Source organism: Bacillus sp. RO1, from assembly GCF_012524115.1.
Classification (GTDB): domain Bacteria; phylum Bacillota; class Bacilli; order Bacillales; family Bacillaceae_I; genus Sutcliffiella_A.
On sequence record NZ_JAAZWB010000061.1, the window covers coordinates 1 to 57671 of the forward strand.

Below are 57671 nucleotides of genomic sequence, written 5' to 3' on the forward strand. Positions count from 1 at the left end.
AGGGGCGGTGCTTGAGCCTCCTCGCTCCGCTGCGGGGTCTCAAGCTACCGCTATCTCCCTCAGGAGTCTTCGCCTTTTGCTCCAATCAACAGCTGGTGCAACCCAAAAAATAAATGTATCTTTTAAATGAAAAAAGACCCGAACTAATATAAGATTTTAAATTAGTTCGGGTTTTATTTAGACTAAAACACTTTTGTCCCAGCCTCTTTTATACCTATTAGTGTGCCGGAAAAAAGATCATTTGGATTAAGAAGATAACTGCAAATACGTAAATGAGTGGATGAACATCCTTCCATTTTCCATTGACAGCTTTCATGATCGGATACGTAATAAAACCTACAGCAATTCCTGTAGCGATGCTTGAAGTCAATGGCATCGTCAATATGATGGCGAAAGCAGGGAACGCTTCATCAAAATTTCTCCATTGTATTTTTGCCAGCCCTTCCATCATGAAGCATCCGACAATAATTAATATCGGTGCAGTGATTGCCGGTAAACTTGAAATAGCTGAAATTGCCGGGGAAAAGAACATGGATAATAGAAACAATCCAGCTACCACAACAGAAGTCAAACCTGTTCTACCGCCTGCAGCAACACCTGCAGAAGATTCGATATAAGCGCATGACGGACTAGTTCCAAGAGCCGCACCAGCTGTGGTTGCTATAGCATCAGAAAGTGTTGCAGGCTTCGTTCTTGCCAATTTGCCATCCTTCATAAAGCCAGCCTGTTCTGAAACACCCACAAGCGTACCGGTAGAATCAAAAATTGTAACCAGAATGAATGCAAATACAACCGTATATAAACCATTTGTAATCACACCACTGAGTGCATCTCCAATATGGATGAATTGAGGTGCAGGAGGCATATCCACAATGCCAGTAAAGGAAAGCATATTAAAGAAATAGCCTGCAATTGCCGTCAAAACCATTCCATAAAATAGGGCTCCAGATACCCTCTTAGCCATAAGGATGAGAGTGATGAACAGCCCACCGATAGACAGCGCCGTAACGGGACTTGTGAGATCTCCAAGTGTAATCATCGTTGCTTCACTCGGTACGACAATACCTGCCATTTTCAAACCAAGAAACGCAATGAATAAGCCTATTCCCGCTGTAATTCCATATTTCAAAGGAGCCGGAATTGCTTCAATGAGCGCCTTTCTTAAATTAGTTAAACTCAAAACAATGATAACAAGCCCTGCTAAAAACACAGTTCCCAACACTGCTTGATAAGTAAGCCCCTGCGTAGCTACAACACTTGTGAAATATGCATTAAGGCCCATCCCTGGAGCAACCGCAATTGGATATTTTGCAAACAATCCCATTGTTAATGTCCCGATCACAGCAGCGATAATCGTTGCCATAAACACCTGATCAAACGGAATTCCTGCGGCTGAAAGAATAGCAGGGTTGACAAAAATTATATAAACCATAGTAAGGAAGGTTGTAATTCCCGCTAAAACCTCTTGTTTAATTGATGTATTAAACTTTTTTAAACTAAAATAGTTTTCCAACTTAAAAATCCCCCAAAAACGAATATATTATTGAAACCTTACTAATAATATTCGTTTTCTATTGATAATTCAAGAGAAAATCAAAAATTTTTGTCCAACAAATAATTATTTTACCGAATCATAAATAACTTTACAAATTCACTTCTTATTATTCTACTTTTCTAAGCAAATACTCTCCAATTGTTTTCACCATTAAAAATTTGGGTATATTCAGAAATAAGTAACCATACTAAACTAACTCATTTGTCACTCATTTACAAAGTTTCCACTATTTTTTCTGATATATCTAAATTTTCTAAAAATTACACTTCACAAACGAGACAAAATATCAGATAATAGGAAAAAGGATGAAGCATCTTACAATCACATCCTTTTCATGATTCACCCGTAACTACGCATTCCAAAATTCCGCACAGGGGGTAGAAATTATGAATAAGCATTTTTCTTTTCAACCAGAACAATCTGTTTCCAATTTCAAAAGCTTTGATATGACCAGAGAGGAGAAAGTCGCTCAAATCATTGTCGACTCTTCTGTCTTTCAATTTCATAAAAATAGGCTGATGAACGAAATAGATCGAGCACTAGGTGCAGGTAACCGTCAAAAATTCAAAACCTTATCCAACGAATATAATGCCTTATTAAATCAATTCTCACATTTACAGTAAAAGCTCGCAAAAAAAGAAGCGGAAAGTCATTCCGCTTCTTCTTGCTTTTCGGGGAGCTTTTTCTCTTCTGTTTTCGCTTCTGTATGACAGCATGAACACTTTTTCTTTGTCTCCTTTTCCTGCTTGTACAAGTAAGCGAGCACCCCAATAATCATAAACGAAAAGACCCCTGATGTTGAATCCTGAAAAAACAACTCCTCTGCATACTTTTCCAACAACGTTAACCAAATCTGTAGCACAATATCCATTACACGATCCCCTTTCAGACGGAATCTAACAGACACCAAATCCCAGTAGCTCAAAGGTGAAAGGAGTGCAACCGGAGGCAATGGAGACGGCAATTAAAATTATGTGAATATTCTGTGTTTATAATTATTATAAACCTTATGTAAGTTTTTTCCTATCCTACTAGCTTCTTATTTTTATAGGACTTCCCTCGTACGCCAATGACCAAACAAACGTTTCCCTTCTCTCTCTAGGTATCAAGGAATCCCTCTTCATACCTATAGTTTCACCCCACAAGAATCTCTTGGACAAGGGGAAAAAAGTCGGTTACACTAACTTAAAAAGCTTGAATATATAAAGGGGCTATATAAATGGAACATCTAATTAATTCACATGTCCGAAATATTGAGATTTCGGGCATCCGGAAGTTTTTCAACCTTGTAGCAAAATATGATGATGTACTCTCTCTTACTATCGGGCAACCCGACTTTCCTACTCCCACACATGTAAAAGGAGCTGGGAAAGCTGCCATCGAACTAAATAAAACCGTCTACACACCGAACGCTGGCCTTCCTGAACTCAGGAAGGCTGCAGCTGACTTTATTAACAAGAAATATAACATGGAGTATGACCCTGACACTGAGGTGATTGTTTCCATCGGTGCAAGCCAAGGAATAGATATTGCTTTTCGTACGATATTAGAACCCGGTACAGAGGTTATCCTTCCTGGACCAGTTTATCCGGGCTACGAGCCACTTATCAAATTATGCGGTGCAACCCCTGTACATATCGACACCAGAGAAACGGATTTTCAATTAACAGCAGAGCTAATAGAAAAGAATTTAACAAAAAAAACACGTTGTATTATTCTCCCTTATCCATCAAACCCGACAGGAGCAACCATATCCCAAGCGGAATTGCAGAAAATTGCAGCTCTATTGCAAGAAAAGGATATCTTTATTTTGTCCGATGAAATATATAGTGAACTTGTTTTTGAAGGCAACCATCACTCCATTGCCACTATACCCGGCATGAGAGAAAAAACCATCGTCATTAATGGAGTATCGAAATCCCACTCCATGACAGGTTGGAGAATTGGGCTCGTTTTTGGTCCTGAATATGTAATGAAACAGATGTTAAAAGTACATCAATACAATGTTTCATGCGCAAGCTCCATTTCACAATACGCTGCACTGGAAGCATTGACAGCAGGGATTAATGATGCAGAGGATATGAAAGTACAGTATCAAGAAAGAATGAACTATGTTTATAATCGCCTATTGAATATGGGGCTTGAAGTTGTGAAGCCTGCTGGCGCGTTTTACCTTTTCCCCTCTATTCAAAAATATAATATGAAGTCATTTGACTTTGCGTTGAAACTTGTAGAAGAAGCTGGAGTTGCTCTTGTACCAGGCAGTGCATTTTCCGAACTAGGAGAAGGATATGTAAGACTTTCTTATGCGTATGACATGCCAACGCTTGAAAAAGCCATGGACCGTATAGAACGTTTTTTGAATGACTTATAAGAAACAAATGGAAAAGGAACGACTCTCCTCACCAAAGTCGTTCCTTTTTTCTTTCTATTTCCTCAACTCTTTCACAAATCTTTTCAATTCATCCTTACTTGTGTTAGTCAACCACTCTTCCAATCTTTTATTTTCTTCTTGTATAACCCACCCCATCACTTCTTGGACCTCTTTTATATATCCGTCAAACTGTTCCTCTTCGATCTGGAGATTTTTTATCAGAATTCCCCAATCAACCCTCACATCATAGATGCCCTGCTCTGGATGTTCTCGCGCCAATTCTGAAACTTTTTCTAAAGAACCACCTAAAAACAGTTCTAATGCAATCCATTCACTGATGTATTCATGGCGATAGCCTTGCTTCATCACCGATTGAAACTGTAATCTTGCCTCTTCATACTTTCCCTGTTTTAATAGGGCCACGGCGCGATTTCCCTCTATATACTCGTTTAGAATATCTCCCTTAATATTCCCAAACCTCTTATACCACTCCTCATAGGATGGCCAATCCTCTTTTTCGAAGTAGTATTGGAGAATATCAAGGAATAAAGTTTCATTAGGTGATCTTCGTGCTAATTCCTCTAGGTAAGGCATTGCAAGCTCCTTTGAAGATTCGTTTATCACTACCGCCTCAACCCCGATGATCTTGCTAATCATCAGCAAACTATGCAAATCATCTGGATTATTCTCATAATTTTGCTTATACATTCCCAATGCTTCTTCCGGCTTATTTTTCAACAACACTTTATCAGCTTTGGTCAATTCTCTATTCTTCAAATAAAATGTCGGTAGGTTTCCAAATGTGTCTTGTCCTAACCGATAACCTTGGCTTTGGGTAATCAAATCTCCTTTTTCATTATGCGCCTGAACATTCCAAAAGAAACGTCCCCTAGGATCGGCAAAACCAAGCACAGATGAGTAATCAATCTCTTTCCAATCACTTTCTTCCATAAACTGAATGCCACCTTGCGAGAAATAAAGGTCTTCTACTGGCACAGTTAGCTGTGTCGTTTTAATTCCGCTCTTTAAATCATGTGAAACGGAACCACCTTCCACCTCCCTGCCGACACTGATGCTGTAGTATGCGGCTCCATCGACTGGTTCCCATGAAAACTCGATCCTATCTTCTTTCATTTCTTTAGAATTTACAGGATTATATATTTCTATTAATGGATGAATCATGGAGTCATGTGCCACAACATTCTCATTCTCCACTTCAATCCAAGGATTTGCTGGCATGGAAACAGAATATCCATCTATTTGATCAAAGGTAAACCCAAAATGCAGCTGATAACTACCTGGTGGGACCTTTTGAAAAATGTATTCTCCGTTTTTATTTGTAACTGCATGGTATTGTTCTTCTGAACCAATGCTATAATTCAAATTGTTTTTATCACGAAGGAATACCCCCACACCTTGAATTGGTGTTTCTCCATTAGATTTGTATATTTTTCCCCGTACAGAATGGAAAGAATGTTGACCGTTTTGTATCCTGTCCATTATCTCTAATAGTTGCTTCTCTTCTGAATAAACTTCTTCATCCCGATTATCCCTTTCCTTTTTCACCCGCCTGATATCTTTCAAAGTCTTTTCCACAAGCGCAATTACTTTCTCATGCTCACCTTGACTCATGAGAATATCTGCATGGGACTTAACTGCCATTGTTTTTGAGTAGGTGTCGTCTTCAGAAACAATTGCGTTGAATTCTTTTATATACGTTAAGGCCACCTCATATTGCTCGTTCTGAACTGCCAAGTCGATTTGTTTTGTTGCTAAATCCGACCTGAAATACGTTTTTATTCCCCTGTCTATGGCAGTTTGAAGAACTTCATTGCCTTTTTGCCATTCTCCTAGCTGATTGTAATATTCTGCCAGTTCCTTCGCCGCTGACTCCATGTATCCGTCAGTAGGTCCTTTTTCAACGTATTCTATTAAATAAGGTAGACGTTCTTCCAATGAAAATTTCACTTTTGCTTGATTTTGGCCTGACCAATATGTCGAGGTAGACCCAACATATACATCATATTGAAGGGTGTAGGCGTCTCCTATTAAAAACTCCCTGATAAGAGCGAACCTCTGCTCTTTAATAATGTTTCCATTTTCAAGCAGGTCTTTTAATCTCTCTTTTCCCGATTGCTCCCCGTTTGCCATTTGTTGTTTGACCGTGTATATGCTGTACTGAGGTTGTATTAAATAGAAGAATATTGGCAGAAATAAAATAAATCCAGCTACAGCCAACACTATGTGTTTAATTTTCACTTTTACTTTCATGTTCCTTCACCACTCTTTCATAGTCATCCTTCCAATAGGTGTATCCTGCAATCCGGATTATTTCACGATCTGCCTGTGTAGTGATGACCACGTTATCCCTATCAACCCTAAGCGAAATGGTTGAAAGGATTAACATTGTGGCCACAACGACTGGAAGAATGGGTAATTCAATCTCCTTGTTCCAGAAGGATGAAAGTTTTTCTGTGAAACTTTTTGGATGAGTTTTCTGTAATACTTTTTCACACCCAGTAAAATGGAGGTCCTTTAATTCATTGTCTAGTCTTTCTCTAACCGCTTGTTTTTCTTTGTGTTGCACTTCCATCCTCCCCTTTCTCCATCATTTCTTTTAAACGAGAACGTCCTCGTTTCAACCTTGTCTTCACTGTACTTTCTGCAATAGCTAACATCATTGCAATTTCGCTTATTTTCATCTCATTGAAATAATAAAGAATGATCACTTCTCTGTACTTATAATCCAACTTTTGTATCAACTGACTTAACGATTGATTTTGAAAATCTAGTAATAGCAGTGCCTCGGGACCTTTTGCTTGATCGTCTTCCGTAATCCGTTCAGCAAATTCAAAGTTTAGGAGGATGCGCTTAAAGCTCCACTTACGCATGTGCATTTTGCTTCGGTTGACAGTAATGGAGGTGAGCCAGCTTTTCAGTTTTTCATCCTCATCTAATTGATGAATCTTTTCAAAGGCGGTGATAAAAGTGTCCTGCACAACTTCTTCAGCAAGATGATTATCTTTTACCAGTAAGTAGGCAGTTCTTAATAGATAGTCTCCATAAAGAGTCATCAATTCTTTTAATGCTGATTCTTCTTTATTTATCAAACGTTTCACTAGGTGCAAATCATGCTCACCCCCCTTTTCTTTTAAGGTCTATACTTAAGATGCAAGGTCTTTAGAAATAGTTTCAACTTTTTGCAAAAAATGTTTTTTTGGTAGATATTTATTACCGTAGCATAAAGATGGGAAGTCTGTGGGGATTTTTATAAAGATATATTCCTATTAAACACGGCTGTTGAATTCCGCAAATGGCTTCGCTTTCCTAGTTTTTTAGTTAATATGATATTATAAAAAAAGACCCTTCCCGGAAGAGGGAGGGTCTCAATTTAATTGTTTGTTAGACTATTGCAATGCCGCTTCAACATTTATGACACCGTAGCCATAATTGAAGGACGAGCCCAAGTTGGTTGCTGTATTACGCAATCTTTCACGAACTTCAACATTTGTCAGACTTGGATTTTGCGCTAATAATAGTGCCGCTGCGCCTGCGACGTGAGGAGATGCCATAGAAGTACCATTTAATTCTCCATATTTATTTCCTGGTAACGTACTGTTGATGGAAACTCCAGGTGCCATTACTTCCAGCTGGCTTCCCACGCTTGAGAAGGAAGCACGGTTATTATTGGAATCCACCGCACCTACTGCGATAACGGAATCGTATTTAGCGGGGTAACCTATTGTATTAACTAATCCCAGGAATGAACCACTGTTTCCTGCTGCTGCTACCACTACAATGCCACTATTATAAGCATTGTCACTCGCCTGCTTTAATGTTGTGGACCCTGTGCTTCCTCCAAGACTCATATTAATGACGTCCATGTCGTTGTCAATTGCCCATTCAATACCTTGTGCAATTCCTGCAAGCGTTCCACTTCCATCTGCACCTAAGACTTTTACTGCATATAGATTGACATCATAAGAAACACCAAGTACCCCAACATTATTATTTAAAGCTGCAATGGTACCGGCTACATGTGTTCCATGACCATTCCCGTCTGTTAGAGCGTCTGGCTCTCCAGAAACGAAGCTTTCGCCTCCTGCAACACGAAGGTCTTCGTGACTTGCATCGATCCCTGTATCAAGTACAGCTACTTTCACACCAGATCCTGTTACATTTTGGGCATGCGCCACATCCGCTTTAATATGAGGAACTCCATAAGGAACCGTTTGTGCCGTTGCATGCATCTCTACATTTTCTTCCACATACTGTACATTAGGATTTTTCTCAACCGCAGCTGCAGCTGCTTCCGGAAGGGTAATATGTAAAACATTCATGTGCTTAAATTGGTGCTCGACCGTTCCACCAAGAGTGGAAACCAATGTGTCAGCCTTCGCGATGGCTGAGCTTGAATTCAAACCGATCAAGTATTCCTTCATTACCGGTTTTCCCTTTGCACTTGCATCTGATGGAGTAAAGGAGAAGGATAGCACCATCACAACAACTAATAACATGGTAAGCATTTTTTTAAAAGATCTGTTCATATTTTTCACACTCCTCTAATTAATCTAAATAAAAAAATTTATTTAGTTAACTATGATACTAGCATAATAATCTAGTGATTGTTATTGGGAAAACAAACCTACTTTTCCTGTATAATTCATAGATTCCATAAGGAATTTTCCCAATGGTTTATCATGGAAAACATTACAAAACCAAGTTGTTATTGCAAATATATTCTTATTCTATAATAAAGATTGAGTTCAGAATTTCTTTAACAAAAGGCTTTGTTAAACACCGTTGTTGATTTTCGCATTAGGCTTCGCTTTCCTAGGGGCGTTTGGGGAGCCTCCTCGGAAAAGCGCCTGCGGGGTCTCCCCTAAACGCATCTCCCTAAGGAGTCTTCGCCTATTGCTCCAAGCAACAGCTAGGTTGCTGCAAAAATCAACAGTATGCTTTTATAGAGTCTAACAAAAAAACACCGGCCTTGCTCCTAGATAGAGCGAGGCTCGGTGCTTAACATTTAGGGGGATAAACTAATTATTGTAATGCACTTTCCACATTGATGACTCCTTTTCCATAGAAGAAAGGATCACCAAGGTTAGTAGCAGTATTTTTTAAACGCTCACGAATTTGAACATTAGTCATGCTTGGAAATTTCGCTTTAATTAACGCTGCAGCACCAGCAACATGTGGAGATGCCATGGACGTACCATTGTAAGATGCGTAGTTGTTACCTGGAGTCGTGCTCAGTATACTTACCCCCGGAGCCATCACTTCCAGCTCATTTCCTACGCTGGAGAAAGATGCACGGTTATTATTAGAATCCACTGCACCTACCGCGATGACAGAACTATATCTAGCAGGATAACCCATTGTATTCTGTTTTCCTCTAGAACCAGAGTTTCCAGCAGCCGCAATCACAACAATACCACTTGCATATGCATTGTCACAAGCTTGTTGTAAAGCACTAGAGCCAGTACTTCCACCAAGACTCATATTGATTACATCCATTCCATTTGCGATGGACCATTCGATACCTTGTGCAATTCCACTTAACGTCCCACTACCAGAAGCATTTAGAACTTTAACAGCATATAAATCTGCATTATATGCTACTCCAAGAACACCTGTTGTATTATTTAAGGCAGCTACTGTTCCTGCTACGTGAGTTCCATGTCCATTCCCATCTTGCAAGGCATTTGGTTCACCAGAAACAAAGCTTGCTCCACCTTTGACATTAAGGTCAGCATGATTTGCATCAATTCCTGTATCAAGGATTGCGACTTTGACACCGCTTCCTGTCACACCTGAAGCGTGTGCTTTGTCTGCTTTAATATGAGGGATTCCCCATGGCGTTGTTTGTGCTGTTGCAAACATCTGTACATTTTCTTCTACAAATGCAATGTTAGGGTTTTTCTTAAGGGCCTCTGCAGCTTTTTCAAATAAAGTGACCTCTACGACTTCCATGTACTGGAATGTATGCTGAATCTCACCGCCAGCTGCCGTAATCAATTTTTTGGAAGACTGAGCATTTGCTTTATTTCCTTTAGCAAACCCCACTAAGTACTCTTTCTTGGCATTAGTGTTCAGACCATATGACTCCGCTTGAGCAGTTCCGAACGCTAACGAGAAAGCCAAAATAGCAATAAGTATGACCGAAAAACCTTTCATCCACTTCTTCAATACCTTCACCCCTTAGATATTTTTTAATAATTCTTACTATTAAGAACTATTAACGAAAGTTTACCACCTGTTACGTCAAATTCATATTGGGAAAATGGAGTGAATTTTACGATATCATTAACTAGAAAGACCTTTAATTTTCCCAATAAAAAAATTTGGTATATTTACCTCTAATACCCAATAATATAAAATGGATTGTCAAAAAGAGAAGCCAGGCAAAATTGTCTTCTCTTTGTTTACCTGTTTATTCTAATGTTTATCTGCCATAAACTAAGATGAAGTTCTCAATTAAAGAACACATTGTAATATCTGGTAAATGCTACTGCAAAATCTCCTCGAGTCACTTCTTGCTTCCCATTAAAAGTAGCCTCAATTTTAGGTTCCAGGTCATATCTCCCCTGTGTTACAGAGAAATTAGCATTCAATATATTGAGATCCAAAGCCAATTGTACATACCCTTTTAAATTCTCAGGAATATCACCCTGATCCTTTAACACTACTTGTTCATCCTTATATGTTACTTTAATGTCACCGGAATGGGCTATCGCCTCTTTTTCTAAACCTAAGCTTTGGACAAGGGAGTATGCCAATTCAGCTTTAGTTAGTGTACTTGTAGGCATGAACTTTCCTTCTTGCTTTGGTAACATTACTGCGTTATTCTTTTGCGCTTTATCTCTAAGAGCTGCTCCTTTTGCCATTACCGCTTCTGCAAAAGCGAGATCTGAATTTGAAATATCTGTAAAGCTCGGGACGTTTGGTAAAGACTGCCTAATTTCCGCTCCCATCACTAAGTATTTCGCAAAATCTAGTCTAGTAAGTTTCACATCAGGTTTAAAATAGCCATTTTTGTTCCCATCGAATAGTCTTTCATTCACTCCCTGCTTGATAGCTTCTTCTGCAGGGTGGCCGCTTATATCATTTAAGCCTGTAAAGCCTTCTATTTTTGTAAAGGTTAAAGTTCCTTCTACCGTTTCAGGTAAAGCTATTCCAATTGGATTCAACTCAGCCCCCCTAAGTCCTCTGATTTCCGCTTTCCATATACCTGACTGTGGTGAATCTACCAATACTACTCGGTCAGAATACAAAGGAAATAACAGACTTACACCTGAACTGTATTCTGTCCCATCCGGAGCAGTCAAGACGAGGTTAACAGGATTTCCCGTAGCCTCCATCACACCTTTACCGTCTACACGTGCAAGAAGGCTAGTCAAACCATTATCTACTGAAAATTCGTAAGTGCCCCCTGTAAGCGCAGAATAATCTATCACGAAGTCCTCCCTTGTTGTGGAGGTGTCCACTTTGGAGTGGAAAGTCTGGTTCATATTCAGTGTTGATCCATAAAGCTTATCTTTGTGAAGTGCGGCATCCACTGCGGCAAAGGCGTTCACATACCCTGCCCCTACTTCCCACGCTTCATATCCAGGCATATTGGTAGCCGTGAGTTGAAGGACTTCTTTCACTTCATCTGGCGATAAGGTTGTATCAGCCTCCAACATCAATGCTACAATTCCTGCCACATGCGGTGTTGCCATAGACGTTCCGCTCATCGTCGTATAATATGGGAGGTGTTGAGGTTCAATTAACTCCGCATCTTTTTCTGCCGCCAATGCCGAAAGCGGGGCCAGTACCCTTGTTGACACGATATCCACACCTGGAGCAGTAATGGTTGGCCTATCTTCCCATGTCCATTCCTCACCGTCCATGCTGAAAGTCCCTCCAACCCCTTTTGTTCCACGGGAGGAGAAATCAGCCAACGTGCCATCCTTCACTCCAGCCGCCACCGAAATTACCCAAGGTGCTTTGGCATAAGGATTATGAGTGTTTTCAGCCGGTCCTTCATTGCCTGCAGCAAACAAAACGACGATACCTCGATCGTGTGCTTTTTTACTCGCTATATTTATTGGGTGGTTGGGATCAAACTCACCACTGGAACCCCAAGAGTTTGTAATCACTCTAATTCCATATTCTTGTTGGTGTGTGATGGCATAGTCAAAGCCACCAATTCCGTCAAGAATAAATAACGCTCCACCTGAACCGTATCCTATCAGGTCTGCACCAGGTGCGGCACCCTCATATTTTCCTCCTGACATCGCCCCTGTTCCTCCAACAGTACCTGCAACGTGTGTGCCATGCCCAGAATTTGTGTCTGTATTTGGAACGTTTTCTGTATAAGTGATCGGTAGGATTCCTGTTATCCCCTGAAGATTTGTGGACCCAAGTACATTTTGAACTAGATTTCGTCCAAACTCATGATCTTTATGCGTCCCATCTACTCCACTGTCATTCACTACTACTCCAATCCCTTCACCTGAGAAAGGCATCCCTCCGTTAGCCTTGGTCATTTCCTTATCCGTTCTGACTTTGTTCACACCTGTTAGATCCGTTGATTCCGCGTTATAGTAAGTTACTTTCTCATTAAGATAAATGGACCTTACTTCCTGAGATTGCGCCAACGATCGGACCTGTTCTTTTGTAGCTAAAGCCCCGGCAATAGGTAATTCGTTCATCGTCACTGCTTTTTCAATTCCAACCTCATTCAACAACTCGATTTGAGTCGATGTTGGTTTCTGTTCTCCATGGAAAGTAATGATAACCTGCGCAGTACTTGCCGCCTCATCAAAAGCGGACCATACTTTCTCATCTACTACGGAGGATAAGGTCAATTCTCCTTGGGCATTTACACTAGATAATGAACTTAACATTAACAATAACGTACACACAACAGCAAACCACTTTTTCATTACTTCCCCTCTTTTCCACAATGATAGTTTATTGAACTGCGTTTAAGACAGCTTTATAGGCATCCACATAACCAGAGCCTGTTTCCCATTTTGAATACCCATCCATCGGTGTAGCCGTGTTTTCAAGAATTTCCTTTATTTCCAAGCCATTCAATGCTGGATTCACTTCCAACAACAATGCGATGATGCCTGCAACATGGGGGGCGGCCATAGAAGTCCCACTAAATGTTGTATAATAAGGTAGGTGTGCAGGTGAGATATATTCCAGATCCTTTTGTGCACTTAAGGCGGATAAAGGAGTTGTTACCCTTGTCGAAACAATATCCACTCCAGGTGCAGTGATGGTTGGCCGATCCTCCCAAATATAATCCTCGCCATCAACCACTACCGATCCACCATTCCCTTCCAATCCTCTTGAAGAAAAATCTGCTAACTGCCCTTGTATCGTTCCAGCGGCTACCGTTATGACCCAAGGTGCCTTTTTGTAATTTCCGGAAATGGTCGCTTCCCCAGGTCCAGAGTTTCCTGCAGAGAAAACGGTAATGATACCACGATCAAACAGTTTTTTTGTGGCGATGTTGATGGGATCATATGGGTCGAAGTCCGTACCTGCATCGCTAGGCGCCCCCCAGGAGTTCGTGATAATACGGATATTATATTCTTGCTGGTGAGTCAAGGCATAATCAAATCCTCCAAGTGTATCAAGCATTGCAATCACGGCTCCAGAACCATATCCTATCAAATTTGCTCCTGGTGCCACACCTTCGTATTTCCCTCCAGACATAGCCCCTGTACCACCGACGGTACCTGCGACATGTGTTCCATGTCCGGAGCTTGAATCCGTATTAGGGACATTTTCGATATAGGTAATCGGTAGGATGCCGGTTATCCCTTGTAAGTTAGTGCTACCAAGAACATTTTGAACCAGATTATTGCCCAACCTAATGTCATTGTGTGTTCCGTCTACTCCACTGTCATTGATTACTATTCCAATACCATCCCCGCTGACCGGCATCCCGCCATTCAGCTTGCGAAATCCCTCATCTTTGCGAACTCGGTCCACACCTGTATATGCAGTAGCATCATCGTTATCATATTGAAGTTCTTGGTTGTAATAAACGGAAACAACATTATCCCACTCAAGAATTTGATCCACTTGCTCCTTCGTTGCCAGAGCTCCTACAAAAGGCAAACTTTGAAACGCGATAGCCCGCTGAATACCTATTTCTTCTAGTAGTTTTATATAATTGGGATCTACCCTGCCATCAGAATTAAAGGAAATAATCACTTCTACTGGCCCTTCACTCTTGTTAAAAACTTGCTCAAGTGACTGATCCAAAACTCCTACTCCACCTTGGACATGGTTGGCATACACCTGACGAGGACCTTGTATCCATATGGATGGCAGTAAAATACTCATTAGGAGAATACCAATCGATAACAACGATATAATTCTTTTCATCCCTTTACCCCATTTCATTTTTTAAATAATAAGATTTATTACTTTTATCTTCTCATAGCCTACTATTCCTATCTATTAGGCATATGTCGTAAAAAAACAGCTAATCGTACTATCTTGGATACTACTTTGGTAGTAAGCAATTATATGTTGGGAACAAAAAGACGCCGGACAAAATGTCCGACGCCTTTTTGAATGGCTGTTTTCGTATGCATTGTTGCTTTTGCATTTGCATAAACCAATTTTATGAATAAAGCTTTATTAAAAAATGCCTAATGATTGAAGAAACACCAAGAGTATGCCAAACGGAATGACATATCTTATCAGGAAATACCAAATTCGGAATAACCATTTTCTTACCGGAGAACCTTGGAAGAATTCATCTTCTAAAATATTTTGGGGAATTCTAAACCCCACAAAAATAGAAATTAATAATGCACCAAGCGGGAGCCCGATATTACTTACGAGAAAATCCGCTGCATCAAAAATCAGTAGATTTCCTATGGTAATGTCGGAAAGTAAACCGAATGACAAAGCAGAAGGAATCCCCAAAATAAATATAATTCCCCCTGTAATGACGGCAATTTTTCTCCGCTTTTCTTGATTGTCTTTTACAATAACCGCAACTATGATCTCCAATATGGAAAAAGCGGAGGTCAAGGTTGCAAATAAAAGCAATACAAGAAACATCGTCAAGAACAATCCTCCAAGCGGAAGTTGATCAAACACTGCAGGCAAAACGACAAAGACCAGGCCGGGACCTTCATCTGGCTGCAATCCTAACGCAAAAACCGCAGGGAAAATTACTAGACCAGACAAAAGGGAAATGATAATATTCAAGCCTACAACCGAACCCGCAGATCGTACCAGGTTCTCACCTTTCTCCAGGTAAGAACTGTAGGTAACCATAATGGAAATACCGACACTTAATGAGAATAGAGCCTGACCCAGTGCCATCAGGAAAGTATTTGGGGTAATAAGGGATAGATCTGGTTGTAAAAAGTATAAAATCCCTTCTGATGCACCTTCCAAGGTCAGGGACCTTACCAGCAATAGAATGAAAATGATGAATAATAAAGGCATTAAAATCTTGCTGGCCTTTTCTATCCCACTTTGAACCCCAGCTTGAACTACCCAAATAGTAATACCCAAAAAGATAAACTGAGCAACTAGAACTTGAACTGGATTAGAGATGGTCTGTTCAAACAAAGCTCCATATTGCTCCAAAGAATATTGCGACAAGCCCCCTACAATACTCTTTCCTAAATAGGTGACAATCCAACCACCTACCACACTGTAAAAGGATAATAGGATAAACGATGCAGCTACACCCAAAATACCGATAAAATACCATTTCTTTTTAGGTGCTAGCACCTTATAGGCTGTTATGGCATCCTTTTGTGTGGACCTTCCAATAATAAACTCTGCCAAAAGCATCGGCGCTCCAATAAGGAGGGTGAAGAGGATAAATAAAAGAAAGAATATTCCTCCACCGTTTGTACCGGCCATATACGGAAATTTCCATATAGCCCCCAGGCCGATTGCCGACCCTGCTGCCGCTAATATAAAACCAATTTTTGATGTCCATTGCTCATGTTGTTTCATTGTTATAACTCCTATTTTATTGATTAGTCTACTATCATACTACCCTTTGCATAAAATGTATAGGGAATTTTCTGTAAAATCACACAAGAGGCTCTGCCAAACTCTTTAAGGAAAGGGGACCAACTTGTGCTGTACGGCATAAATAACGACTTGTGATCTGCTTTTCACATCTAACTTTTTAAATATTTTGCTTACATGTATTTTGACTGTCTTATCACTGATGAATAGACGCTGGGCAATTTCTTTGTTGGATAGCCCTTCTACCAGGCCCAACAGCACTTCCTTTTCTCTCTCAGTAAGAGTCGTATCTTCTGCTTGTTGAACTCCTTGTTGATGATAGTTAATCAGTTTTTTTGTCATGGCTGGATGGATGATAGATTCTCCCTGAAAAACTGTCCTTATTGCATCAATTACCTGATCAGAGGGGGAATCCTTCAAAAGATAGCCATCTGCCCCTTCTTTTATTGCAGACATGAAATACTCGTCATGCTTATACATTGTAAGGATTAGCACTTTTACCTCTGGATATTCCTTCTTCACCATTTTTGTCAGTTGTATCCCGTCCTGTTCAGGCATATTTATATCCATAACAATAATGTGGGGGCGTGCTTTTTCAAGCAATGCTATCATTTCTCTTCCGCTAGTTGCTTCCCCGACCACTTTCATATCTTTTTCCAATGATATGATCGTTTTCAAGCCGTCCCGCAAGATGGCATGATCGTCCACCAGCATGACATTAATCATCATTATTCGTCCCTTCCAATCCTAGTTTTGGTACTGTCAGTATAATCTCTGTACCCTCATCCTGCCTACTTTCAATCTGTAGTGCTGCACCAATTTTTTCAGCCGCTTCATTCATTTGAAGTATTCCGTAATGGGGTTCATTCATTGCTTTGATCATTGCGTGATACAAAGAAAAACCAATCCCATTATCCTTCATCTTCAATAATATATGATCCCGCTTATAACTTATCAAAATATGCAGGTCTGATGCCTTTGAATGCTTGATACTGTTCTGTAAACTCTCTTGGAAGACGTCAAACATCACTTTTTCCGTCATGGGGCTGACAGGTCCTTTTGCCCCTCTGATTTCTAGTTCAATATTCAGCCCAAGGGCTTTATCCTTTTTCAATTCGGCTATCTTTTTCTCCAGAGCAATATGAAAGCCTAATTGCTCAGTGGGATATGGTTTCAAGGCATAGATAGAATCCCTCACATCCTTCAGACTTTCCCTCAACCTATTATTGCTATCCACAATTAGCTGTCTAGCTTCAACAGGGTTCGAGTCCATCTTCTTCAAAGACGTATCCAGTTTCATCACAGCACCCGCAAGCGATTGAGCAATTCCATCATGTATATCATGTGCAATCCGATTACGTTCTTCAAGAACCACTCTCCGCTCTTGTTCTTTTACAAGATATTTCGTTTTAAAAAAGCCCGCCAACTGATTGGAAATAGTTGCAATTGCCCTTGTGTCTTCCAGTGTAAAGCTTTTTGTCCGGGCTTTGGTCACTACAAAACAGCCAATCACATCCTTTTCAAAAATCAACGGCGCATAAAGGACAGATCTAGATTGCCCGCGGAAATATGTTGTCAATGGTCCTTTATTTAAATCTCGCTTATCGAACACCACCATATTTTCCAATGATTCCATTTGATAGAACACTTCATTATCAATTGAATCGGAGCTAAGTTTTCCCTTCAATACATTCAATTCCCACTGTGCACGATCGTTGCGCAGGAAAAGGAAGCAATCATCATAAGTCATCATATCGTTCATCAGCTTTATGGTCAGGTCCCCCCAGCTTTGGGACGGAAGGGAATTGTTCAATTTAGAAGAAAAGTCGAATAGTGCTTTAATACGATTTTTTTCCACCTTTAGCCTCGCAATGATGGAGCTAAGTAGAGAGAGCCCAACAAGTGGAGAGAAAAAGAAAAAATAAGAAAAACTGTCCACTTCCCCTCTATTTTGACTGCCTAAATAATGTATGAGACAACCGTAAATAAAAGCAACAGTGTAGCTGATTGCCTCTCCTTGGCTCTTCCCTAACCAAAATCTGAAAGGATATTTCTCTGGACGTAACCACAAGACAATGTCTACAATAATATTATTAATTAAATAAAAAAAGGTAATGATGATAAAAAAACCCAGAATCCCCATGGTTAAATGGGAGAATCCCGATTCAGTAAGTCTTTCCAAACTTAACTTGTGAATAAGATGAGCGAGATAAAAACTGATAACCAATTGTGCAGGATTAAAAAGCAAGATTCGTAAAGGTCTACGGTGTATCCAATTTATCGCTAAAACCGTCAATGGGTAAACAACCACAACGACATCTATCCCAAAAACAACATACATCATATAAATGATAGGAAAGGTCAATGTAGTTTGTCCTCTCGGCATCGGCATTGGATAATACTCACAGATCAACGTAAATATTATTAAAATCAACAGGGGCAACGACCAGCTGATTGCTTCCAATGTGACTAGATAAAAGCCAAACATCATAAAGCCTATAATTGATATAAAGCCCATATATAATTGAGAGATATGATAATTTCCCCGGGGTAAAGCCATTGATATCCCCATCCCTAATGAAATATTTTGAGGAAGGCAATTCAACTTGAAATTAATGGCCTTCAGACAATGAAAGAAAAACTCCAGCTGGCATAATGATAAACACTTCCCAACTGGAGTTCTTCATACTCGAAATGGAGTACTACTCCATCATAGACAGACTTTAAAATAAATACTATTAGGTAAAAGCAATAAATGACTAGTACTAAAGTAGTAACATCATAAATCTCTCTTAAATCTTACTTCTATTATCGTTCCTTCATTCACTTCACTTTTGACATGTACTTTGCCATTATGATTTTCAATAATGTTGAAGGTAATCATTAAACCTAATCCTGTGCCTGTTGATTTGGTCGTGAAAAACGGCTCCCCTAATCTGGATATAATTTCTTCAGGTATTCCATTTCCTTCATCACGGAGCCTGATAACCAATTCCTCCCCATCATCTTCTGTATCAATAAAGATAGTACCTCCGCTTGGCATCGCTTCTATCCCGTTTTTAATCAGGTTGATAAAAACTTGTTTCATCTGGTTTTCATCACATTTGAACGTTGGAAAATCTGCATTCAGTCTTAGATCAAACCACACATTATTCATGATCGCCTGAGTTTCGAGCAGTGTAGCTACATCCTTTAATAAGGTATGTACACTCACTTCATGAATGTAAACCTGATGTGGCTTAGCAAGCAAAAGAAGTTCGCTTAAAATCAGCTCTATCCTACTTAATTCCGACTCAATGATATGGAAATACTCCTCCTTTTCTACCATTTCTCTTTCAAGGAGTTTAAAAAAGCCTTTGATAGCGGTTAAAGGATTACGGATTTCATGAGCGATGCCTGCAGCCAATTGACCAGCAACAGACAGCTTTTCCGACTGGAGCATCAATGCTTCCGCTTGTTTCTTTTCTGTAATATCACGGATGATAACTTGCATGGCATCTTTTCCTAAATAGGTAGTGGGTATCCCGATAAGCTCGGTATAAATGGTGTTCCCTTTCATGGTCTTCCACTCTTGTTCATAGGTAGGCAATTTGGTTCCGTGATGTTGTCCACGCACTTCTTCCCAAATCTTTTGGAAATCTTCTTCAGGAAGATTATTTAAAACACTTTTCCCAAAAATCTCCCCATAATTATCCACTTCTAACATCTTCAGTCCAGATTCATTGATAAACGTCCATTTTTCTTCACAGATCACTCCAATGGTGTCGATGGAATTTTGAACTAATTTTCGAAAACGCTCTCTACTGTTTTGCAAAATCTTATGGAAGCTTTTGCGATGTGAAATATCCACCAGCATGACGAAAGATGCAGGTTTTCCCTTGTAGGTAGTATGGTTAGAAATAATCTCTACTTCTATTGCCCTTCCATCGAGGCGTTTCCACCGTTGCTCCATCTGCCCCACTCGGTAGCCTTGTTGCACGGACTTAATTCTTTTCTCCACAATTTCGTGATACTCTTCCTCTATGTATTCATACACGGATGTTTGGAGAATTTGTTCTTTATGGCATGCCCCTAGCATGGATGTACCGGTCTCATTTACATATTTTATTAGCCCATCTACAAAAATGAATACACCGTTCGGGAGATGTTCAATAAGGTCATAGGCAGAATAGTCCTCGTCCATTTCCTCCTCATTTTTACTTATGTCATTTATACTTCTTTGTCGAGTTGGAATGGAGAAGGCAGTACCTTTATCTTCCTTGGATGGATTCTCATTCTTTGAGGTACGGGAAAGCATGAGGACAATTTCTTTTTCTTCCCCTAATGATGATTTGACTTCCGAAAGCACCGCTTCCAACCAAATAAGGGACCCATCCTTCTTCTTCATTCGAAAATAACAATGGGTTTGATGAGAAGGGTGGTAGATTAAGCTCTCTATTAAATAAAGATCTTCCGAATCAATCCAATTCTCTAATCTGGTATTAATCAGATCTTTTTTGGAATGACCTAATACTTCTTCACACGTCGATGATACATACTGTATGTCACCTACATCTGAAATAACAACGATAAGTTGAACCTTTGAAATAGATTCAATAGATTCATTGTTCTCTTTCTTTAATAAAGAGTCAGGGGTACTCATTTCTCTTTCCTCCCTTCGTAATCTATCAATCACATTTACAAGAAACCTTGCCCTTAAAAACTAATCGTCCTAAACTTCCAATATCCCCAATTATACTACAAATTTCTTTATTTTTCTAAAACTTATAACTAATTACCCTAGCACTTTTTTCCCAAAAATAAAAGACTCCCCCACCACCTCACAATCTACCAGTCCCTTCAGCAAACCTGTATAATAAAAGAAAAAAGAAGAAAAGGGGTCAGACCCCGGGAGGTATTTTCACATGAACAGAGAATTACATAAGGTTGCTTTTGTTGGTACGGGTGTGATGGGTAGTAGTATGGCGGGGCATTTGTTAGATCGCGGGTTTGAGGTTAGTGTTTTTACGCGGACGAGGGAGAAGGCTGAGGGTTTGGTTTCGCGCGGCGCGGTGTGGAAGGGCAGTGCGGGGGAAGCCGCACGCGGTGCTGATGTTGTGATTACTATGGTTGGATATCCTAAAGATGTGGAAGAAATCTATTTTGGCGATAACGGCATCTTAACTAATGCCGAACAAGGTGCATACCTAATAGATATGACCACCTCCACTCCGACACTTGCTAAACAGATTTACGACCAAGCGAAAGAACAAGGATTACATAGCCTCGATGCTCCTGTCTCTGGTGGTGATGTGGGGGCCAGGGAAGCTCGTCTAACTATAATGGTTGGTGGAGATAAGGCTGCTTTTGAGTCTTGCCAGCCGATCTTCCAAGCATTAGGAGCAAACATCATTCATCAAGGTGAGGCTGGAGCCGGGCAGCACACTAAAATGTGCAACCAGATTGCCATTGCCACGAACATGATCGGTGTTTGCGAAGCTTTGGCTTACGCGGAGACAGCGGGACTTGATCCTGAAAATGTCCTAAAGAGCATTTCTAGCGGGGCGGCTGGAAGCTGGTCCCTGTCAAATCTTGCCCCTCGTATTATCGCAGGAAACTATGAACCTGGCTTTTTCGTCAAGCACTTCATCAAAGACATGGAAATCGCCCTTGATGAAGCCGACAAAATGGGACTTGACGTTCCAGGCCTTTCCTTAGCCCGTGAAATGTATGTGAAGCTTTCTGCATTAGGCGAAGAAAATAGTGGAACACAAGCACTTTATAAGCTGTTCCAAAAAAATTAATAAAATGGTAATGGCGACTGCATTCAACCTGCAGTCGCCATTTACTTTTATCTGTGTAACTAATTTCTTCCCCTTAAAAATTCCAACAGACAGTGGACTGCCACTCGACTAGTCATGTCGCGGAAATCAATCGTTGGGTCTATTTCCACTATATCCAAACCGCATACCATTTTCTCTTTTCCCAAAAGATATATAGCTTCAAGGAGCTGCTCGCTTGTCATCCCACCTGGGCCAATAGCAGGACAGCCTGGTGCATATGCCTGATCAAGTACGTCCATATCAACGGATAGGTAGATGTGCTCAACCTTATCTTTTAGGTATTGTACAGTTTCGCTAATAACCTTCACGATTCCATTCTTCCTTACATCTGCCATCGTATAAACTTTTATACCATTTTCTATTGCATATTGATGATAATACGAACTGTTAGAGTAATTTCTAATACCCACTTGAACAAGATGCTCACCTTTTAACACACCTGCTTCAAGAAGCCTCCTAAATGGTGTCCCATTCGTTGGACCACCATCTTCGGTGTTCCTTAAGTCATGGTGAGCATCAAATTGAATGACTCCAATAGTACCCGTTTTTACCGTAGACAATCCTTTAAGGGTAGAAAAAGAAATTGAATGATCGCCTCCAATGAAAAGCGGGAGGCAATCTTTATTTTCCCTTAATATAGATGTTACCGTCTCTTCAATTCTGCGATAAGACTCCTTAATATCCGTTGCGTGCATATGAACATCCCCAGCGTCCATTAACATCGACGAATCCCTAAGATCGACTTCCCCTTCCAAAGCATAGGTTGAATAGGATTGCATCAATTTCCTGACAACACCAGGAGTAAAACTTGCTCCAGAGTGACTAATAGAAGGTTTGGACAGAGGGACGCCGATAATGGTCGTTCCATGGAGCATACTCTCACCGTCCCAAGTATGCATCAGCTCGGTTGCCTTAGGAAAATGTCTGTCTACAAATGGAGGAGCACCTGTGGTTTGTAAATAGGATGGCCTACTCAAGAAAAGCTCCTCCTTTTGCGACTTTCTCCCCTTTTAAAAATACGCTGTGTACATGGTTAACGCCATAATGATACGGGACGTACTGATAATTCGGAGCATTCCAAATGACAACATCTGCTTGACGACCCTTTTGAAGTCTTCCTGCAACAGCCTCCTTATGGATAGCTTTTGCAGAGTTGACCGTGACCGCGTTCCATATCTCTTCACATGTCATTTTCAGTTTCAACATCGCAAGATTCATAATAAATTGGATGTTTTCGGTCGGCGAACTTCCCGGATTAAAATCGGTAGCCAATGCAACCGCTCCACCACCATCAATCATCCCACGGGCATTTGCGTAAGTGTCTTTATTTAAATAAAAGGTCGTACCTGGCAAAAGTACCGCGATGGTATCAGAAGAACCGAACATGCTGACTGCTTCATCTGACGCCGCAATCAGATGATCAGCAGAGGCTGCTCCGAGCGTAATGGCAAGCTCCGTTCCGCCTAGAGATACAATTTCATCGGCATGGATTTTCACAGCAAATCCTGCTTCTTTTGCTTTAATTAAATATTCCTTAGATTGTTCAATTGTAAAGACACCTTCTTCACAGAAAATGTCCACAAACTCAGCAAGTTCTTCTTCTTTTAGCGTGGAAAATAAGTGTGCCATTTCTTCTAAGAAACGTTCTGGATTCTCTATACGTTCCTTTGGGATGGCATGGGCCCCCAAGAAAGTCGATGCCATAATCATGGAATATTTTTTTTGAAGCTCCTTTGCAACCTTTAATTGTTTAAGCTCTGTTTCCGCGTTTAATCCATAGCCACTTTTTGCTTCAACTGCAGTTACACCATAACTAAGAATTCGTTTCAGATGAAATTCCGCTTTCTCCAACAACTCTTCAAAACTTGCCTCTTGTGTTGCCTTAACAGTAGAATGAATGCCTCCACCTTGCTTTAAAATTTCTAGGTATGGAACACCTTGTTGCTTTAATGCAATTTCGTGCTCCCTGGACCCACCGAATACAAGGTGTGTATGAGGGTCTACGAGTCCAGGTGTCACAAGCTTTCCTTTACAATCTATCACGTTATAACAATGTAAATCTTTCGCCTCATCAGAGGTTCCAATAAAAGAAATTACTCCGTCCTTCCAGCCGATTGCTCCATCTTTAATATGCGGGAGAACTTTCATCTGTTCTCCTTTGACCATATCCGATTCATGATCCATTGTAAGCAGTTGTCCGCAGTTAATCAGAAGTGTATCCAATATCATTTATTACTCACTCTCCTTTAGTAAAGGAATGTGCACGCCTTTTTCTTTGGCCACTTTTTTCGCAAGATCATACCCTGCATCCGCATGTCTCACAACACCCATTCCAGGGTCTGAGGTCAACACTCGCTCCAAGCGCTTTCCTGCTGCTTCCGTTCCATCGGCCACAATGACCATTCCTGCGTGAAGGGAATACCCCATTCCCACTCCACCACCGTGATGAACGGAAACCCAACTCGCACCATTCACACCATTGATAAGCGCATTCAAAATCGGCCAATCCGCTACCGCGTCACTGCCATCAAGCATTGCTTCTGTTTCACGATTAGGCGATGCCACAGAGCCGCAGTCCAAATGATCTCGACCGATTACAATCGGTGCAGAAAGCTCGCCGCTTGCTACCATTTGGTTAATGATTTTTCCAAAACGGGCACGCTCGCCATAACCAAGCCAACAGATTCTTGAAGGCAACCCTTGGAATGCCACTTTTTCTCTTGCCATCTTGATCCAATTGCAAAGATGTTTGTTATCAGAAAACTCTCTTAAAATAACTTCATCTGTTTTATAAATATCTTCCGGATCACCAGACAATGCCACCCAACGGAAAGGTCCTTTCCCTTCGCAAAATTGAGGACGGATGAATGCTGGAACAAATCCAGGAAAATCAAAGGCATTTTCCACACCCTCGTCCAGAGCCACTTGACGGATATTGTTGCCATAATCAAATGTGATCGCGCCCTTTTGTTGGAGGTCAAGCATTGCTTTCACATGCACTGCCATGCTCTCTTTTGCAAGCTTCACATATTGTGCTGGTTCTTCTTTTCTTAGCTTTGCTGCATCTTCTAAGGTCATCCCAATCGGAACATAGCCATTTAAAGGGTCATGGGCAGAAGTTTGATCCGTCAATAGTTCTGGTGTAAATCCTCTTTCGACTAGTTGTGGAAGGATCTCAGCTGCATTTCCTAAAAGTCCAATAGATAAAGGTTTTCCTAGTTTCTTATATTCCTCCGCTTTTTGAATGGCTTCATCCACTGTTTTGACCTTTACATCGCAATATCTCGTTTCAATGCGACGGTCAATACGATGTTCGTCTACCTCAATGGCAATACACACTCCACCATTCATCGTCACGGCAAGCGGCTGTGCACCGCCCATGCCTCCAAGACCGGCCGTTACAGTAATCGTGCCCTTCAGTGTATTGTTAAAGGATTGTTTAGCTGCTTCAGCAAATGTTTCAAAAGTTCCCTGTAGGATTCCTTGAGTACCAATATATATCCAAGAGCCTGCTGTCATTTGGCCATACATCATCAGCCCTTTTTGATCTAGCTCATGGAAGTGGTCCCAATTTGCCCACTTTGGCACAAGATTGGAGTTTGCCAATAAAACACGTGGCGCATCTGCATGACTGCGGAACACAGCAACCGGCTTGCCTGATTGTACTAATAAGGTTTCGTCTTCTTCTAAGTTTTTAAGCGATTCCACAATGGCGTCAAAACTTTGCCAGTTTCTTGCCGCTTTCCCGATTCCACCGTACACCACTAACTCCTCCGGGATTTCTGCCACTTCCGGGTCTAAGTTGTTCATCAACATACGCAATGCAGCCTCCTGCACCCACCCCTTCGTATTTAACTCACTGCCCCTAGGAGCACGAATAACCTTCACCATTTCCTTTTCCATTTCAGTTCATCCCCTTTGATAGAATTATTCATTTTGATTTTTGGTAATGTTACAGAATTGTTGCGGAAGTATTAAATTTCTGAGGGGGGTCAGACCCCCCTAGGAATTTCACGCTCTACATAGAACGCTGCCCTCATCCTTCATCCACGCAGCCAAAGCTTCGATGTCTTTGGAGAAGATGCGGTCTTCGGTGATGCTTGGGACGATGGTGCGCCCTTCTTGGTACCATTTTTGCATGAGTGGTGCAGATAGGAAGACTCCTCGGAATTCAAGGGCTTGCATGGCACACATCCATTCGATGGCAAGCACCCTCCGCACATTGGCGACTATTTGATAGGCATGCCTTGCTCCAATCGTCCCCATGCTCACATGATCTTCTTGATTGGCAGAGGACGGAATGGAATCCACACTTGCCGGGTGAGCTAATGTCTTATTCTCTGAAACTAGCGATGCAGCACAATACTGCATGATCATTGCTCCTGATTGAAGGCCTGGCTTCGGACTTAAGAATGGTGGCAAGTCATTTAACTGCGGATTAACCAGCCGTTCAATTCTGCGTTCAGAAATATTAGCAAGCTCTGCCATCCCAAGCTTCAGAAAGTCCATCGCAAAGGCAATAGGCTGCCCGTGAAAGTTTCCGCCTGAAATCACCTTGCCTCCATCATCGAAAATCAAAGGATTATCCGTTGCTGCATTGATTTCTATCTCCAGCTTCTCCTTCACATAACCCAGAACCTGCCAGGATGCTCCATGCACTTGTGGAATACACCTCAATGAATAGGCATCCTGCACACGCTTCTCTCCCTGCCTTGTCACAAGTTTGCTTCCATCCAACAACTTCCGAAACCGCTCCGCTACATCCACTTGCTCCTGATAACCGCGAACCCTATGAACATCATGATCCAAGGCATCCACAATTCCCTCAAGCCCCTCAAAAGTCATTGCTGCTATCGACTCCGCTTGGAAAGCTAACTTCTCCGCTTCTAAGTAAGCGACTACCCCTACAGCAGTCATCGCCTGAGTCCCGTTAATTAAAGCAAGGCCTTCTTTTGCCTTCAGTTCAATTGGAGTAATCCCTTTTTCAGCCAAAACACTTGCAGTATCTCTTCTTTTTCCTTCATAAAATACTTCCCCCTCACCAAGCAAGGTCAATACCAAATGGGACAATGGCGCAAGATCTCCGCTTGCCCCAAGCGACCCTTGCTGGGGAACCACAGGATGTATTCCTTCATTCACATATTGTAAAAGACGTTCAATGACAATCGGACGGACACCGGAATACCCTTTTAAAAGGGCATTTGCGCGTAATACCAACATCGCACGCCCTATTACCTCATCAAATGCTTCACCTACTCCGCAAGCGTGAGAGTGAATAAGGTTCCGTTGCAAGTCTGCCGTTTCTTCAAATGGAATCAAAACATCGCTGAATTTACCAAAGCCAGTTGTAATTCCGTAAACCACTTCCCCTTTATGCACAATGTTTTCCACCGCTGCCCGACTAGCGACCACCTTCACCATTGCGTCCTGACATGCTTCCACCTGATCGTTACCAAATAATATTCTATTCAACTTTTCAAGCGTCAACGATTCGCCATTTAATGTAATCATTGCGACTCTCCCCTTTTCCCGCTGTTTCTCCATAGACAACTTCCCCCTTTTCCCACACAAAAAGAGGCCATACTTCGACCATATAATATGTTCAAAGTACAGCCCCCTATTTATCAGCAACTATGGGCAAAATATTTAAATGTGATTTATTCCGAGACCAATCGTTTCATGCTCCGATCCCCTGACAGGAGCGCCAATAGTCCCATAAAGTGCAACTGCAATCCAGTCGCCTTCCTCTAGATCCTCATAAGGATTTCCCCTTACGACGGCAAAACGTAAGCCTACAGTCCTCATGACAGAGCCAAGCTGGACTTGACCGCGTGTCACTCCACTAAGAGCATCCATGATGGCATGATAAAGTGCATGTGTTTCCCGGTATCCATCGGATTTGATGATACCTTCCCGCTTAGCAGCAGTTTCAATGGCTGCTACCACTTTTTGCGAATCCATGGAACCGACTTTGCCCATACAGCTTTTCCATTGTGGCGGAGTTGCTACCGACAATTCCTCCTGGTCACCGTTCATCGCAAGAAGTATTGCATACTTGCCAATTCGTCGATCTATCGCTAGTACCATATGCATTACCTCAATACTAAAAATTTTCTAATAACTAATGTCTACATCAAGTGTAAATTTGTCCGTGCCTTCCTGTCAAGGAGTTTCTCTGTTTATATTTCTTGAAACTCCTTGAACATCATATAATATTGCAAGCCTTTTGTAGACGCTAATGCCTGTTCCTTCGTTTCTTTAGCAAGTGTATAGTTTTTACGGCTTAGAGCAAGTTCCGTGTCGATGGCATATTTCATCCAATCTTTTCTGACTTCGTCTTTAAGCACTTCTGCCTTCTTGTAATCTTTTTCTGCCACTGCAATTCCTGCGGTTAGATACGTCTTTATCTCAGCCTGATCGACTTTTGCAACTTGTTCTTTCGCCTTTGAGTAGTTGCCGACCCTTAAGTAATACTGAGCCCAAAAGACTGCGGTCTTTTTCCCTTTCCACTTCCGTTCAAGCTCCTCCAACTCTTTCTTGGCACCAGTAAAATTACCGTTTGCCAATTCTAAAACAAACCCATAGTAGGGCTCATGTCGCTTTTTATCTAAATATTTCTCTATTTTCTCCACATCCCGGGACAAAAACATATATTTAACATCCCTGTAGGATAAGGCGATAAATGCTAAGACAAGAAGGACAACAAATATCCAGAAGTTGAATTGAACATTCAAAACTCCTAAGATTATTCCTATTGCAAATCCTCCAAGTATTAACAACAATAAATTCTTCATAACATCCTAGCTTCCCTTCTCTCTAACAATAACCATCATTTAAATAGATTTGACCATCCCACCATCCACCAAGAAGGAGCTGCCAGTCATATAGCTGTTTGCATCTGACACAAGAAATGTTACCACTTTTGCAAATTCTTCCGGTTCACCATAGCGACCAAGCGGAATACCCGCTTTGACTTTCTCTTCCATCTCCGCTTTCGTAATACCCTGTTTCTCCGCATTCACTTCATCTAAAAATGCCACTCTGTCTGTAGCAATTCTTCCCGGTGCAACAGTATTGATCAAAATGTTATCTCCCGCAAGCTCACCAGCTAAAGTCTTAGTCAAACCAACGATGCCTGTACGGAACGTATTGGATAGCAATAGACCTGGAATAGGTTCCTTAATGGAGGAAGAAGCGATGTTGATGATTTTCCCTCCGTTTTTCTTGAGGTGGGGAAGTGCTTCCCGAATGGTTCGGATATAGCTTAATAGATTCAATTCAAAAGCCTGCTGCCACTGTTCATCTGTGATCTGTTCAAATGAACCGGCAGGGGGGCCACCAGCGTTATTCACCAAAATATCTAGTCGACCATATGTATCCACCGCATGTTGAACGGCACGTTGAATTTGAGAAGAATCTGTAATATCTGTTTGAATATAGGAAGCTCGACCACCATTATTTTTCAATAGTTCAGCTTGCACATCAGCTAACTTTTCTTCATTTCTGCTCGCAAGGACCACATTGACTCCTTCTTCAATGAGAGATGCGGCAATTGCCTTTCCAAGCCCTTGGCTAGAAGCCATAACAAGAGCCGTTTTTCCCTTAAGATTCATTTCCATCAAACAACACGCCCTTCCTTATAATACTACTATTATAACGTTTTCAATTTGCGTTGTAACGAATTATAACCTAAAGAAAAACAGCCACATCTAATGGCTGTTTTTCTAATAACTAAAGACATTCACTCTCAACTATTCCAATCAAATCCTTTAGCATTGCAACAGATGTTTCCAAACTCAAAGAGTAAATTCGTTGCGTTCCCTTTTGCTCAATTTCGACAAGCTTATTATCACGTAATATTTTCAAGTGATGAGAAATTGCAGGCCTGGAAAGTCTGGATGCTTCTGCAATTTCTGTAACAGTCAATGCTTCTTTTTCTGCCAGTAGTAAAATAATATCCTGTCGTGCTTCATCCGCAAGTACTTGGAATAGCGGGATACAATCTCGAAATGTTTGAATTGCTTTTTCATTCATATAAAATACTCCTTCATCGTCCACTTCATCTTTATCCCATTATACCAAGAAAACAGAGCAATTGGGACATAGAAGCTACAAATCTATTCTCTGATCCGTGCCATCAGTCTGTCTCACTACCGTTATTCTTATCTTTACTAAACAAAGGAAATCTTTCGCCTTCAAGTTCATTGTAATACGTAAAAGTATAGTCAGCGTTTATCACCAATGTTTCAGGAAACCCTTCTTCGGTATCATAAGGGACAATGTCCACATGAAGCAATTTTTTGGGACCTTCTTTGTGCATATCCTCGTAATGATGCCAGCCTTCAGTTGGAATGTAATTACCATTTTTATCTGATAGATTCCAACCGATATCTCCACTTGCTCCGTCTTGTTGACTCTCCCCATTAATAATTAAAGCATACTTTCTGATAGTACCTTTCCCGTCCTTAACAGGTGTAAGACTGTAATCCAACAATTGATAACTATTAATCTTACCATCTAAAGGTGTTGCTTCGGTTTCTTTAAGAGGGATTTCCATAGAGAAGAATGCTGGCTCCTGGACAGAAGCCCCCATCATTTGAATATAAAGTTCCTCCATTGGATTTTCTAGTTTTCCCTGTAGATGGTGTTTCCCCATACGTTGCTGTTCTTCATTCCCCATATAATAATGCGAGTAATGTACCTCTATCGGTTCAATAGATTTTGGAGGTTCCATAAAATGAAAGTAGTTAGGCAATACGAAGTGTTCCTCTTCCGTTGTTACATGTAACCCGACATGACGCCCCTGGCTTATCTCTTGCATCCTATATTCTTGATCATGCTCTTTCAGAAGCTCCATTAATCTGGCTTCCTCTTCTTCTGTATGGTTGACGGAATACCTTATTTTAGTTCCGTTTTTGCTATAGGTAGCATCCATTAGTTCGACGACTATCTTATCTGCAATGGTCATTTTCTTGTCCAGTTTGACCGTTACAGCAGTGTCTTCTACCTTGTCATACCTTATTGGAATTTCCAGGTTCCACTTTCCAAACTGTCCCTGCAGTCGAGCAAAGTTTATTTCCAAATTAAACTCATCAGGCAGATCTTCTGGCATTTTCACAAGATAGTATGGTCTTTCTTTTTCCTTCCCTTCCTCTTCTGCAGGACTCGTAGGATACCGAAGATGATCAGGGATGGTTGCTTCAAAGGGATATTGCTTACCGTATTCATCTACAATCTTCAAGGGATTGTAACTATAAAAATCCACATCTTCAAAAGGATAAGTCTTAGGTGGTTCTTCTCCATCTCTACTGATTTCATAATAAATAGCCATGTAAAGAGAGTCGATTTCCACCTTTGTGATCTCAAGAGTTATTTCTTTATCGGTTACTGCGTATGTACCATCCGTCCAAACATTATAGATGGTTCCATGCTCCATATACGTGGATACCATCGAGGCAAGCGGCTTCAATGTTGGTAAAATAATTGCACTGAATAGGAAGACTGCCCCTAATATCCCTACTACACTAAGTTGATATTTCCATGTGCGGTGCTTTGGTTTTGGAGGAACGTAGGGGGTAAGCCTACTCAACACTTTATCGTTAAATGATTCATTAAGCTTTGGGTATTCCAAAACTTTCTCTAACGTAGATTCTTCTTGTTTAAGCAAATGTAATACTTCTCTACAATCAGGGCAGAACTCTAAATGATCCTTCATCCTCTGTTCCTTATCCTGATTTAACTTTCCATCAAAATGTTGAGAAAGCTCATCCACCCTATAGCAATCTCCACCTGTTTGTTGGATATCAACTGATAAAGTGGAACGTCGAATTTGATATATGGCGTTTAAATAATTTTCTTCTATTTCCTCCTTGCTTGCGCCAATTAACCCTGTGAGTTTATCAGGTGTATAACCCAACAGCTTAATTAGAAGGAATGGAAATTTTTCTTCTGGAGCCAAGGAATGAAGCGCTTCTTCCATCTCAATATAATGAGGATTATGAAAAGGGAGTTTAGCCTGTTGTGTAGTGTCTTTCTTCACACCTATAATCGGAATGAATCGTTCATGAAGCCAATCAGAAAAAAATACGGAATCATCGTATACTTCCAAGTCTTGATAAACTTCAATAAAGCCTTCTTCTATCAGTTTTTCTGCTTCTGCTTCACTTGCACACATATGATAGGCAACTGCAAACAGCTTATCCTTATAGCGGTCCATTATCTGATGGTATATGTTTTTGTTACCTGCTAAAATCTCTTCTATTTCAAGACTCTCATTCAAATCCTATTTCACCCTTTTTATGAATCTTTTGTCTTATTCCCACTATTATACCATTTACAAGGGTTATTTTCAGAAAAATGAATGTATTCACACAGTAAAACTTCCCCCAAAAAAAAGAAGCCACCAATTTAAGCAGCTCCCATTAAAATCTTCGAACAATATCACTTTTAAGGTATATTTCCATTCTTTTTTCATCCATCGAGGCTTCCTGTTTTTTTGCCAAATCCTCATTTTTTCTTCCAAATAATAATGTTAACATTGTTTTCATCCTCCATCATTCCTTTGTTTTCTTCTCACTCTTAGTATAGATATTTGCGCTGTTTTCGATAACATACTGTAGAATGGTTTTCTTTCATTCTTTTACCTACAGTCATTTCCAGCTTTATACTGAAAGATACTAAGTCTTGAGGAGGAGAAGAAAAAATGCCCATGAAAAAAAGAGATGCATCCGATTCATCTCTTTTTTGCCAGGCATCAAGTTTGGGAAAGTAGCCTAATTTTCATGATAAAGGGTAAAGGTTGTTCCGTTGCATCTATTCATTATGAAAAAGGGGAGTAATTCATGACATGTTAGACAAGACAACAGCTTTGTTACGGCTAAAAGTGTGAAACAACCTTACAATGATTATTATATTTCCCAATTGTTAAATTGGTTTGATGGTAATATTAACATTTTGTAAAACATCTAACACTTATAAAACACGAATCGCTTTTACCGCTCTTGGTTTCCAGTACGTATTATATGAAGAGAAAGCAACGCCTGTACTTGTAGCTGCATGAAGAAGAGTGTTTGGATCGGTTACGATAGAAACATGATTGATCACACCATCACCTTCTGTATCAAAAAATACCAAATCCCCTTTGCGGATCTCACTTAATGGTATTTCTTTTCCTACATTCGCTTGTTGCACTGAAGTTCTTGGAAGGTTGATTCCGTTTTCAGCAAAGACTCTTACCGTAAAGGAGGAACAATCGAATGCATCGATTCTGTTGGTTGACGCACCATACAAGTATTTAGCACCCAGATATTTTTTACCTGTTTCAATGATGGCATCCGCTTTCGCTTCCCAAGCGGAGTCGGTACCAGGATTGCTAGTAGCATTTCCTGGGATATTGATTACTTGTCCAATAGAAATACGGTTTGCATCTTTAATCGATGGGTTCGCAGACAACAAGGCATTTAGGGTTACACCATGTCTACTGGCAACAGAGGAAAGGTTGTCCCCACTTTTTATGATGTATGTGTTAGCTGTAGGCTGCTCTGGTTGGCTTGGACTAGGAGTGTTAGGCTGGCCCGGTGTTTGGTCGCTTGGTGCAGCTACAATTATTTTTTGCCCTACATAAATTCTATTTACGTCGTTAATTGATGGATTTAGCTTTAAAAGGTTCGCTAAGGTTGTTTGGTGGACCTTTGCTATCATGGATAAAGAATCTCCTGCTTTAATCGTGTATATCTTAGAAGTAGGTTGGCTTGGAGTAGGGGCTGGGGCTGGTTGTGAAGCGGACCCGCCTGCTTTTAAAACTAGATTTTGCCCTGGATAAATTAGATCACTAGTAAGGTTATTCCATGACTTAATATTACTGACGGAAACCTGATTATTATTAGCTATCTTCCATAAGGAATCACCAGATTTTACAACGTAGTCGGAAGCATAAGCTTGTCCTGAAAACATGATGGAAGTTACGAGAGCACCTGCCATTACTTTCTTTTTCATGATTGTTCCATTCTCCTCTTTGGTCACTTTTTTCTATGTATAGTTTTATAGTAGCATGAATTTTTCCACAAGAATATAGAATTTTCTTCAAATTTATGTTAAAAACGACAAAAAGCTTGTAGAACTAAACTTTCTACAAGCCTGTTTTAAGGATTCTTATATACTCCGCTATTGATTTCCGCAAATGGCTTCGCTTTCCGCGGGGCGACCTTGAGCCTCCTCACAACGCTTCAGGGGTCTCAACAATGTCGCTACTCCCCCGCAGGAGTCTTCGCCATTTGCTCCAATCAACACCTAGAAATCCTCAAATTTAATCAATCCCATTATTACATATTTAGTTTAAATCCCCGCGGATCTTTGGAGTCTTTTGGCGATTTCCATGAAGTCTTCTTGGGAGATTCCTGGTGCGAATTCTTCAGGGACACTTTGTAGGTCAGGCATTGGGCCTCCAGGTGGAGATCCTTGGATAACTTCTAGCTTCCCTCCATCTACTGGGTGATTTCCCTTCCAAATCATGGCTACATCCTTATAATCACTCGGACTGAAAGTGTATAACTTACGGTGGGCTCCTTCGGCTTCGAATTTCCTCGTTGTTTCAAACGCCTTGTTTTCCAAGCTTGGTATAGGAACAAGCTTGGTAATGTCTACTCCTGTCGCAATCTCCAGGGCTTTTGCATATGCCACAACATGCACCCCTCCCCGAACGAGGAGGTATCCGATCATTTCTCGCGCTACTGGGTTATCTGTCATCTGATATACCCTCATCTTATGGGTTCTGGCCCCACATTCGAGAAAAAAGTTATGCAGTAAGTCCAATACTAAATTTCCACTGTTGAATACATTATCACCGGTCCACGCCCTGCCCATGGAATCTCCTGGGAGAGCAGTCTGAGCAGTCGCTATATATTGATAAGTATTGCGAAAATCTTTTGTGTCTCTTAACGGCGTTGCATCCGGTGGGGCAGGATATGTAACACCTTCTAGCATCAGGTTAATGGTAGTAGTTACCAGTTCTACATGACCTAGCTCCTCTGCTGTAATACTTGCCACCAGATCATAAAACGGTTTCAACTTCTTCTTATTTCGAAAGTTAATGGATTGAAACATATAGTTATTGAGTGTGGACATTTCACCAAATTTTCCTCCAAGCAGTTCCTGAACAGCCGCAGCTCCATTTGGGTCCGGGTTTTTCGGTTTAGGCAATGGGATCAGTAAGCGATTTGTACGAGAGAACATCTTCTTTCCCCCTCCTCTAAACAATCAAAAAGGCTCTATTTACTTTTATGAAATTTGGGAATTGTCCTATAACCAACGAGAGGCTTTTATCATAGATACGGGACATTCGCCTATACATTTTGGGTGTTTGTAACATAAGGTATGGTATCAACGCCAAAAGGAGAGATGTATAAATGGGCAAGGACGCAGGCTTTGGAGCAGGCTTCACACTTTTCATCATCTTATTTATTCTTCTTATCATCATCGGTGCGGCTTACTTATATTAAACCTACACCAAAACGCAGGTTGCGAACTCCCTGCGTTTTTTACATGAGGAAAATACGTTAAATGAACATAATTCAGAAGTGATAGGTCAAGCTAAAAGGAGAGTAATGGCTGGAGGAATCTATATGCAAGAAAAAAGGTATCACCATATGGACATACATACTTATACAGGGCCCTCATATGAACAAGCCACTTGAACGATTATTATGGAGCATTGCGCTTCCTGGATTTGGCCAATTACTCAACAAAAAATATATTAAAGGATTAACCTTTATTTTTCTAGAATTCTTGATTAATGTCCAAGCCAACTTCAATTCCATTATCATGTATAGCTTTATTGGAGAAATTGACAGGGCAATGACCGAAGCGAATTACTTGTGGCTTATGTTCTATCCATGTTTGTATTTTTTTGCGATGTGGGACGCTTTTAAAGATGCAGGCGGGGGAAAGTCACCCTATATCTTCCTTCCTTTCGTCAGTTGTGCTTATTTTGTAACAGTCGGACTAATGCTTTCAGGCAAAATAAAGTTATTTGGTGTAATGGTAGGCCCTGTCTGGATGCCAATTATTTTTGTAATTCCTGGAATAGCTGTTGGTTTTCTTGTACGGGCATTACTATTGTTTTTCACATCAAGGTAAATTCATGGAGGGCGATGGGATGAGGTATGTTTATACAAGAGATAACGTAAGGATTTTCTACCGTTTGATTGGCAAAGGACCTACTACCATTTTATTTGTTCATCCACCTGGAATGGGCCATATAACTTTCAAGCAACAGCTTCCCTTATCCAAAGATTATCGTCTCTTATACATAGACTTACGGGGCAACGGGAACAGCGACAGTGGAAGTGTATCAATTAATTTCCCCCTTCTTGCCAGGGATCTTTATGATGTCTGTAAGCAGTTAGAAATTGATAAAGTGTTCATATGTGGATATTCAAATGGTGCCTCCATTGCTATGGAAACTGCAATAAGGTACCCTAATTTAGTGGAAGGACTATTATTAATAGGGGCATTTTCAGAGGTCGATTCGTTATTATTAGGAGGGGAATTCCTTTTAGGTATTACAGCATCAAAGATGAAAATGATGAAACTCTTAGCAAATGTTATTTCAAATGCACACTCTTACTCCAACGGGTTCGGAAAGGAAATGGCGGACTATTTTCTACGAACTGATGCAAACATACTTTATCAAATGTATCTAGAAGGACTATTCTATAACTGCACTAAGAAACTGCCGTCTATTACTTGCCCAATTCTTCTCATATATGGTCAAAGGGACTACTATGTTCATCATTATCAATATAAATTTATGAAACGACATCACAATACCAGGGTTATCTATGTTAGCGGGGCCAGACACCAAATTCCAACTAAACATTCGACAATCCTTAATACAATTACTAAACAGTTCATTCAAAACCAAAAGATGAACAGTAAAACAAAAGGGAGTCACTCAACTCCCTAAGCGAATCATTTGATTGTAAAGGGCTTGTTTGTATTTTTACTTTTCACAGGAATAACAGAGTTTGGCTGCATGCAATTATGAGCGATTTTCATACGGCTTAAAGTGGTCTTTAGTGTATCGCTTGCGTCCTTTTCTTTGTCCAATTGAATGTTGGTCATATCCACCATGGCCCGCACAACATTTTCAAAAGCAATACGAAGCTTCTCGTCTTGGAGGGCCTTTCCGTCCTTCACTATCATTTTCACCAACTCATTTGCATAGACATTCATTTTTTCTACAGCTTCCACCTTCGTATTCATGACGCACTCCTCCTAAAAGTTTTTTTCTAAGATATGAGAGATAGCCACAAAGCATGCCTTAATACTTTCTATATTCCTTTTGTCTATACTATTCTATGATAATTGCATAAATCCTTCTTATCGACAAAACCAGTCACATCAACATATTTTTCGACCTTTGCCTTCCCCTTACAACCCAATTCCACTCCCCTCTTACCATCTAAAATCTCTACAGTAAAGAAATAAAATAAATGTACCTTTTAAAATTTCAAGGTTTTTCACGATAATACCTACTTTTTACACCTAACCTATTTTCTTACAAAGTTTTTTCGACTATAATATAGAAAATTGTGAAGAGGGAGTGATAAAGATGAAACTCGTAGAACTTGCCGTAGAAAAAAAACGAAGCCAAATGATGCAAACTGCGTTTAAAACGGGATTGACTTCAGTAGAAACGGTCAGGCTAAGTCAAGAGCTAGATGAAATGCTAAATGTCTTTATTCCTCCACACCTTGAAGAAAAACATATAAATCTATCTCAATTAAAGAAAAAATAGTTACATGACTGTTAAAAATATGTATAATTACATCTAACTTATATAAATTTATCATTGATGATAAAGAGAGTAGTCTTTAGATGGCAAACAAAGCGAATCAGGGACGGTGGAAGCCTGGTGGAAGTCTATTGTACGAAGCGCACTTTTGAAATGAAACGGGCACATCCCCTATAACGATGATAAGCGGCTTTTCGTATGAATATGAGAAAAGCAATTAGAGTGGTACCGCGGGCATATGACACAAAGCTCGTCTCTTCATTTAGTTGAAGAGGCGGGCTTTTTTTATTTATATTTTAAGGAGTTGATCTAAATGAAATTAACTGATCTTGCATCACAAGTACTGCATAATGTGATACCTGAAATCCCATTAAATAAAATAACCGCACTTTTAGAAAAACCGAAACATGTTCAACATGGTGACCTGTCTTTCCCTTGTTTTGAACTAGCAAAAATGAGAAGAACAGCCCCTCCCCTTCTAGCAGCAGAGATTGCAACACAATTAACTAGCTCCTTGATTGACAAGACAGAAGCAGTCGGTCCTTATGTAAATATTTTTTTAAAAAAGGATATGATTCAACAAAGAATCGTTCACAAAATCCTACAAGAACAAGAACAGTATGGCACACTTGATATCGGTAAGAATGAAACCATTGTCCTAGATTTGTCCTCTCCAAATATTGCAAAGCCTTTTTCAATGGGGCATTTACGTTCGACTGTGATTGGGAACGCCATCGCCAACATCCTAGAAAAATCCGGGTATGAGACAGTACGAATAAATTATTTAGGAGATTGGGGCACCCAATTCGGTAAATTGATTGCCGCCTATCTCAAATGGGGAGAGGAAGAAAAAATCCGCAATAATCCTATCCCCGAACTGCTAAAGCTTTATGTCAAATTCCATGAAGAAGCATCTGTTCAAACAGATTTAAATGACGAAGGACGCCGTTGGTTCAAGAAGCTTGAAGAAGGAAATGAGCAAGCTGTTTCCCTATGGAAATGGTTTAGAGAAGAGTCCTTGAAGGAATTCCATAAAATTTATCATCTCCTCGGCGTCTCATTTGATTCCTATCAAGGTGAAGCGTTTTATAACAATAAAATGGAACAAGTCGTTCAAATGCTAGAAGGGAAAAACTTGTTAAAAGAGTCGGATGGTGCACAAGTAGTGGAACTTGATGATCCAACACTTCCCCCTTGTCTAATAAAAAAGTCGGATGGTGCCACCCTGTATGCAACTCGTGATCTCGCAGCAGCTCTTTATCGGAAAAAGGTCTATCAATTCTCAAAGGCACTATATGTCGTGGGGCAAGAGCAATCCATTCACTTTCAGCAAGTGAAAGAAGTATTGAAGAAAGCTGGTTTTGACTGGGCGGCAGAAATGCACCATATAACATTTGGACTTCTTTTGAAAGATGGGAAGAAAATGTCCACCCGTAAAGGTAAAGTTGTTTTACTAGAAGAAGTATTGCAGGAAGCCATCCAACTTGCAGAAAGAAATATAGAATCCAAAAACCCGGCTCTTCCTGATAAAGAAGAAGTAGCACGTCAGGTTGGTGTCGGTGCGGTCATTTTTCATGATTTAAAAAACTACCGGGTAAACTCTGTTGAATTTTCCCTAGAAGATATGTTGAGATTTGAGGGGGAAACAGGACCTTATGTTCAATATACTTTCGCTCGAGCTAACTCCATATTGAAAAAAGGGAATTGGGAAAGCGAAGAAATACAGAAAGGGTTAGGAGATAGCTATTCATGGGAAGTGGCAAAACTTCTGCAAGAATTCCCAGAAGTTATTGCAAAGGCAAATAAAGGATACGATCCCTCCATAATTGCCAAGCATATTGTAGATGTGTGCCAGGCATTCAACAGTTGGTATGGCAATATTAAATTCCTGCAGGAGGACGCAGAAAAAGGTGCAAGACTTGCTTTGGTATCCGCTACTGCCATTGTGATAAAAGAGTCTTTGCGCATACTGGGTATTCAGGCACCACAAGAAATGTAACAGATATTGGTATAAAGAACATGAATCCAACATCCCCCTCATATATTGAAGTATCAACAGTATTGGGGGGGATGCCTATGAAATGGCTGATATTGTTTCATGTGATAGTTGCAGTCGTCGGAATTGGTCCCACATTTTTCGGAATTATACTCCTAAGGAAGCACCAGACAATCTCAGATCTTAGACACAATGTTCTATTACAACATAAACTTGACTACTTCCCTAAGATTGGCGGAACACTTGCTGTGATAACAGGCATACTACTTGTTCTCTTTGGAAACTATGGTTCTATTCTTCAAGTTTGGCTTTTTGCTTCTCTTGTCATCTACCTTTCCATTCAAGTCATTGTGATCGGATTTATCTCACCTACCCTTAATGAACTTCAGCGTTGGTTACTGCACCCTGAAAACAGAGCCTCTACTCAACTGCCAACCCAACAGGACGCTTCTCTCCACAAAATCAGCAATCTCTACTTGCTTACCTGTATTCTTGGATTTCTCATTTTTATCCTGATGATCATTAAACCAGCTTAATCTATAGGTCATCTCCTTTGCAGATGTGTGTTTTGGGTTAGGCGGAGGTGTTGGCCTATATTGATTAAGTGGACTTCTTTTCCAGGTTGGTGGTGATGCAGGTTTTGGGTGGCATTGCTGGTTGGAGTTGCTTGTTCAATTACGTTCAGTTCAGTTCAGTTCCAAATGTCCGAAAATATTTGATTGTTAACCGAAGATTTTGAAAAGTTGACCGAAGAATTGCAATAGTTGGCCGAAGTTTTACGGAAGTTGACCGAACCTAAAAATCACTTGTCCAAATCCCCCTAAAAATTGTCTGAACCCTCAAATAATATGACCGAACCCACCGCAATTCCATCGCACTTTTGTCCAAAGAAAGTGGAAAAGTGTCCGAACCAAATATTCACGTATAAAAAGCAACTAAAAAGAGGCTATTTTTATTAAATTTCAGGATTTCTTCATTCGTTCCTACGTTTTTCCCATCGCTCCTCTCAAAGACCACTCACAAAAAAGAGGCACCTACACTATCAGGCACCTCCCACTCCTGTATCCGCTCTTTTCCTTTTCCGATAAAACGCTTCTCTCCCCATATAGCTGTTAAAAAGCAGTTCCATTTTCTCCAAATCTTCCTGCATCACCACCGGGTCCCGTTCATCCCAATATACATAAGAGACAAAATAATACTTCCGGATGGGAGAAAAAAGCACCTTGGAATGCGGAAACTTATCAAAAAATCCTTGGATTTGCCCTTTTTTCATGTACGAAATATTCACCAATTCCATCAACATCACCTACTTGTTTAAAGGATAGGTCGAAATGACAGGCAAAGGGACTTATAGTTGTAATACCACATCTATACGTAAAATACACCATTTTAACTGTAAACTACATTATGTCAACCAGTTCCGTTCCACAAGCTAAAAGTTAAGCAGCAATATCACGCTTCACAAAAGTAAAGAAACTCACCACATGCAACACCACGAAATAAATTAAAAACATGACAGCAGAAAAGCCAAAACTAACTCCTGGGACAATTTGCACGCCTTCAAGCAATGCTTCAAAGTGAATGTTGGCAAACGGAGAATACTTCGCCCATTCAAACTTCATGGCAATAAGCGTTGTAATCTGGGTTCCTGTAAATAAAAGAAATAATGAAATCCCGATTGCAAGCGAGTTATTCCGGAAAACACTCGATATCATGAAGGCAATGGTAGCAAACATGATTACTCCCAAGCTGCTTAACGCTAATTTCAAGATCAAGTACAAAAATGGATGAACCTCAAGCACTTCTCCACCAGCATACAATAGGGATGGAGTATTATCGAAACCAAACGCTATAGCACCTGTTACAAAGGTACTCATAAAAAGAATGGTGTAAAAAATGACCGTAAAAACAAGTACGCTGATGTATTTTGCCAGCAAAATCTTACTTCTGCTTATCGGTCTAATCATTAAGAGTTTAATGGTCCCCCAAGTAAACTCACTAGCTATCATGCCAGCAGCGATGATGACAACGAATAGGGTGACTAGACTTGTTAATCCAAGATTTTCATCCATATAAGTCCAAACCGTGTTGCCAGTTGCTGGTTCCATATCATATTCTAAACGGTGCTCATTAATTGCCAATTGTCGCTCAAGAGGGCCTCTATCCCCTTCATCTGACTCTTTAATCGTCATTTCCAGGTACTGACTTTCCTGCTCCAATGATTCCCGCCAGCTAAGCTCTTGGCTATTAGCACTACCTTCACTTCTCACATCGTCAAGCATGGACCCCATCATGATGGTAAAAATGACTCCAACGGCTGATAATATCACCAAGATTGCGCTCATCACGTAAAAGCTTGGCCTTCTAAACCATTTAATCAGCTCATTTTGAATTAAACCTTTCATTGTTAGACACCTCGCTCTTGTGATGTTTTTTCTAAAAACTTATCTTCGAGTGTTTTCGTAACTTCTTTCACTTCAAAAACAGCAATCTCTTTTTCTACTAAGCTTTTAATTAATACCGGGACAGTTGTACGTTCCATTTCCACCTGAAGTCTGCCCTCTGCAAGATTATGAGGCATTTCCATATCTCGCAACAATGACATCGCCTCTTCCACCGGCTCACAGTCCAGTTGATAAAGCGTCTTGCCTCCATCGTTTATAAAGTCTCTGATACTTTGAATATCAATTAGCTCACCCTTTTGGATAATGCCAACCCTATCACACATCAATTCCATTTCAGATAAAAGATGGCTTGAAACAACAATCGCCATTCCTTCTTCCCTTGCTAGACTCCGCAGATAATCCCTTATCTCCCGAATACCTGCTGGATCCAGTCCATTGGTTGGCTCGTCAAGAATTAACACTTTGGGTTTATGTAATAGTGCCTGCGCTATCCCCAAACGCTGCCTCATCCCCAATGAATATGTCTTCACTTTATCCTTAATACGTCCAGTCAATCCGACCAATTCTATTACTTCATCCAGACGTTCCAAAGTTATCCCGGGCATCATCCTAGCATATTGTTTCAAGTTCTGATAACCCGTCAAAAACTTATACATTTCCGGATTTTCAACTATTGCCCCGACTTGGCGAACCGCCTTCTCATAATCGGTCTTAATACTTGCTCCATCAATGTAAATATCACCTGAAGTAATACTCATCAATCCAACCATCATCCTAATGGTCGTGGTTTTCCCAGCACCGTTTGGCCCAAGGAAACCGAACACTTCTCCTTTATAAACCTCGAATGAAACATCCTTGATGATTTCCTTGCTTCCGATTTCCTTGCAAACATTTGTCAGCTTTACTGCCGCGTCATTCATGATCATAGCTCCTTTTATTCTTCTGTTTTCGCAAATCATTACTCTAACTACTTCTACGTTTTGTTGGGTTAAAAAGTTTCTACATCTTTTTTAGTTTCGCTACATATAAAAAATTTTACAAGAATTAGATTCCTGAAATTCATACTAAACATTCCAATCATTATTCCGATAAAATAAATACCCCTTTTATTCAAGTGTGGTAAAATGACACTGGTGTACATATATTTAGTTTTTTTTACAAATTTCTACTTAATTACTTATTATTTGTTAGAATATTTTGTATAATATACTTACAAATTTCTTCATGTGTTTAGGAGTGAAGTGATGGATACTAGAGCTAGAAGAATTGTACGTAATAATAGGAAAAGCCAATTCCATTATTTAATTGTTTTAAAGGATTTTATCGGTTCTTTTATACTTCATGCTATTTCACTGGTCATTGTGGCTGCTTTCCTGATTTGGGTATTAGATCAGGTGTAAAAACAAAATAAAAAACGAGAAGGAATCAAAATCCTTCTCGTTTTTTATTTGGCTTTTTTCTCTTCCTTTTCCTCCATCGGCTGTTGTAGCGATTTTCTATATCGCACTTTGGTTGCTGCATAAAACACACCTGCTGATCCAAAAACCAATACAATTAGCACTTGACTCCACCTTGTATGTAAGACTCCCATCATCGCACTTAACATATAGGCAATGAGAATTGGGATTAGAACTGTATAAAGAGATAGGATGAAACGGAATTTTTCATCTACTTCATATACGGTACCACAACTCTCACATTTAATTGGTCGATAGCCAAAAAACACTGAGGTTAACTTGGTTTTATATTTTATTTCTTCTTGACAGTTGGGACATTGATGAAATGACATGTACTCGACCCCTTTTTAGTAACTCTTCTTCTTTTCATCATATCAAAAGCCATGCAGAAGGAATAGTTGAAATACAAAAAAGATCCAGTACACCACCTAGGGTACTGGATAGAACAATAAATTATTAACTCTCTGTAGGTTGTTTAACGTTCTTGAATACGTTTATCACAAATAGTAACACACCTAGAGTTGTTAAATTTGCACCGATAATGGTTAAAATCAATAAAGTATCATTACCATGCACCATAAAGGCTAAGCCTACCATCATCAGCGGTAAGCCTATATTGTGTAACCAAAAATGCCATGTAGCAAGCCTGGTTTTTCCTGCTGCAGGAAATAAAATATAGATGATACCAGCAAGTGTCAAAGCTGTCCAACCAAGAAGGTTAATATGCACATGTACAGGTGTCAAATTGTATGCATGTGCCGTTGACATATAATAACCAATACCCACCCCTATCAAAAAATAAATAGCAGAAATCTTAATTAATCTAACTCCCATAGTCATCCCTCCAGTTCTATACGTTCACGCATTACTATCGTACGTACTGTCATGAGACTATAGAACTGTTAAATCCCAAATATTACAATTACTGATTGTTGTTTGGAATAGGAGAAGACATGATTTTAACAAAGCTATCAGCAAACGGATCTGTATTCACTTCTAATGCAATAGTCACTTTATTTCCTTTTTCAACTGGTTTTGGACGAAAGTCTGCCATACTAACACCTCTGAGATTTCCTTCATCTAACCCCACATTCACTACTTTCTCGACATACTTGAAAGCTTGCGGCGTTGTTACAGCAAACAACGTCATAACATCATGCAAAGGGCTTCCCTCTATCCCCGGCACAAGCTTCTGGTAAGCTTCAAAATAATAATCAAATATCTCTTTTATTATGTTTTGATACGGATTGTTATGTTGCTTGATAATATCATCAATCATTGATGGTGTGATAATTGCATTCTTTGTGACATTCAACGGGTAAAGCACTCCATTTTCTACTTTTTCCATCACAATACCTGCTGCGATCGGATCCCCATAGAAATTTGCTTCCGCTCCTGCGGTTACATTTCCTGGTGTGAGGAAGGCGCCTCCCATTAAGTAAAATCCCTTAACTGAATTCATCGTTTCTGCACCAGCTAGATTAAAGGAGATGGCAAGGGAAGTTGATCTTCCAACATCTACAATTATCAATTCATCTCCATACTCCTCAATCAATTTAAAAATTGCATCAAAATTTAGTAACTCTCCTTTACTCGTGGCCGGCGGTTTAATAGGTCCTAACCCCTCTTCTCCATGGATCTCTGGATAATAAGGTGTAAACTCACCAGATAGCGGTGTCTTTGCTCCACCAATTAATACGATATCCTTCTTTCCTCCAAGTTCCAGAAGATATGCCACATTTTGCGTAGCTTGTTCTTGATTGACATTGCCATAGCTTGTCACTATTCCAACCAATTCTATTTCCGGGTTAAGTAATGCATAAATGATGGCTAGGGAATCATCAATTCCTGGATCACAATACAAAAGAATTTTATGAGGCATCATTCTCCCCCTTTATTGGATGTTATCCAATTATATTCACAGTAATCGTGAAACTGAACTATTCAGTAATTCCAGTACTGATGAGTCTTACTTCGGCCTCCACTCGTACTTTTAAATTGGAATAAGTCTCATCTTTCCATTTCTTATAGTCAAAGCCCCTTTTATGTGACTTAGCTACGTACCCTAAACCGATTGGGTCTACCCCTTTTTCCTGAAATTCTTTTATCATAGAATCTGATTCACTTATGATTTTTTCTTCAAACAGCTTTTGAAACTCCTTCAGTTCCTTAGAAGTCACTTTATTACCTGTATATTCTCTCACTGCTCCATCCACATTCACTCTCATGATAATAGATGGGATGTCGTCTTTCCACTCCACCTTGAACTCTCTGTCTGTCTTTATACTCTTGATTGAAACGAATTCGTCTTTATCTTTTACTTTCAATGAAACGGTCCCGTCTGCATGCTTGTCAACGAGTGTTTTGAAATAAAACAATTTTTCATTTGGGATTGTCATTTCAAATTTATCTTCTTTCATTACTGCCGCCCCAACAATCTCTGCACTTCTTTCTGTTTTCTTCAAAATTGGCAAGTTTGGATCCTTCCCTTTTTGGTAATAATCAGACAAGAAAATATGTAAGTTTGTCTTTGGCACATCTCTTAAGTCAATATTATGCTTTAAAAGATTATATAGGTGATCTCCTGTGCCCCTTGTGCCAAGATCTTGCTGTAGTAATTCTTTTGTGTCTCCTTCAACAATTGCCAAATATAATCCTGTACCAATGCTTGCATCTCGCTGTAACCCATCGACAAGCTGGATGACGCCCTTTTCCGCCAATGCTTTGTTGAACAAAACCAACTCTAAGCTTCCGTTAACAATTGGTGCAGACGATTCTTTCTGCGCATTCCTTAATATATCTTTATTTAATCGCGAGATTGCAGTAAATCTTTCATTTTCTATTGTTTGATCTGCTTTATAAACAGGGATAACGAAAGTACCCTCCACTTCGTTTTCTCCGATTAAATCAAAACCCTCTACTGATTCAATGTTAATATCATCGACAATTTCCTTTTCGAGACACCCTGTAAGAAACAGACAGATTGTAATAACCCAGATGATATTACGAGGAAGCATTTTCTTTTTTCCCCTTTCTCCAATGTACAAAAGTAATGATAAGAAATAACAATGGAATATAGACATAGCCCATATAAAACCCGACTTGTCCGAGGTATGAGTTCAAATCATTGATTAGTTTCCTATCTTCAAATTGATTCATGAGAATAAATACCACAATAGTTATGACCATTAATGAGGTTCTGTGTTTTAGTTTAGTCATTCTTTTGGCAAGCCTGCTAGAACACCATAGAAATAGGCACACATTCGGGAGGATGATAAGGCACCAGTTTGCAATTCCGATGTACTCTACACGCTCTACGAATGGGAGCTCAATTATTTTCCAAATGGAGAGCGTTGCCCAAATATTCTTCTGAAGCTTACCTTCACTGAAATAGGCAAACGTAACCAGTGCGAAAATCAGGTAAATGGATGAGGTGACGAACACACCTAAATGAGCCCATTTTTTTGATTGCTGGGGTTTACTAATGAATGGATAAAATATTAATAATGTCTCAAAACCAAGCATACTTAAAGTCATATCCTTACCGGAGAGAAAAATTTCCTTAAAAGAGTGATCAAAAATTGGTAACAAGTTTCGAAAATTAGCATATTCCAATGGAAGCACAATCGTTATAAATAAATATGCGGGTAGCATGACACCCAAAAATGCTACTCCTGTGATAACCCTGAATCCACCAGTAATAATATAATAAACAAGTAGTAAAAATATCAGCGCGAAAAACCATGTGCTCAAATCAGGAAATAACCAAACTTGAACCACCTCTATATATGTTCTGAGCACTGTTACCGCCGTCATGATGAAGTAAACAACAAAAAAGAGGTTTAGTAGGTTTCCTATCCATTTACCAAAACCCATTCGGTGCGCACTCGCCAAGTCCCCCTCACTTTTTTCACAGATCTTATACATCATATAAATGATGATATGTGTAAAAAAACCAAAAAGGATAATTCCCATCCATGCATCATAGCCGGCAGACATTGCAATGACCCTCTGATAGCCAAGTGCCCCAACTCCAAACTGCGTGCTATGAATTAAATAAAACACTAAAAATGGTGAAACTTGAAAATTCTTAGGAACTTTTTGCAATGCCATACCTCCCTTCTATATCATCATTCATCAATATCCTTTTTGGGCTTGGTCTGTGTCTTGGTCGTTCTTTGAGGTTTATTGGTCCGTAATTGACCAGGTCTTTCTGTTTGCATGGAAAAAGGCAGCCGTAACAAAGCATCCTTCATGTCTTTAACTCTAGGTGGATAAATTGGTTCCAAGTAAGGCCTTCCTAGAGATGTCAATCTTAGCAGATGCGCCGCCAATATACAGAAGCAAAAAACAATTCCAAGCAATCCCCATAATTCGGCAAATAATAGAAATGGGAACCTTAAGAGTCTGATGGTATTACCCATTTTATAAACAGGGGTCGTAAAGGATGCGAGTGCAGCTAGTGCTACGATAATTAACAGAACGTTACTCGTCAATCCAGCTTCTACAGACGCAGTCCCAATTACAATTCCACCCACGATACCAATCGTCTGACCTACCTTTGTAGGGAGTCTTGCTCCAGCTTCTCGTAGTAATTCGATAGTTAGTTCGAGAAAAATCGCTTCTAGGATAGGCGGCAAAGGAACCTCACGTCTTGAAGAAATCAATGTGCTAAGTAGATCTTTCGGAATCAATTCATAGTGATAGCTTAATACTGCTACATAGACTGGGGTTACCAAAATAGAAAAGGCAACACCAAAAAGTCTTATTAAACGAAAAAATGAAGAAAGCCAATAACTTAAATAATAATCTTCAAAGGAAGAGAAGAATTCAACCAGAGTAGTCGGACCAATGAGCCCATGGGGAGAGCCGTCCACCATGATAACTACTTTTCCTTCAGACAATGCAGACACAATTCTGTCCGGCCTCTCTGTGTCTAGAAGGAGCGGGAATATCGTGTTACCATTATCTGATATTAGTTGAGTGACATAAGAACTGTCATTGATGTGATCGAATTCTACGTCTTCAAGTCGTTGCGTGACAGTCTGGACATTTTCCCTATTCACAATTCCGTCCAGATACATGACAGCAACTCGTGTCCTAGAGATAGTACCTAACATTTTTTGCTCCACAGTTAACATCGGAGTACTTAAACGTCTTCTTATAAGGTTAATATTAGAATCTATATTTTCCACAAAGGATTCCTTTGGTCCAATAACGCTGAACTCTACTTCTGGAAGGGAAACAGCACGTGTCTGTACAAATTCAGAACGGACTAACAACCCTTTTTTGTCCTTCTCACCAATCTGTACAAAAATGAATCCTGATAACAGCTTTTCTCTTACTTCCTTCGGGTCGGAGCTAATGGTCACTACTTCTATCGGCAAAATGTTTTTTAAATCTTGCAAATTGCTCCACGGTCTCGTGGAAATGCTTTGTAATATGTCACGATGCAGGAAATCAGTATCTACTAATGTATAGTAATAGTTAACCCATACTTTCCTACTGCCATCATTGGTCTCATTTGTAAATCTCAAAAAATCTACAGACTTCTCCATTTGTAATAATAATTGTGTTACAGACATGTCTTCTACCTTGTTAGAGGTAGGACCGCTTCTGGATGAAAACAGTTTTTTTAGTAGGTTTTTCATTGAACTCCCCCCTCTCTTTGGGTACTGGTCGTCACAATTCTTCTCTTATTTTTCCTATAAAGTTATGTAATATACCAACTGTTAAACGGACAAATAATCAGGCCATAAAAAAAAGAGCCCTTTTGGACTCTGAAGTACTGACTATTTTTGTGGCCGTCTAATAATCTCGACCACATCAAAAATACGAATATGATAAATGTTCTTATCCACATCTTTGATTGTAAGTTTGTTCGCTTTATACCGGAAAGATTGTATACGACCGGTTATTTGGATGACATCTCCTTCAAACCAGATCGACATCTTGAAAATTTCCTTTGCCATATACATATGCCGTAATAATTTTTTTATATATTGAATATCCGGAATATTTTCCGGGTACAACAGAAATCCTTGTACTGTTCGGTCTGCGTCATTTTTCCATAAAAACATGGATTGATTCGCTAGTTTATCTTCTTTTTTATGTTCCATGGCAATTACCCCTTTTTTTACAATATCGTTGATACACTCTTACAGGTAACCTCCATACACAACATAACATACAACTGTACAAGCCATATGCCATTGCTACTACACAGTTTATTCCCGATATTTTGACATGTCAACCAAATAAGCGTGCACTATAGTGGATGTACCGGGAATAAAGAAAAGCTAGCTTTTCGTTAGGATCTCCTAATGGAACCAACTTTTGAAAGTGTATTAGATGAGTACACTCCTATGATACACCATATTATTAAGACTTTGAATATATACAAGGATAAAGATCGATACGTTCATGAAGCAACTATCGCTTTATGGGAAGCTTTCTGTTCACAAGACTGCTCAAAGGGGTCATTTACTTCTTATGCTTATTCATCCATGAGGGGAAAATTGCTTAATCATTTAAAAAAAGAAGTGCGGTGGGAAAATACACACACGTTTGTGGATGAGCTTCCGGAAACTTTATCAGATTTCTTTATTCCAACTGTGAGTAATTTGGAGGAATATACTTGCTATTTAACGGATAAGCAGAAGAAGTGGGTCGTTGAATGCATTGTTAAAGGCAAGAAGTTGGAGGAAGTTGCTGTACAGGAGGGGGTGACGGTAAGTGCTGTCAAGTCTTGGCGGGCAGAGGCGCTGAAGAAGCTTCGGAGGGAAATTTCAAAGTAACAATAAGAAACTCATTAAGGGGGCCACTGAAAAACTCTTTGAATTTAGATGTTGTTTAGACACCGCTGTTGATTTCCGCAAATGGCTTCGCTTTCCTAGGGGCGCTGCTGGAGCCTCCTCGGCTTCGCCTGTGGGGTCTCCACCTAGCGCTATCTCCCTAAGGAGTCTTCGCCTTTTGCTCCAATCACCAGCTAGGAATCATTAAAAACTTTACGTTATCAATTTCTCAGTGGCCCCATAAAAAGCTGGCTCCGATCCGCTTCTTTTTAGCTTCTTGCTTCTTGCATATATTGATAGACTACCTCACCATTGTGCTTGGCAATGCCTCTATAGTGTTTAAAGTCCTCACGAGCAACCAGCACTTTACGAAAAATCATAAAATCCTCTTTTTGAATTTTATATTCATGAAGCTCTCCATTTTTAAGCTTGTCCAATATTTCTTTTGCTAAATTTTCATTCACAATCATCACTCCATCTTTCCAAAATACTATTTTATATTTTATCACTGTTGACCTGATGTGAAAATAAGCAGCAAAAAAACCCCTTCTAAAGAAGGGATTCCATGGGGGATAAGGAATAAAATGAATGGGGCAATTAGGTAGCCCTATTATTATATATGCTATTCATCAATTAACGGTCACAGAGTAAAATAAAATAAATTAAAAGAAAATTTAGAAAAAATAGCATGAAACTATTTACGTTTCTGCAAAAATAATGCAAACTGTATGTAACACTTTTAAATCCACTATTTCACAAAAATAAAAAGCCAGACAGAGTAAGTAGCTGTCGGTGAACACTATTTAGGGGGAGATATCGTTGAAAAAAGCAGAAGTGGGAAACATCATAGAATTTCGTGAAGGTCTTCAAGGGGTGGTAGAGAAAGTAAATGAAAACTCTGTGATAGTCGACCTTACCTATATGAACAATTATCGTGATTTAGAATTGGAGCAACGGACTGTCGTTAATCATAAAAACTATAAAATTGTAAAATCCGTATAGAAAAAAGCAAAAAGACTTCCCAATATTCGAAGGGGAAGTCTTTTTGGCTAACCAGTTTCCTCTTCTAATATTTCCAAAATGACGGCTGACCTTTCTTTATCAAGACGGACAGAAAAGTGTGTTTCTTCATTAATATTTAAATTGCGCCTAATCTCAATAGGAATGTTAACCTTTCCGTTATTGGAAACAATGGACTCATTAAAAATGTGCTCTTCATTAATCGGTTTCATGACTAACCCTAAAGGTTGTTCCATAATCATCAAGACATCGCCATCGGAAATATCAAGTTGTTCTCTTATTGACTTGGGAATGGTTAAATGGCCAGATTTACGAATTCTCCTAAGCTCTTTCGTTTGGCTCATAATGGACACTCCTATTTTTTATTTCTTATTCCCTGCTATGCTGAAATGAAAACGAACTTTGCCAATAAAGATATAATAAGGGTCAAAGGTCACCTATTTTTGCAATAAGATCTGATTCCACAATATGCACACCGTTTCTGCCATCCTTTATAAATCTCACCATTGCCTTTGCAACTGTTTGTCCATGAACAGAGCGATATTTTTTCAACTTCCCACGTAATACAGGTTGAATGACAGTGCCTAGAACTTCCCCTATTCTTTCCCCTAGTCTAAACTCCTCTCGATCTCCGAGAAGTAAGGAAGGCCTAAAGTAATAGGTAGATGAAATACCAATTGCTGAAACGGCTTTTTCCATCTCACCTTTTACCTGATTGTAGAAAAATCTAGAATTTTCATCAGCTCCAATAGCTGATACAACAGCAATTTTGGTTACCCCATTTTCTTTGGCAAGACGAGCTGCTTCTACTACATAATCAAAGTCCACTTTTCGAAAGTTTTCTTGTGTGCCTGCTTTTTTCTTAGTTGTCCCTAAACAAACGTAGAGATCATCCACCTTAAAATGTTCCTTATAGTCAGACATTTTATCAAAGTCAATTTTCAGTTCATTTAACTTAGGATGAGTCTCAGTCGTTTTATTCCTTACAAATGTGGTAAGGTTTCCATAATCAGAATTTTGCAAAATCTCTTTCTGTACGTATGTTCCTACCAAACCGGTTGCACCAATTAAAAGAGCGCTTCTATTTATGTTCATATATGGTTCTCCTCTACCTTTGTTACTTACTTTATAACAGAATTAGCGCTTTCCTACAACTATTCACGCTCTTGGGACAATTCCTCTCTGTCAGCGGTGGAAGGTGGTTTTTCCATCCAGCGATTGTTAACCATAATATCAGCACCTGACTTTGCAAGTAATGCTGACTCTGAAGAAAGCTTCTCATATTTCATTGCAAGATCTGTCCGTTGACTCGCCGAGGATGCGGTTGCATAATTCCCAATTCCGGCAGCAACCATCAAACTATTATGAAACATCATTAATTTATCGGAAAATGGTGGAATGTGAGAAGCAGTTACGGAATAGTCTGCTGCCATAGGTGCTTGAATATCATCCTTCAGCAATATATCTACAAAGGCTTTTATATGAGAATGAGCTAACTGTTTCGCCTTTACCATAAACCCACGAACGTCACTGCTTACAGCCGTCTGGGAAAATGCAGTACAAAGGAGCATCCCAATCTGATTAGTTTCGATATTAATACTTAGATGAGTCACTTCAATTGTATTTAATGTCCGTTTGTTTACAAAAGGATTCAAGCCGCTGAAATATTTTTTGTCTTCCACGAAATAAACTCTGTCAGGTATAACGGTATATGGCTTCTTAGTATATATACCTCTTTCTAAAAGGAGGTCTGTTGTAAGATCAAAAATTTCGATAGTTCTCTGCAGGAATTTCATATAAAGCGTTCTGATATCTTTATTGAACACTGCACTTAGACTTGCGCTATATGTGACCATTCCAATCTTGGCCATTTGGAGTACATAAGATAGTTGGAATGTGTCTGAAAACAGCCTCGGCGCTTTAAGATTTATGTCATTTTCGGAGAATGCAATTGGAAGAGGATATTTTCCTTTCCAGAAAACGCCCTTTAGTTCCGTTTCATTTGTAGATGCTACGTCATATGCTTTTGCGATTATCTCTCGAATTTGGTGGTCTTCTACAGTTTCGAGAAAGTATCTTAAGACACATGCGGACATGGAGTTGTTTAAGTATAACGTCCATAATGTGCTGGTTTCTGCGCAGGACCATTCTGTTGTACGGTTTGTCATTTTTGTCCCCTCCTAATTTATTGTTATTATTTTCAATTTGGAGGGGTTTTAGTATTAGTTCTGATTCTTTTTAATCTAAAAACTTAAGTTGTTTGTTAATAGCCGCTGTTGATTTCCGCAAATGGCTTCGCTTTCCTAGGGGCGCTTGTGGAGCCTCCTCGGCTACGCCTGTGGGGTCTCCACCTAGTGCTATCTCCCTCAGGAGTCTTCGCCTTTTGCTCCAATCAACAGCTAGAAAGCACCTTACTGAAAGTAATTAGTTAGTAATTCGTTTAGAAATCTATTGAAAACTTAAGTTGTAAGAAATCAACTGTATTCAAAACTTGCTTTATTAAAAAAAGAAAACACAATCATAGCTGTGTTTTCTTTCGTGATTTATCTGTTATCGATTTTTTCTGGGTATAGGTCATGGTTCATTAGGCGGTATTGTGCCATTTCCTCATATTTTGTTCCCGGTTTTCCATAGTTTGTATACGGGTCGATAGAAATGCCCCCACGCGGGGTGAATTTACCCCATACTTCTATATAGCGAGGGTCCATTAATTCAATCAAGTCGTTCATGATAATATTCATGCAGTCTTCGTGGAAGTCACCGTGGTTACGGAAGCTGAATAGGTACAGCTTTAATGATTTGCTTTCCACCATTAATTCACCAGGGATATAGCTGATGTAAATGGTTGCGAAATCCGGCTGATTCGTTTTTGGACATAAGCTGGTGAATTCCGGGCAGTTGAATTTTACAAAATAATCTCTGTTAGGATGCTTGTTTTCAAAGGTTTCCAATACATCCGGGGAATAGTTAAACAAGTAATTTGTCCCTTGATTCCCTAGCAATGTTACACCCTCTAATTCTGAATCTTTTCTTCCTGACATTTTCACTCTCTCCTTTTATTAAACTCCTCGTTTGTTACCCCATACTAGTGTGTGCAATTGTGGCAAAACACGAACATTATTCATTTCATCATCATTCATTACTTGGTCGATCAACCACTCATATTTAGCCAACAATTTGTTGACTAAATTTTCATCATCCTCTGTGGTGATATCATCATTCCCGACTTGTACATAAAAGGCTACATCCGGATACTCTTTGTGAACTTTCTTTGCATAAGTCAAATCGTCCTCATCAAATACCACTACTTTTAGAGATACACTACTGTTATTAACTTTTTCTAGTAGGTCACTCAGTATCGGAAAGTTGGTATCCATTCCGGAGCTTGGTGGTTTAGGCGAGATGGTTAAGTCATCTATTTCCATTAGCCAATCCTGCCACTTGCTACCTTGTGTTTCAAGCGCCACCTTTATCTGATTTTGATGCAAAAGCCTTACAAGATCCCCTATATTTTTTAGAAGAGCTGGATTCCCACCTGAAATAGTAACGTGATTAAAGGCTTTCCCACCAATCTCATACAATTGACTATAGATTTCTTCAGGGGACATCATCACGATATCGTCCTTAGCACTGCCGTCCCATGTAAAGGCAGAATCACACCAAGAGCAGCGGTAATCACACCCAGCAGTCCGCACGAACATCGTTTTCTGCCCAATGACCATTCCTTCCCCTTGGATCGTAGGGCCGAATATTTCTAAAACTGGTATCAGGCTGCTCATTGTTTTTTCCCCTTCTTAGGTCGGTAAATACAATAGCTTGTCGGTGTTTCCCTTACATATACTTGAAGACAGGTTGGTTTGGAAGGCAAAGTTTTCAAATGATTTTCTATCGTTTCCCACATGACTCTTGCCACCACTTCCGTTGTTGGGAAATAATTCGGGTCCTGGTCATTGAAGACATCTTTATGATCATTAAGAACGGTATGATCAAATTTATCGTGCAAAAGCTTTTTTAACACTTGAAAATTAACAAGAAAACCAGCCTCATCCAGTTCGTCTCCTGCAACTGTTACATTGACGAAGTAGGTATGGCCATGTAGTTGTTTGCATTTCCCGGCAGCATCAGTTGGAACAAAATGTGCCGCTGCTATTTGCATATCCTTGTTTAACTCATAGCAATAATCATGTTGTACTTGTGGATAGATTTGTTGCATCATGAGGACACAACCCCTTTATCTTTTATAGCAAGGTAGTCATCCAATCCCCGTTTTCTCAGTTTACAGGCAGGACACTCGCCGCACCCGTCCGCGATTACCCCATTATAGCAAGTCAAAGTTTTTGTCCTTACAAAGTCCAGGGAATCAAGATCGTCTGCAAGTTTCCATGTTTCTTCCTTGTTTAGCCACATCAATGGAGTGTGGATGACAAATGGATAATCCATCGAAAGATTTAACGTCACATTCATGGATTTAATGAAAACATCTCGACAGTCAGGGTAACCGCTGAAGTCTGTTTCACACACTCCTGTTACTATATGTCTCGCACCTATTTGTTTAGCTGCAACCGCTGCAAAGGATAGGAATAAAAGATTTCTTCCATCTACAAAGGTACTTGGAAGTTCGCCTTCTTTTTCTTCAATTTCAATATCATCTCTTGTTAGGGCATTGGGTGTTAATTGTCCTAGAAGGGACATATCAAGAATTCGGTGTTTTACTCCCAATTCTTTTGCAATATCTTTGGCACAATCAATTTCTAGTTCATGTCGTTGTCCGTAATGGAAGGTGACTGCTTCCACTTCATCAAATTCCTTCATAGCCCAAATTAGGCAAGTAGTGCTGTCCTGCCCACCACTGAACACGACCATCGCTTTTTCCTGTTGCTTCATCGTGTCTTCACTCCTTTAATCTTCTCAATATATAGTCATACAAAAAACGCTAACCAAAAATAATGGAGGCTAGCGCATAACATCAGAAAAAATAAAAAAACTATATCCTAAGGAATATAGTTTGGTATCTGTCCTTAGTTTTTTATAGAGGGTATTTGCTAGAACCTCTCCTGACGCCAATTTGGGCGTAAGACTTTATTCAATTTAACTTTGTTACTATAACATATTAAGATAAAATATTCTACTTTTTCTTATGTGAATGATTCGTATTTATTCCAGTTTATAAAATAAGCTCTGTTAAACACAGCTGTTGATTTCCGCACTAGGCTTCGCTTTCCTAGGGGCGATTGGGGAGCCTCCTCGGCCTGCGCCTGAGGGGTCCGCTATCTCCCTCAGGACAAGGAAGGCTTCGACAGCGAAACATCGCACGAAGAAAATGCGTAGCATTTTCGAGGAGTCTTCGCCTATTGCTCCAGTCAACAGCTAGGTTGCTGCAAAAATTAACAGTATGCTTTAACTGAGCCATAAAATAAAAGGAGTGATAGAATGGCAAGGTCTGTAAATATGTTACGTCTAAGGACGAATTTTTGGTTCCTTCCCGTTTTTTATGGAGGGGTAGCACTTCTTTTAGCAATAGGAACGCTTCTACTAGATCATTATTTTATGGCAGGAAAAGTAGAGAAACTAATTCCTTCCATCTTCTTATCAAACATTGATCTTGCACAAACAATATTAAGCTCGATTGCTTCTTCTCTCTTAACGATGACAACCATTACTTTTTCGACCATCCTTGTTGTTTTGACCACTTACCTGTCGCAGTTTTCTCCAAGGGCCCTGCAAAATTTCATAACGGACCATGCTACCCAAAGAGTCCTTGGTATCTTTACGGCAGGTTTTATCTATTCCATTATTCTGCTGTTATTTCTTAAGGAAACGAAAGAGGAACAGCTTTTTCTTGTTCCTTCCTTTGCAGTTGCTATAGCCATTCTTTGTCTAATTGTATTCGTTTTTTTCATTCAACATGTTACAACATGGATTCAAGTAAGCAATTTATTACACAACATAACCGTAGAAACTTTGGAATGTATGGAAGAGTTATTTAATGATAGTGACAACTCCACTCATGATGCTCCTTGGGATGATTGGGAGAGTAAAGAAATCACCACAAAAGAACCCATTACCATCATGTCGAACAAACCTGGCTATGTACAATATATCGATATAGACGCACTAGTAAAAATTGCATATGAAACGGATTGCATTGTTCGTGTGGAAAGACAACAAGGTGATTATATAAATGAGCATACACCTATGCTTTCCATTTGGGGTTCAGGTGAAAAAATCGAAAATGAGTCCTTCAGATCTTTGATTACCGTATCCATAGCAAGAGCGCCTCTTGAAGATGTAGAATTTGGAATTAGGAAGGTGACAGAAATTGGAGTAAGGGCACTTTCACCGGGGATAAATGATCCAAGCACAGCAGTGCATTGTATAGAACAATTAGGCACTCTTCTATCTAAGCTTACTTCCATGAAAGGCATTAAACCATTTTTCAATGA

General features: G+C 39.8%; 56 protein-coding genes and 1 riboswitch (1 of these 57 running past the window's edge). Of the genes, 13 read left to right on the top strand and 43 right to left on the bottom strand.

From position 1 onward, the window contains the following. Window positions 1-217: 217 nt before the first annotated feature. A complete protein-coding gene (locus HC179_RS07930) occupies window positions 218-1513 on the bottom strand; it encodes an NCS2 family permease (protein WP_168863839.1) in 1296 nt (431 codons plus the stop codon). Window positions 1514-1941: 428 nt separating this feature from the next. Between HC179_RS07930 and HC179_RS07935 the strand changes: the two genes are divergently transcribed. Then, window positions 1942-2178: an IDEAL domain-containing protein gene (locus HC179_RS07935; RefSeq protein WP_168863840.1), complete on the top strand. Its 237-nt coding sequence runs from the start codon at window positions 1942-1944 to the stop codon at window positions 2176-2178. Window positions 2179-2204: 26 nt separating this feature from the next. Here the strand turns inward: HC179_RS07935 and HC179_RS07940 are convergent, their stop codons facing one another. Then, entirely contained in the window at window positions 2205-2426 is a 222-nt protein-coding gene (locus HC179_RS07940) for a hypothetical protein (protein WP_060666815.1), read from the bottom strand. Window positions 2427-2774: 348 nt separating this feature from the next. On the opposite strand from HC179_RS07940, the gene HC179_RS07945 reads away from it, so the two are divergent. After that, the gene (locus tag HC179_RS07945) at window positions 2775-3929 is read left to right on the top strand and encodes an aminotransferase A (RefSeq protein WP_168863841.1); all 1155 of its coding nucleotides are present in this window, start codon (window positions 2775-2777) and stop codon (window positions 3927-3929) included. A 54-nt stretch (window positions 3930-3983) separates the two neighbouring features. On the opposite strand, the gene HC179_RS07950 is transcribed toward HC179_RS07945, so the two are convergent. The 11 genes from HC179_RS07950 to HC179_RS08000 all read right to left on the bottom strand — a co-directional run bounded on the left by HC179_RS07950 (window position 3984) and on the right by HC179_RS08000 (window position 20583). Then, complete coding sequence (locus HC179_RS07950) at window positions 3984-6200, bottom strand: hypothetical protein (protein ID WP_168863842.1); 2217 nt, start codon at window positions 6198-6200, stop codon at window positions 3984-3986. Then, window positions 6178-6516 (bottom strand): hypothetical protein, encoded by a 339-nt coding sequence (locus HC179_RS07955; RefSeq protein ID WP_168863843.1) that lies wholly within the window; start codon window positions 6514-6516, stop codon window positions 6178-6180. The genes HC179_RS07950 and HC179_RS07955 overlap by 23 nt, the downstream gene beginning before the upstream one ends. Then, a complete protein-coding gene (locus HC179_RS07960; RefSeq protein ID WP_346775131.1) occupies window positions 6488-7048 on the bottom strand; it encodes an RNA polymerase sigma factor in 561 nt (186 codons plus the stop codon). Before HC179_RS07960 ends, HC179_RS07955 begins: the two co-directional genes overlap by 29 nt. Window positions 7049-7336: 288 nt before the next feature. Continuing rightward, window positions 7337-8476 (bottom strand): S8 family peptidase, encoded by a 1140-nt coding sequence (locus HC179_RS07965; RefSeq protein WP_168863845.1) that lies wholly within the window; start codon window positions 8474-8476, stop codon window positions 7337-7339. A 496-nt stretch (window positions 8477-8972) separates the two neighbouring features. Next, complete coding sequence (locus HC179_RS07970) at window positions 8973-10127, bottom strand: S8 family peptidase (RefSeq protein ID WP_481747960.1); 1155 nt, start codon at window positions 10125-10127, stop codon at window positions 8973-8975. Window positions 10128-10402: 275 nt separating this feature from the next. Beyond that, entirely contained in the window at window positions 10403-12859 is a 2457-nt protein-coding gene (locus HC179_RS07975) for a S8 family peptidase (protein WP_168863846.1), read from the bottom strand. Between the two features lie 28 nt (window positions 12860-12887). After that, a complete protein-coding gene (locus tag HC179_RS07980) occupies window positions 12888-14321 on the bottom strand; it encodes a S8 family serine peptidase (RefSeq protein ID WP_240948490.1) in 1434 nt (477 codons plus the stop codon). A gap of 258 nt (window positions 14322-14579) precedes the next feature. Next, complete coding sequence (locus tag HC179_RS07985; RefSeq protein WP_168863848.1) at window positions 14580-15923, bottom strand: sodium-dependent transporter; 1344 nt, start codon at window positions 15921-15923, stop codon at window positions 14580-14582. A 105-nt stretch (window positions 15924-16028) separates the two neighbouring features. After that, a complete protein-coding gene (locus tag HC179_RS07990; protein ID WP_168863886.1) occupies window positions 16029-16667 on the bottom strand; it encodes a response regulator in 639 nt (212 codons plus the stop codon). Next, window positions 16660-18501 carry a GAF domain-containing sensor histidine kinase gene (locus HC179_RS07995; RefSeq protein WP_240948491.1) on the bottom strand — a complete coding sequence of 614 codons (1842 nt, stop codon included), beginning with the start codon at window positions 18499-18501 and terminating at the stop codon, window positions 16660-16662. The genes HC179_RS07990 and HC179_RS07995 overlap by 8 nt, the downstream gene beginning before the upstream one ends. A 219-nt stretch (window positions 18502-18720) precedes the next feature. Beyond that, window positions 18721-20583 carry a PAS domain S-box protein gene (locus tag HC179_RS08000; protein WP_168863849.1) on the bottom strand — a complete coding sequence of 621 codons (1863 nt, stop codon included), beginning with the start codon at window positions 20581-20583 and terminating at the stop codon, window positions 18721-18723. Window positions 20584-20845: 262 nt separating this feature from the next. On the opposite strand from HC179_RS08000, the gene HC179_RS08005 reads away from it, so the two are divergent. After that, on the top strand, window positions 20846-21724 hold the full coding sequence (locus tag HC179_RS08005; RefSeq protein ID WP_168863850.1) for an NAD(P)-dependent oxidoreductase: 879 nt from the start codon (window positions 20846-20848) through the stop codon (window positions 21722-21724). Between the two features lie 59 nt (window positions 21725-21783). Here the strand turns inward: HC179_RS08005 and hutG are convergent, their stop codons facing one another. The 11 genes from hutG to HC179_RS08060 all read right to left on the bottom strand — a co-directional run bounded on the left by hutG (window position 21784) and on the right by HC179_RS08060 (window position 34993). Next, on the bottom strand, window positions 21784-22740 hold the full coding sequence (gene hutG / locus HC179_RS08010) for a formimidoylglutamase (protein WP_168863851.1): 957 nt from the start codon (window positions 22738-22740) through the stop codon (window positions 21784-21786). Continuing rightward, complete coding sequence (hutI, locus tag HC179_RS08015) at window positions 22733-23989, bottom strand: imidazolonepropionase (protein WP_168863888.1); 1257 nt, start codon at window positions 23987-23989, stop codon at window positions 22733-22735. The genes hutG and hutI overlap by 8 nt, the downstream gene beginning before the upstream one ends. Before the next feature lie 6 nt (window positions 23990-23995). After that, window positions 23996-25654, bottom strand: coding sequence for a urocanate hydratase (hutU, locus tag HC179_RS08020; RefSeq protein ID WP_481747961.1), 1659 nt, complete (start codon window positions 25652-25654; stop codon window positions 23996-23998). A gap of 120 nt (window positions 25655-25774) precedes the next feature. Next, window positions 25775-27274: a histidine ammonia-lyase gene (hutH, locus tag HC179_RS08025; RefSeq protein ID WP_168863889.1), complete on the bottom strand. Its 1500-nt coding sequence runs from the start codon at window positions 27272-27274 to the stop codon at window positions 25775-25777. 135 nt (window positions 27275-27409) lie between these two features. After that, a complete protein-coding gene (hutP, locus tag HC179_RS08030; protein WP_168863853.1) occupies window positions 27410-27850 on the bottom strand; it encodes a hut operon transcriptional regulator HutP in 441 nt (146 codons plus the stop codon). 92 nt (window positions 27851-27942) lie between these two features. Then, window positions 27943-28557: a hypothetical protein gene (locus HC179_RS08035; RefSeq protein ID WP_168863854.1), complete on the bottom strand. Its 615-nt coding sequence runs from the start codon at window positions 28555-28557 to the stop codon at window positions 27943-27945. Window positions 28558-28596: 39 nt separating this feature from the next. Then, window positions 28597-29382: an SDR family oxidoreductase gene (locus HC179_RS08040; protein ID WP_168863890.1), complete on the bottom strand. Its 786-nt coding sequence runs from the start codon at window positions 29380-29382 to the stop codon at window positions 28597-28599. 112 nt (window positions 29383-29494) lie between these two features. Beyond that, entirely contained in the window at window positions 29495-29797 is a 303-nt protein-coding gene (locus HC179_RS08045) for an ArsR/SmtB family transcription factor (RefSeq protein WP_168863855.1), read from the bottom strand. Window positions 29798-29900: 103 nt separating this feature from the next. Continuing rightward, window positions 29901-32042 (bottom strand): sigma factor, encoded by a 2142-nt coding sequence (locus HC179_RS08050; protein ID WP_168863856.1) that lies wholly within the window; start codon window positions 32040-32042, stop codon window positions 29901-29903. Between the two features lie 692 nt (window positions 32043-32734). After that, on the bottom strand, window positions 32735-33757 hold the full coding sequence (locus HC179_RS08055; protein WP_168863857.1) for a C40 family peptidase: 1023 nt from the start codon (window positions 33755-33757) through the stop codon (window positions 32735-32737). Between the two features lie 339 nt (window positions 33758-34096). Continuing rightward, on the bottom strand, window positions 34097-34993 hold the full coding sequence (locus HC179_RS08060; protein ID WP_168863858.1) for a manganese catalase family protein: 897 nt from the start codon (window positions 34991-34993) through the stop codon (window positions 34097-34099). A 173-nt stretch (window positions 34994-35166) separates the two neighbouring features. Between HC179_RS08060 and HC179_RS08065 the strand changes: the two genes are divergently transcribed. The 3 genes from HC179_RS08065 to HC179_RS08075 all read left to right on the top strand — a co-directional run bounded on the left by HC179_RS08065 (window position 35167) and on the right by HC179_RS08075 (window position 36725). Then, window positions 35167-35259 (top strand): YjcZ family sporulation protein, encoded by a 93-nt coding sequence (locus tag HC179_RS08065; RefSeq protein ID WP_168863859.1) that lies wholly within the window; start codon window positions 35167-35169, stop codon window positions 35257-35259. A 178-nt stretch (window positions 35260-35437) separates the two neighbouring features. Continuing rightward, window positions 35438-35896 (top strand): hypothetical protein, encoded by a 459-nt coding sequence (locus tag HC179_RS08070; RefSeq protein WP_168863860.1) that lies wholly within the window; start codon window positions 35438-35440, stop codon window positions 35894-35896. Between the two features lie 19 nt (window positions 35897-35915). Next, on the top strand, window positions 35916-36725 hold the full coding sequence (locus HC179_RS08075; protein ID WP_168863861.1) for an alpha/beta fold hydrolase: 810 nt from the start codon (window positions 35916-35918) through the stop codon (window positions 36723-36725). Between the two features lie 5 nt (window positions 36726-36730). Here the strand turns inward: HC179_RS08075 and HC179_RS08080 are convergent, their stop codons facing one another. Further along, window positions 36731-37024, bottom strand: a complete 294-nt coding sequence (locus tag HC179_RS08080; protein WP_168863862.1) for a hypothetical protein — start codon at window positions 37022-37024, stop codon at window positions 36731-36733. A gap of 349 nt (window positions 37025-37373) precedes the next feature. Between HC179_RS08080 and HC179_RS08085 the strand changes: the two genes are divergently transcribed. From HC179_RS08085 to HC179_RS08095, 3 genes are all read left to right on the top strand, one after another. Beyond that, a complete protein-coding gene (locus HC179_RS08085; RefSeq protein WP_168863863.1) occupies window positions 37374-37559 on the top strand; it encodes an aspartyl-phosphate phosphatase Spo0E family protein in 186 nt (61 codons plus the stop codon). A 310-nt stretch (window positions 37560-37869) separates the two neighbouring features. Continuing rightward, a complete protein-coding gene (gene argS, locus HC179_RS08090; protein ID WP_168863864.1) occupies window positions 37870-39555 on the top strand; it encodes an arginine--tRNA ligase in 1686 nt (561 codons plus the stop codon). 77 nt (window positions 39556-39632) lie between these two features. Beyond that, entirely contained in the window at window positions 39633-40088 is a 456-nt protein-coding gene (locus tag HC179_RS08095) for a DUF2269 family protein (protein WP_168863865.1), read from the top strand. A gap of 506 nt (window positions 40089-40594) precedes the next feature. Here the strand turns inward: HC179_RS08095 and HC179_RS08100 are convergent. The 3 genes from HC179_RS08100 to HC179_RS08110 all read right to left on the bottom strand — a co-directional run bounded on the left by HC179_RS08100 (window position 40595) and on the right by HC179_RS08110 (window position 42877). Next, window positions 40595-40849 carry a hypothetical protein gene (locus HC179_RS08100; protein ID WP_168863866.1) on the bottom strand — a complete coding sequence of 85 codons (255 nt, stop codon included), beginning with the start codon at window positions 40847-40849 and terminating at the stop codon, window positions 40595-40597. A 142-nt stretch (window positions 40850-40991) separates the two neighbouring features. After that, window positions 40992-41957: an ABC transporter permease gene (locus HC179_RS08105; RefSeq protein WP_168863867.1), complete on the bottom strand. Its 966-nt coding sequence runs from the start codon at window positions 41955-41957 to the stop codon at window positions 40992-40994. Between the two features lie 2 nt (window positions 41958-41959). Continuing rightward, complete coding sequence (locus tag HC179_RS08110; RefSeq protein ID WP_168863868.1) at window positions 41960-42877, bottom strand: ABC transporter ATP-binding protein; 918 nt, start codon at window positions 42875-42877, stop codon at window positions 41960-41962. Between the two features lie 324 nt (window positions 42878-43201). On the opposite strand from HC179_RS08110, the gene HC179_RS08115 reads away from it, so the two are divergent. Beyond that, complete coding sequence (locus HC179_RS08115) at window positions 43202-43357, top strand: hypothetical protein (RefSeq protein ID WP_168863869.1); 156 nt, start codon at window positions 43202-43204, stop codon at window positions 43355-43357. A 44-nt stretch (window positions 43358-43401) separates the two neighbouring features. On the opposite strand, the gene HC179_RS08120 is transcribed toward HC179_RS08115, so the two are convergent. The 7 genes from HC179_RS08120 to HC179_RS08150 form a co-directional block, all read right to left on the bottom strand. After that, a complete protein-coding gene (locus HC179_RS08120; RefSeq protein ID WP_168863870.1) occupies window positions 43402-43746 on the bottom strand; it encodes a TIGR04104 family putative zinc finger protein in 345 nt (114 codons plus the stop codon). Window positions 43747-43870: 124 nt separating this feature from the next. Further along, window positions 43871-44248 (bottom strand): cytochrome-c oxidase, encoded by a 378-nt coding sequence (locus HC179_RS08125; protein ID WP_168863871.1) that lies wholly within the window; start codon window positions 44246-44248, stop codon window positions 43871-43873. An 88-nt stretch (window positions 44249-44336) separates the two neighbouring features. Further along, the gene (locus tag HC179_RS08130) at window positions 44337-45296 is read right to left on the bottom strand and encodes a nucleoside hydrolase (protein ID WP_168863891.1); all 960 of its coding nucleotides are present in this window, start codon (window positions 45294-45296) and stop codon (window positions 44337-44339) included. A gap of 58 nt (window positions 45297-45354) precedes the next feature. Beyond that, on the bottom strand, window positions 45355-46431 hold the full coding sequence (locus HC179_RS08135) for a Ger(x)C family spore germination protein (protein WP_168863872.1): 1077 nt from the start codon (window positions 46429-46431) through the stop codon (window positions 45355-45357). Then, on the bottom strand, window positions 46418-47527 hold the full coding sequence (locus tag HC179_RS08140; RefSeq protein ID WP_168863873.1) for a GerAB/ArcD/ProY family transporter: 1110 nt from the start codon (window positions 47525-47527) through the stop codon (window positions 46418-46420). Before HC179_RS08140 ends, HC179_RS08135 begins: the two co-directional genes overlap by 14 nt. A 17-nt stretch (window positions 47528-47544) precedes the next feature. Further along, window positions 47545-49065, bottom strand: a complete 1521-nt coding sequence (locus HC179_RS08145; RefSeq protein ID WP_168863874.1) for a spore germination protein — start codon at window positions 49063-49065, stop codon at window positions 47545-47547. A gap of 141 nt (window positions 49066-49206) precedes the next feature. Beyond that, window positions 49207-49533: a hypothetical protein gene (locus tag HC179_RS08150; RefSeq protein ID WP_168863875.1), complete on the bottom strand. Its 327-nt coding sequence runs from the start codon at window positions 49531-49533 to the stop codon at window positions 49207-49209. Between the two features lie 204 nt (window positions 49534-49737). On the opposite strand from HC179_RS08150, the gene HC179_RS08155 reads away from it, so the two are divergent. Beyond that, complete coding sequence (locus HC179_RS08155; protein ID WP_168863876.1) at window positions 49738-50211, top strand: sigma-70 family RNA polymerase sigma factor; 474 nt, start codon at window positions 49738-49740, stop codon at window positions 50209-50211. A 266-nt stretch (window positions 50212-50477) separates the two neighbouring features. Here HC179_RS08155 and HC179_RS08160 read toward each other — a convergent pair whose 3' ends face one another. Beyond that, on the bottom strand, window positions 50478-50672 hold the full coding sequence (locus HC179_RS08160; RefSeq protein ID WP_346775130.1) for a hypothetical protein: 195 nt from the start codon (window positions 50670-50672) through the stop codon (window positions 50478-50480). 355 nt (window positions 50673-51027) lie between these two features. On the opposite strand from HC179_RS08160, the gene HC179_RS08165 reads away from it, so the two are divergent. Continuing rightward, complete coding sequence (locus tag HC179_RS08165) at window positions 51028-51210, top strand: YkvS family protein (RefSeq protein ID WP_148986847.1); 183 nt, start codon at window positions 51028-51030, stop codon at window positions 51208-51210. Between the two features lie 47 nt (window positions 51211-51257). On the opposite strand, the gene HC179_RS08170 is transcribed toward HC179_RS08165, so the two are convergent. The 7 genes from HC179_RS08170 to queC all read right to left on the bottom strand — a co-directional run bounded on the left by HC179_RS08170 (window position 51258) and on the right by queC (window position 56112). Further along, the gene (locus tag HC179_RS08170) at window positions 51258-51572 is read right to left on the bottom strand and encodes an AbrB/MazE/SpoVT family DNA-binding domain-containing protein (protein ID WP_168863878.1); all 315 of its coding nucleotides are present in this window, start codon (window positions 51570-51572) and stop codon (window positions 51258-51260) included. A gap of 82 nt (window positions 51573-51654) precedes the next feature. Then, complete coding sequence (locus HC179_RS08175; RefSeq protein WP_168863879.1) at window positions 51655-52323, bottom strand: oxidoreductase; 669 nt, start codon at window positions 52321-52323, stop codon at window positions 51655-51657. A 59-nt stretch (window positions 52324-52382) separates the two neighbouring features. After that, window positions 52383-53396: a DUF3231 family protein gene (locus HC179_RS08180; protein WP_168863880.1), complete on the bottom strand. Its 1014-nt coding sequence runs from the start codon at window positions 53394-53396 to the stop codon at window positions 52383-52385. A gap of 375 nt (window positions 53397-53771) precedes the next feature. Then, the gene (gene queF / locus HC179_RS08185) at window positions 53772-54269 is read right to left on the bottom strand and encodes a preQ(1) synthase (protein ID WP_148986851.1); all 498 of its coding nucleotides are present in this window, start codon (window positions 54267-54269) and stop codon (window positions 53772-53774) included. A gap of 18 nt (window positions 54270-54287) precedes the next feature. Continuing rightward, window positions 54288-55007, bottom strand: a complete 720-nt coding sequence (gene queE / locus HC179_RS08190) for a 7-carboxy-7-deazaguanine synthase QueE (protein ID WP_168863881.1) — start codon at window positions 55005-55007, stop codon at window positions 54288-54290. After that, complete coding sequence (gene queD, locus HC179_RS08195) at window positions 55004-55444, bottom strand: 6-carboxytetrahydropterin synthase QueD (RefSeq protein ID WP_168863882.1); 441 nt, start codon at window positions 55442-55444, stop codon at window positions 55004-55006. Before queD ends, queE begins: the two co-directional genes overlap by 4 nt. After that, complete coding sequence (gene queC / locus HC179_RS08200) at window positions 55441-56112, bottom strand: 7-cyano-7-deazaguanine synthase QueC (protein ID WP_168863883.1); 672 nt, start codon at window positions 56110-56112, stop codon at window positions 55441-55443. The genes queD and queC overlap by 4 nt, the downstream gene beginning before the upstream one ends. A gap of 128 nt (window positions 56113-56240) precedes the next feature. After that, window positions 56241-56286, bottom strand: a riboswitch (PreQ1 riboswitch). Window positions 56287-56658: 372 nt separating this feature from the next. Between queC and HC179_RS08205 the strand changes: the two genes are divergently transcribed. Then, window positions 56659-57671, top strand: partial view of a DUF2254 domain-containing protein gene (locus tag HC179_RS08205; RefSeq protein WP_168863884.1) — the 5' portion only. Its footprint extends 319 nt past the window's final position; 1013 of the gene's 1332 nt are visible here — the first part of the coding sequence; the start codon lies at window positions 56659-56661; its stop codon lies off the right edge, out of view.

What these genes read in the sequence shown, in the direction of transcription:
- HC179_RS07935 (WP_168863840.1), top strand. Translation starts at nt 1,942, where the DNA reads ATGAATAAGCATTTTTCTTTTCAACCAGAACAATCTGTTTCCAATTTC.
- HC179_RS07940 (WP_060666815.1), bottom strand. Translation starts at nt 2,426, where the DNA reads ATGGATATTGTGCTACAGATTTGGTTAACGTTGTTGGAAAAGTATGCA.
- HC179_RS07945 (WP_168863841.1), top strand. Translation starts at nt 2,775, where the DNA reads ATGGAACATCTAATTAATTCACATGTCCGAAATATTGAGATTTCGGGC.
- HC179_RS07950 (WP_168863842.1), bottom strand. Translation starts at nt 6,200, where the DNA reads ATGAAAGTAAAAGTGAAAATTAAACACATAGTGTTGGCTGTAGCTGGA.
- HC179_RS07965 (WP_168863845.1), bottom strand. Translation starts at nt 8,476, where the DNA reads ATGAACAGATCTTTTAAAAAAATGCTTACCATGTTATTAGTTGTTGTG.
- HC179_RS07975 (WP_168863846.1), bottom strand. Translation starts at nt 12,859, where the DNA reads ATGAAAAAGTGGTTTGCTGTTGTGTGTACGTTATTGTTAATGTTAAGT.
- HC179_RS07980 (WP_240948490.1), bottom strand. Translation starts at nt 14,321, where the DNA reads ATGAAAAGAATTATATCGTTGTTATCGATTGGTATTCTCCTAATGAGT.
- HC179_RS07985 (WP_168863848.1), bottom strand. Translation starts at nt 15,923, where the DNA reads ATGAAACAACATGAGCAATGGACATCAAAAATTGGTTTTATATTAGCG.
- HC179_RS07990 (WP_168863886.1), bottom strand. Translation starts at nt 16,667, where the DNA reads ATGATTAATGTCATGCTGGTGGACGATCATGCCATCTTGCGGGACGGC.
- HC179_RS07995 (WP_240948491.1), bottom strand. Translation starts at nt 18,501, where the DNA reads ATGGCTTTACCCCGGGGAAATTATCATATCTCTCAATTATATATGGGC.
- HC179_RS08000 (WP_168863849.1), bottom strand. Translation starts at nt 20,583, where the DNA reads ATGAGTACCCCTGACTCTTTATTAAAGAAAGAGAACAATGAATCTATT.
- HC179_RS08005 (WP_168863850.1), top strand. Translation starts at nt 20,846, where the DNA reads ATGAACAGAGAATTACATAAGGTTGCTTTTGTTGGTACGGGTGTGATG.
- hutU (WP_481747961.1), bottom strand. Translation starts at nt 25,654, where the DNA reads ATGGTGAAGGTTATTCGTGCTCCTAGGGGCAGTGAGTTAAATACGAAG.
- hutH (WP_168863889.1), bottom strand. Translation starts at nt 27,274, where the DNA reads ATGATTACATTAAATGGCGAATCGTTGACGCTTGAAAAGTTGAATAGA.
- hutP (WP_168863853.1), bottom strand. Translation starts at nt 27,850, where the DNA reads ATGGTACTAGCGATAGATCGACGAATTGGCAAGTATGCAATACTTCTT.
- HC179_RS08035 (WP_168863854.1), bottom strand. Translation starts at nt 28,557, where the DNA reads ATGAAGAATTTATTGTTGTTAATACTTGGAGGATTTGCAATAGGAATA.
- HC179_RS08040 (WP_168863890.1), bottom strand. Translation starts at nt 29,382, where the DNA reads ATGGAAATGAATCTTAAGGGAAAAACGGCTCTTGTTATGGCTTCTAGC.
- HC179_RS08045 (WP_168863855.1), bottom strand. Translation starts at nt 29,797, where the DNA reads ATGAATGAAAAAGCAATTCAAACATTTCGAGATTGTATCCCGCTATTC.
- HC179_RS08055 (WP_168863857.1), bottom strand. Translation starts at nt 33,757, where the DNA reads ATGAAAAAGAAAGTAATGGCAGGTGCTCTCGTAACTTCCATCATGTTT.
- HC179_RS08060 (WP_168863858.1), bottom strand. Translation starts at nt 34,993, where the DNA reads ATGTTCTCTCGTACAAATCGCTTACTGATCCCATTGCCTAAACCGAAA.
- HC179_RS08065 (WP_168863859.1), top strand. Translation starts at nt 35,167, where the DNA reads ATGGGCAAGGACGCAGGCTTTGGAGCAGGCTTCACACTTTTCATCATC.
- HC179_RS08070 (WP_168863860.1), top strand. Translation starts at nt 35,438, where the DNA reads ATGAACAAGCCACTTGAACGATTATTATGGAGCATTGCGCTTCCTGGA.
- HC179_RS08075 (WP_168863861.1), top strand. Translation starts at nt 35,916, where the DNA reads ATGAGGTATGTTTATACAAGAGATAACGTAAGGATTTTCTACCGTTTG.
- HC179_RS08080 (WP_168863862.1), bottom strand. Translation starts at nt 37,024, where the DNA reads ATGAATACGAAGGTGGAAGCTGTAGAAAAAATGAATGTCTATGCAAAT.
- HC179_RS08085 (WP_168863863.1), top strand. Translation starts at nt 37,374, where the DNA reads ATGAAACTCGTAGAACTTGCCGTAGAAAAAAAACGAAGCCAAATGATG.
- argS (WP_168863864.1), top strand. Translation starts at nt 37,870, where the DNA reads ATGAAATTAACTGATCTTGCATCACAAGTACTGCATAATGTGATACCT.
- HC179_RS08095 (WP_168863865.1), top strand. Translation starts at nt 39,633, where the DNA reads ATGAAATGGCTGATATTGTTTCATGTGATAGTTGCAGTCGTCGGAATT.
- HC179_RS08100 (WP_168863866.1), bottom strand. Translation starts at nt 40,849, where the DNA reads ATGGAATTGGTGAATATTTCGTACATGAAAAAAGGGCAAATCCAAGGA.
- HC179_RS08105 (WP_168863867.1), bottom strand. Translation starts at nt 41,957, where the DNA reads ATGAAAGGTTTAATTCAAAATGAGCTGATTAAATGGTTTAGAAGGCCA.
- HC179_RS08110 (WP_168863868.1), bottom strand. Translation starts at nt 42,877, where the DNA reads ATGAATGACGCGGCAGTAAAGCTGACAAATGTTTGCAAGGAAATCGGA.
- HC179_RS08115 (WP_168863869.1), top strand. Translation starts at nt 43,202, where the DNA reads ATGGATACTAGAGCTAGAAGAATTGTACGTAATAATAGGAAAAGCCAA.
- HC179_RS08120 (WP_168863870.1), bottom strand. Translation starts at nt 43,746, where the DNA reads ATGTCATTTCATCAATGTCCCAACTGTCAAGAAGAAATAAAATATAAA.
- HC179_RS08125 (WP_168863871.1), bottom strand. Translation starts at nt 44,248, where the DNA reads ATGGGAGTTAGATTAATTAAGATTTCTGCTATTTATTTTTTGATAGGG.
- HC179_RS08130 (WP_168863891.1), bottom strand. Translation starts at nt 45,296, where the DNA reads ATGCCTCATAAAATTCTTTTGTATTGTGATCCAGGAATTGATGATTCC.
- HC179_RS08135 (WP_168863872.1), bottom strand. Translation starts at nt 46,431, where the DNA reads ATGCTTCCTCGTAATATCATCTGGGTTATTACAATCTGTCTGTTTCTT.
- HC179_RS08140 (WP_168863873.1), bottom strand. Translation starts at nt 47,527, where the DNA reads ATGGCATTGCAAAAAGTTCCTAAGAATTTTCAAGTTTCACCATTTTTA.
- HC179_RS08145 (WP_168863874.1), bottom strand. Translation starts at nt 49,065, where the DNA reads ATGAAAAACCTACTAAAAAAACTGTTTTCATCCAGAAGCGGTCCTACC.
- HC179_RS08150 (WP_168863875.1), bottom strand. Translation starts at nt 49,533, where the DNA reads ATGGAACATAAAAAAGAAGATAAACTAGCGAATCAATCCATGTTTTTA.
- HC179_RS08155 (WP_168863876.1), top strand. Translation starts at nt 49,738, where the DNA reads ATGGAACCAACTTTTGAAAGTGTATTAGATGAGTACACTCCTATGATA.
- HC179_RS08170 (WP_168863878.1), bottom strand. Translation starts at nt 51,572, where the DNA reads ATGAGCCAAACGAAAGAGCTTAGGAGAATTCGTAAATCTGGCCATTTA.
- HC179_RS08175 (WP_168863879.1), bottom strand. Translation starts at nt 52,323, where the DNA reads ATGAACATAAATAGAAGCGCTCTTTTAATTGGTGCAACCGGTTTGGTA.
- HC179_RS08180 (WP_168863880.1), bottom strand. Translation starts at nt 53,396, where the DNA reads ATGACAAACCGTACAACAGAATGGTCCTGCGCAGAAACCAGCACATTA.
- queF (WP_148986851.1), bottom strand. Translation starts at nt 54,269, where the DNA reads ATGTCAGGAAGAAAAGATTCAGAATTAGAGGGTGTAACATTGCTAGGG.
- queE (WP_168863881.1), bottom strand. Translation starts at nt 55,007, where the DNA reads ATGAGCAGCCTGATACCAGTTTTAGAAATATTCGGCCCTACGATCCAA.
- queD (WP_168863882.1), bottom strand. Translation starts at nt 55,444, where the DNA reads ATGATGCAACAAATCTATCCACAAGTACAACATGATTATTGCTATGAG.
- queC (WP_168863883.1), bottom strand. Translation starts at nt 56,112, where the DNA reads ATGAAGCAACAGGAAAAAGCGATGGTCGTGTTCAGTGGTGGGCAGGAC.